At 66.1% G+C, this 57,239-nt stretch carries 52 protein-coding genes, 1 tRNA gene, 3 rRNA genes and 1 pseudogene (1 of these 57 cut by a window edge); 38 read left to right on the top strand and 19 right to left on the bottom strand.

What is annotated here, in order from left to right; genetic code table 11:
* Window positions 1–70: 70 nt before the first annotated feature.
* Genes G6N66_RS19395 through G6N66_RS19380 form a run of 4 tightly spaced genes read right to left on the bottom strand, consistent with a single transcriptional unit; the run spans window position 71 to window position 5,454 of the window.
* Window positions 71–1,726 (bottom strand): ABC transporter family substrate-binding protein, encoded by a 1,656-nt coding sequence (locus G6N66_RS19395; protein ID WP_085233288.1) that lies wholly within the window; start codon window positions 1,724–1,726, stop codon window positions 71–73.
* A complete protein-coding gene (locus G6N66_RS19390) occupies window positions 1,719–3,557 on the bottom strand; it encodes a dipeptide ABC transporter ATP-binding protein (protein WP_085233287.1) in 1,839 nt (612 codons plus the stop codon). The genes G6N66_RS19395 and G6N66_RS19390 overlap by 8 nt, the downstream gene beginning before the upstream one ends.
* Entirely contained in the window at window positions 3,554–4,480 is a 927-nt protein-coding gene (locus G6N66_RS19385; RefSeq protein ID WP_085233286.1) for an ABC transporter permease, read from the bottom strand. Before G6N66_RS19385 ends, G6N66_RS19390 begins: the two co-directional genes overlap by 4 nt.
* Window positions 4,477–5,454 (bottom strand): ABC transporter permease, encoded by a 978-nt coding sequence (locus G6N66_RS19380; RefSeq protein WP_085233284.1) that lies wholly within the window; start codon window positions 5,452–5,454, stop codon window positions 4,477–4,479. Before G6N66_RS19380 ends, G6N66_RS19385 begins: the two co-directional genes overlap by 4 nt.
* Before the next feature lie 104 nt (window positions 5,455–5,558).
* Between G6N66_RS19380 and G6N66_RS19375 the strand changes: the two genes are divergently transcribed.
* A complete protein-coding gene (locus G6N66_RS19375) occupies window positions 5,559–6,050 on the top strand; it encodes a beta-class carbonic anhydrase (protein ID WP_085233346.1) in 492 nt (163 codons plus the stop codon).
* 10 nt (window positions 6,051–6,060) lie between these two features.
* Here the strand turns inward: G6N66_RS19375 and G6N66_RS19370 are convergent, their stop codons facing one another.
* The 3 genes from G6N66_RS19370 to G6N66_RS19360 all read right to left on the bottom strand — a co-directional run bounded on the left by G6N66_RS19370 (window position 6,061) and on the right by G6N66_RS19360 (window position 7,191).
* On the bottom strand, window positions 6,061–6,474 hold the full coding sequence (locus G6N66_RS19370) for a PaaI family thioesterase (RefSeq protein WP_085233282.1): 414 nt from the start codon (window positions 6,472–6,474) through the stop codon (window positions 6,061–6,063).
* A 92-nt stretch (window positions 6,475–6,566) separates the two neighbouring features.
* Window positions 6,567–6,959 carry a type II toxin-antitoxin system VapC family toxin gene (locus G6N66_RS19365; RefSeq protein ID WP_085233281.1) on the bottom strand — a complete coding sequence of 131 codons (393 nt, stop codon included), beginning with the start codon at window positions 6,957–6,959 and terminating at the stop codon, window positions 6,567–6,569.
* A complete protein-coding gene (locus tag G6N66_RS19360) occupies window positions 6,946–7,191 on the bottom strand; it encodes a FitA-like ribbon-helix-helix domain-containing protein (protein WP_139825241.1) in 246 nt (81 codons plus the stop codon). The genes G6N66_RS19365 and G6N66_RS19360 overlap by 14 nt, the downstream gene beginning before the upstream one ends.
* A gap of 106 nt (window positions 7,192–7,297) precedes the next feature.
* Between G6N66_RS19360 and cysD the strand changes: the two are divergent.
* The 3 genes and pseudogenes from cysD to G6N66_RS19345 all read left to right on the top strand — a co-directional run bounded on the left by cysD (window position 7,298) and on the right by G6N66_RS19345 (window position 10,659).
* Window positions 7,298–8,288 (top strand): annotated as a pseudogene (gene cysD / locus G6N66_RS19355) (sulfate adenylyltransferase subunit CysD).
* Entirely contained in the window at window positions 8,288–10,141 is a 1,854-nt protein-coding gene (gene cysC, locus G6N66_RS19350) for an adenylyl-sulfate kinase (RefSeq protein WP_085233279.1), read from the top strand. Before cysD ends, cysC begins: the two are co-directional and overlap by 1 nt.
* A 32-nt stretch (window positions 10,142–10,173) precedes the next feature.
* Entirely contained in the window at window positions 10,174–10,659 is a 486-nt protein-coding gene (locus G6N66_RS19345; protein WP_085233345.1) for an Rrf2 family transcriptional regulator, read from the top strand.
* Here G6N66_RS19345 and G6N66_RS19340 read toward each other — a convergent pair.
* A complete protein-coding gene (locus G6N66_RS19340) occupies window positions 10,656–11,048 on the bottom strand; it encodes a VOC family protein (RefSeq protein WP_085233277.1) in 393 nt (130 codons plus the stop codon). The two genes, G6N66_RS19345 and G6N66_RS19340, sit on opposite strands and share 4 nt — an antisense overlap.
* Before the next feature lie 85 nt (window positions 11,049–11,133).
* A complete protein-coding gene (locus G6N66_RS19335) occupies window positions 11,134–11,556 on the bottom strand; it encodes a VOC family protein (protein WP_085233276.1) in 423 nt (140 codons plus the stop codon).
* A gap of 214 nt (window positions 11,557–11,770) precedes the next feature.
* Between G6N66_RS19335 and G6N66_RS19330 the strand changes: the two genes are divergently transcribed.
* The gene (locus tag G6N66_RS19330; RefSeq protein ID WP_085233275.1) at window positions 11,771–12,091 is read left to right on the top strand and encodes a hypothetical protein; all 321 of its coding nucleotides are present in this window, start codon (window positions 11,771–11,773) and stop codon (window positions 12,089–12,091) included.
* Between the two features lie 55 nt (window positions 12,092–12,146).
* The gene (locus tag G6N66_RS19325; RefSeq protein WP_085233273.1) at window positions 12,147–13,025 is read left to right on the top strand and encodes an LLM class flavin-dependent oxidoreductase; all 879 of its coding nucleotides are present in this window, start codon (window positions 12,147–12,149) and stop codon (window positions 13,023–13,025) included.
* Here the strand turns inward: G6N66_RS19325 and G6N66_RS19320 are convergent.
* Complete coding sequence (locus tag G6N66_RS19320) at window positions 13,022–14,740, bottom strand: NAD-binding protein (RefSeq protein WP_085233271.1); 1,719 nt, start codon at window positions 14,738–14,740, stop codon at window positions 13,022–13,024. The genes G6N66_RS19325 and G6N66_RS19320 overlap by 4 nt on opposite strands.
* On the opposite strand from G6N66_RS19320, the gene G6N66_RS19315 reads away from it, so the two are divergent.
* Window positions 14,739–15,320 carry an NUDIX domain-containing protein gene (locus G6N66_RS19315; RefSeq protein WP_085233269.1) on the top strand — a complete coding sequence of 194 codons (582 nt, stop codon included), beginning with the start codon at window positions 14,739–14,741 and terminating at the stop codon, window positions 15,318–15,320. The two genes, G6N66_RS19320 and G6N66_RS19315, sit on opposite strands and share 2 nt — an antisense overlap.
* Before the next feature lie 55 nt (window positions 15,321–15,375).
* Here the strand turns inward: G6N66_RS19315 and G6N66_RS19310 are convergent, their stop codons facing one another.
* The 3 genes from G6N66_RS19310 to G6N66_RS19300 form a co-directional block, all read right to left on the bottom strand.
* Entirely contained in the window at window positions 15,376–15,711 is a 336-nt protein-coding gene (locus G6N66_RS19310) for a DUF732 domain-containing protein (protein WP_085233268.1), read from the bottom strand.
* A gap of 119 nt (window positions 15,712–15,830) precedes the next feature.
* A complete protein-coding gene (locus tag G6N66_RS19305) occupies window positions 15,831–16,370 on the bottom strand; it encodes a TetR/AcrR family transcriptional regulator (RefSeq protein WP_085233266.1) in 540 nt (179 codons plus the stop codon).
* 10 nt (window positions 16,371–16,380) lie between these two features.
* Complete coding sequence (locus G6N66_RS19300) at window positions 16,381–17,370, bottom strand: NAD-dependent epimerase/dehydratase family protein (RefSeq protein WP_085233265.1); 990 nt, start codon at window positions 17,368–17,370, stop codon at window positions 16,381–16,383.
* A 79-nt stretch (window positions 17,371–17,449) separates the two neighbouring features.
* On the opposite strand from G6N66_RS19300, the gene G6N66_RS19295 reads away from it, so the two are divergent.
* The 5 genes from G6N66_RS19295 to G6N66_RS19275 all read left to right on the top strand — a co-directional run bounded on the left by G6N66_RS19295 (window position 17,450) and on the right by G6N66_RS19275 (window position 20,974).
* Window positions 17,450–18,259: an SDR family NAD(P)-dependent oxidoreductase gene (locus tag G6N66_RS19295; protein ID WP_085233264.1), complete on the top strand. Its 810-nt coding sequence runs from the start codon at window positions 17,450–17,452 to the stop codon at window positions 18,257–18,259.
* Window positions 18,260–18,268: 9 nt separating this feature from the next.
* Entirely contained in the window at window positions 18,269–18,835 is a 567-nt protein-coding gene (locus G6N66_RS19290; RefSeq protein WP_085233263.1) for a carboxymuconolactone decarboxylase family protein, read from the top strand.
* 329 nt (window positions 18,836–19,164) lie between these two features.
* Window positions 19,165–19,653, top strand: a complete 489-nt coding sequence (locus G6N66_RS19285; RefSeq protein WP_085233261.1) for a PE family protein — start codon at window positions 19,165–19,167, stop codon at window positions 19,651–19,653.
* Window positions 19,654–19,781: 128 nt separating this feature from the next.
* Window positions 19,782–20,276 carry a PE family protein gene (locus G6N66_RS19280; protein ID WP_085233259.1) on the top strand — a complete coding sequence of 165 codons (495 nt, stop codon included), beginning with the start codon at window positions 19,782–19,784 and terminating at the stop codon, window positions 20,274–20,276.
* Window positions 20,277–20,611: 335 nt separating this feature from the next.
* Window positions 20,612–20,974, top strand: coding sequence for a hypothetical protein (locus G6N66_RS19275; RefSeq protein ID WP_085233257.1), 363 nt, complete (start codon window positions 20,612–20,614; stop codon window positions 20,972–20,974).
* Between the two features lie 510 nt (window positions 20,975–21,484).
* Here the strand turns inward: G6N66_RS19275 and G6N66_RS19270 are convergent.
* From G6N66_RS19270 to G6N66_RS19260, 3 genes are all read right to left on the bottom strand, one after another.
* Entirely contained in the window at window positions 21,485–24,310 is a 2,826-nt protein-coding gene (locus G6N66_RS19270) for a PE family protein (protein WP_085233256.1), read from the bottom strand.
* A gap of 733 nt (window positions 24,311–25,043) precedes the next feature.
* A complete protein-coding gene (locus tag G6N66_RS19265) occupies window positions 25,044–25,523 on the bottom strand; it encodes a hypothetical protein (RefSeq protein ID WP_139825239.1) in 480 nt (159 codons plus the stop codon).
* Window positions 25,524–25,795: 272 nt separating this feature from the next.
* Window positions 25,796–25,868, bottom strand: a tRNA-Arg gene (locus G6N66_RS19260).
* Window positions 25,869–25,982: 114 nt separating this feature from the next.
* Between G6N66_RS19260 and argS the strand changes: the two genes are divergently transcribed.
* The 22 genes from argS to G6N66_RS19150 all read left to right on the top strand — a co-directional run bounded on the left by argS (window position 25,983) and on the right by G6N66_RS19150 (window position 48,957).
* Window positions 25,983–27,635, top strand: coding sequence for an arginine--tRNA ligase (argS, locus tag G6N66_RS19255; RefSeq protein WP_085233252.1), 1,653 nt, complete (start codon window positions 25,983–25,985; stop codon window positions 27,633–27,635).
* Window positions 27,632–29,050, top strand: a complete 1,419-nt coding sequence (lysA, locus tag G6N66_RS19250; RefSeq protein ID WP_085233251.1) for a diaminopimelate decarboxylase — start codon at window positions 27,632–27,634, stop codon at window positions 29,048–29,050. Before argS ends, lysA begins: the two co-directional genes overlap by 4 nt.
* A 3-nt stretch (window positions 29,051–29,053) precedes the next feature.
* The gene (locus G6N66_RS19245) at window positions 29,054–30,388 is read left to right on the top strand and encodes a homoserine dehydrogenase (protein WP_085233250.1); all 1,335 of its coding nucleotides are present in this window, start codon (window positions 29,054–29,056) and stop codon (window positions 30,386–30,388) included.
* A complete protein-coding gene (gene thrC, locus G6N66_RS19240; RefSeq protein WP_085233249.1) occupies window positions 30,385–31,467 on the top strand; it encodes a threonine synthase in 1,083 nt (360 codons plus the stop codon). Before G6N66_RS19245 ends, thrC begins: the two co-directional genes overlap by 4 nt.
* Window positions 31,467–32,420 (top strand): homoserine kinase, encoded by a 954-nt coding sequence (gene thrB / locus G6N66_RS19235; RefSeq protein ID WP_085233248.1) that lies wholly within the window; start codon window positions 31,467–31,469, stop codon window positions 32,418–32,420. Before thrC ends, thrB begins: the two co-directional genes overlap by 1 nt.
* Before the next feature lie 263 nt (window positions 32,421–32,683).
* Window positions 32,684–34,507: a transcription termination factor Rho gene (rho, locus tag G6N66_RS19230; protein ID WP_085233246.1), complete on the top strand. Its 1,824-nt coding sequence runs from the start codon at window positions 32,684–32,686 to the stop codon at window positions 34,505–34,507.
* 11 nt (window positions 34,508–34,518) lie between these two features.
* The gene (gene fadD1 / locus G6N66_RS19225; RefSeq protein WP_085233245.1) at window positions 34,519–36,087 is read left to right on the top strand and encodes a fatty-acid--CoA ligase FadD1; all 1,569 of its coding nucleotides are present in this window, start codon (window positions 34,519–34,521) and stop codon (window positions 36,085–36,087) included.
* A 150-nt stretch (window positions 36,088–36,237) separates the two neighbouring features.
* A complete protein-coding gene (rpmE, locus tag G6N66_RS19220; RefSeq protein WP_085233244.1) occupies window positions 36,238–36,465 on the top strand; it encodes a 50S ribosomal protein L31 in 228 nt (75 codons plus the stop codon).
* A gap of 72 nt (window positions 36,466–36,537) precedes the next feature.
* Entirely contained in the window at window positions 36,538–37,626 is a 1,089-nt protein-coding gene (prfA, locus tag G6N66_RS19215) for a peptide chain release factor 1 (RefSeq protein WP_085233243.1), read from the top strand.
* Complete coding sequence (prmC, locus tag G6N66_RS19210) at window positions 37,623–38,462, top strand: peptide chain release factor N(5)-glutamine methyltransferase (protein WP_085233242.1); 840 nt, start codon at window positions 37,623–37,625, stop codon at window positions 38,460–38,462. The genes prfA and prmC overlap by 4 nt, the downstream gene beginning before the upstream one ends.
* On the top strand, window positions 38,459–39,112 hold the full coding sequence (locus G6N66_RS19205) for an L-threonylcarbamoyladenylate synthase (protein WP_085233241.1): 654 nt from the start codon (window positions 38,459–38,461) through the stop codon (window positions 39,110–39,112). The genes prmC and G6N66_RS19205 overlap by 4 nt, the downstream gene beginning before the upstream one ends.
* Window positions 39,113–39,143: 31 nt before the next feature.
* A complete protein-coding gene (locus G6N66_RS19200; protein ID WP_139825238.1) occupies window positions 39,144–40,361 on the top strand; it encodes a glycosyltransferase family 4 protein in 1,218 nt (405 codons plus the stop codon).
* A gap of 256 nt (window positions 40,362–40,617) precedes the next feature.
* On the top strand, window positions 40,618–41,067 hold the full coding sequence (locus G6N66_RS19195; protein ID WP_085233240.1) for an ATP synthase subunit I: 450 nt from the start codon (window positions 40,618–40,620) through the stop codon (window positions 41,065–41,067).
* Complete coding sequence (gene atpB / locus G6N66_RS19190) at window positions 41,060–41,809, top strand: F0F1 ATP synthase subunit A (protein WP_085233239.1); 750 nt, start codon at window positions 41,060–41,062, stop codon at window positions 41,807–41,809. Before G6N66_RS19195 ends, atpB begins: the two co-directional genes overlap by 8 nt.
* A gap of 39 nt (window positions 41,810–41,848) precedes the next feature.
* The gene (locus tag G6N66_RS19185) at window positions 41,849–42,100 is read left to right on the top strand and encodes a F0F1 ATP synthase subunit C (RefSeq protein ID WP_085233238.1); all 252 of its coding nucleotides are present in this window, start codon (window positions 41,849–41,851) and stop codon (window positions 42,098–42,100) included.
* A 9-nt stretch (window positions 42,101–42,109) separates the two neighbouring features.
* Complete coding sequence (locus G6N66_RS19180; protein ID WP_085233237.1) at window positions 42,110–42,619, top strand: F0F1 ATP synthase subunit B; 510 nt, start codon at window positions 42,110–42,112, stop codon at window positions 42,617–42,619.
* 4 nt (window positions 42,620–42,623) lie between these two features.
* Window positions 42,624–43,961 carry a F0F1 ATP synthase subunit B/delta gene (locus G6N66_RS19175; protein WP_085233236.1) on the top strand — a complete coding sequence of 446 codons (1,338 nt, stop codon included), beginning with the start codon at window positions 42,624–42,626 and terminating at the stop codon, window positions 43,959–43,961.
* A 46-nt stretch (window positions 43,962–44,007) separates the two neighbouring features.
* Window positions 44,008–45,711 carry a F0F1 ATP synthase subunit alpha gene (atpA, locus tag G6N66_RS19170; RefSeq protein WP_085233235.1) on the top strand — a complete coding sequence of 568 codons (1,704 nt, stop codon included), beginning with the start codon at window positions 44,008–44,010 and terminating at the stop codon, window positions 45,709–45,711.
* 6 nt (window positions 45,712–45,717) lie between these two features.
* Window positions 45,718–46,629, top strand: a complete 912-nt coding sequence (locus G6N66_RS19165; RefSeq protein WP_085233234.1) for a F0F1 ATP synthase subunit gamma — start codon at window positions 45,718–45,720, stop codon at window positions 46,627–46,629.
* Between the two features lie 19 nt (window positions 46,630–46,648).
* Complete coding sequence (gene atpD, locus G6N66_RS19160; RefSeq protein WP_085233233.1) at window positions 46,649–48,106, top strand: F0F1 ATP synthase subunit beta; 1,458 nt, start codon at window positions 46,649–46,651, stop codon at window positions 48,104–48,106.
* A 24-nt stretch (window positions 48,107–48,130) separates the two neighbouring features.
* Complete coding sequence (locus G6N66_RS19155) at window positions 48,131–48,496, top strand: F0F1 ATP synthase subunit epsilon (protein WP_085233232.1); 366 nt, start codon at window positions 48,131–48,133, stop codon at window positions 48,494–48,496.
* A gap of 17 nt (window positions 48,497–48,513) precedes the next feature.
* Window positions 48,514–48,957, top strand: a complete 444-nt coding sequence (locus G6N66_RS19150; protein WP_085233231.1) for a DUF2550 domain-containing protein — start codon at window positions 48,514–48,516, stop codon at window positions 48,955–48,957.
* 75 nt (window positions 48,958–49,032) lie between these two features.
* Here G6N66_RS19150 and G6N66_RS19145 read toward each other — a convergent pair whose 3' ends face one another.
* The gene (locus tag G6N66_RS19145) at window positions 49,033–49,614 is read right to left on the bottom strand and encodes a cob(I)yrinic acid a,c-diamide adenosyltransferase (protein WP_085233230.1); all 582 of its coding nucleotides are present in this window, start codon (window positions 49,612–49,614) and stop codon (window positions 49,033–49,035) included.
* 68 nt (window positions 49,615–49,682) lie between these two features.
* On the opposite strand from G6N66_RS19145, the gene murA reads away from it, so the two are divergent.
* The 4 genes from murA to rrf all read left to right on the top strand — a co-directional run bounded on the left by murA (window position 49,683) and on the right by rrf (window position 56,346).
* The gene (gene murA / locus G6N66_RS19140) at window positions 49,683–50,936 is read left to right on the top strand and encodes a UDP-N-acetylglucosamine 1-carboxyvinyltransferase (RefSeq protein ID WP_085233229.1); all 1,254 of its coding nucleotides are present in this window, start codon (window positions 49,683–49,685) and stop codon (window positions 50,934–50,936) included.
* A 297-nt stretch (window positions 50,937–51,233) separates the two neighbouring features.
* Window positions 51,234–52,764 (top strand): 16S ribosomal RNA (locus tag G6N66_RS19135).
* Between the two features lie 290 nt (window positions 52,765–53,054).
* Window positions 53,055–56,140: ribosomal RNA gene (locus tag G6N66_RS19130) — 23S ribosomal RNA — on the top strand.
* Window positions 56,141–56,232: 92 nt separating this feature from the next.
* Window positions 56,233–56,346 (top strand): 5S ribosomal RNA (rrf, locus tag G6N66_RS19125).
* The 16S, 23S and 5S rRNA genes sit together here, the layout of an rRNA operon.
* A 142-nt stretch (window positions 56,347–56,488) precedes the next feature.
* Here the strand turns inward: rrf and G6N66_RS19120 are convergent.
* Both G6N66_RS19120 and G6N66_RS19115 read right to left on the bottom strand, forming a co-directional pair.
* The gene (locus tag G6N66_RS19120; RefSeq protein WP_085233228.1) at window positions 56,489–56,986 is read right to left on the bottom strand and encodes a methylated-DNA--[protein]-cysteine S-methyltransferase; all 498 of its coding nucleotides are present in this window, start codon (window positions 56,984–56,986) and stop codon (window positions 56,489–56,491) included.
* Window positions 56,983–57,239: the 3' portion of a DNA-3-methyladenine glycosylase 2 gene (locus G6N66_RS19115; RefSeq protein ID WP_085233227.1), read on the bottom strand. Its footprint extends 1,231 nt past the window's final position; only the last 257 of its 1,488 coding nucleotides appear in the window; its start codon lies beyond the right edge, outside the window; it ends in the stop codon at window positions 56,983–56,985. Before G6N66_RS19115 ends, G6N66_RS19120 begins: the two co-directional genes overlap by 4 nt.

Genomic DNA, 57,239 nt, shown 5'->3' with positions numbered 1-57,239 from the left:
CCGCAGTTGTCGCTCAGAGGTGGACAAAACACTAAGTCCTTCTGCCCAGAGACGCATGTGGCAGAAGTGACTACCGCATGAACCCGATAGCCGTGTAATCCACATCTGCCAGCCCAAAGGCGCCGTAGTTGGCCAGATCGCGGCGCACCGCCCGGTTCCCGGGCGACTGGAACAGCGGCAGGTTGAAGCCCTCCTGCCAGAGCATCGCGTCGACCTCGTTGGCTAGCGCCCGCGCCTTGTCCGGATTCAGCTCGGACAGCGTCTGGTTGATCTTGGCATCAATCTCGGGGCTCCCGATCTTGCCGAAATTGCTGTCGCCGTCGGACGCGTAAATCTGCGGCAACGCCGACAGCGGGAAAGCGGCACCCACCCAACTGAATTGCGTGATGTCGAAGTCGCCGGGGGCGATGTACTGACTGAAGAAACCGTTGCCGGACTTTGGATCCAGCTGAAGCTTCACCCCGATCTGCGCCAGGTTTTGCTGGGCGACCAGAGCGACCTGCCGGTTCGATGGCGCATCGAAGAAGACGTCGCGAACCACCAGCGGCCGGCCATCCTTGAATCGCCATGATCCGTTGAGTTTCCAGCCCATCGCGTCTAGGTCACGGCCCGCCTGCGAGGGGTTGTAATCGGCTGGCGCGCTGTTGTTTTGGTAGCCCAGCTGACCCGCGACGTAGACGTGGTTGTTCAGCGGCGCCGGGTGATTGGTCAAGCCGTGCTGCACGACATTGACGATGGCGCGGCGGTCGATGCCGCGGCAAATCGCCAGTCGCATCCGCTCGTCGGCCATGATGGATCCGGGCGCGCCGTTGAAGGTGAAGTGCGCCCAGGTCGGCGTCGGGGCGCGCCGGATCACGATTCCGGCGGTGCGCTGCGCGGTGACCATGTCGTCGAGGGAGCCCACACCGGCGGCGTCAATGTCCTTGTTCCGTAAGGCGGGTATGACGGCGGACGGATCGAGAACCAAAAACGTGATGGAGTTCAGCCGCGGCGTGCGGCCCCACCAACGCGGATTGCGGGTGAGCACGATCCGCTGAGCGGGCCGGTCGATGCGCGACACGACGAACGGCCCGGCTGACGGTCCGGGCCCCTCGAGCTGCCCCTTGTTGAACACCTCGGGATTCGCGGTCATGCTGCGCGGCTGCAATCCGCCGGCGAACATCGCTTGCCACTCGGCGTACGGCTCGGAAAAGGTCACCACAGCCTGACGATCGTCGACGCCGCGGGTCACCGATTTCACGTGATCGAAACCGGCTTTGCTGGCGATCAAGAATCGCTTGTCGCGCCCACTGCACGCGTCGACCAGCGACTTGAGGTCCTCCCAGGTGAGCGGGGACCCGTCGGTCCAGGTTGCCTTCGGATTGATGGTGAAGGTGGCGACTTGCGGGTTGGTGCCGGTCAGCTCGGCGCCCGTGAAGTAGTCGGTGTTGAGTTTCAGCGACCCGTCGGCCTGGGTTTTGAACGCCCCCGGGAGCGTCGGCGAGATGACGTCTCCGGTGTCGGCGGTGTTGCCGTCGATATTGAAGGTGTTGAAGTTGTCCGGGAACGACGACAGCGCCAACCGCAGGTCGCCGCCGTCGCGCAGGGTCGCCGGGTCCTGCGGATTGATGTCGCTGGTGCTGCCGACGCGCGCTGCGTGCGGATCCGGAAGGTCCTCGTACCCGCTCGAGCAGCCGCCGATCACGACGACAACGAAAAGCGCCAGCAGCCGGACGATGTTAGCCATCGGCCCGCGCCCTTGGAACGGCGGCCAGCAGTCGCCGCGTGTACTCGTGCTGCGGATCGACGAACACCTGATCCCCCTCGCCCTGCTCGACAATCACGCCCCGGTACATCACCGCCACCCGGTGCGCCAGGTGCTTGACCACCGAAAGGTCATGCGACACAAACAGATACGACAATCCGAACTGGGCCTGCAAATCCAGCAGCAGATTGATGATGCCCGCCTGAATCGACACGTCGAGCGCCGACACCGGCTCATCGAGCGCGAGAATCTTCGGCCGCAGCGCCAGCGCCCGCGCGATGCCGATCCGCTGCTTTTGTCCACCCGAGAACTCGGCGGGGTAGCGGCTGGCGTCGGCGCGGTCCAGGCCGACGATCGCCAACAGCTCGCCGACCCGCTCCTCGCGCCGCGATCGATCAAACCCATTGGCGGCCAACGGTTCCGAGATGATGTCGAACACCGGAAGGCGGGGATCCAAGGAGGCGACGGGGTCTTGGAACACCACCTGCACTTCGGTGCGCAGCCGCCGCCGGGCGGCGCGGTCGAGAGCGGCGACGTCAAACCCGAGGATCTCGATGGAACCGGACTGTGGTTTGGCGAGCTCGAGTATCTGGCTCAGCGTGGTGGATTTTCCCGAACCGGACTCCCCGACGATGCCCAATGTCCGGCCCTGCTCCAGGGTGAAGCTGATCCGGTCGACCGCCCGCACTTCGCCGACGCGCCTGCGAAACACCGCGCCCTTGGTCAGCGGGTAGGTCTTGGAAAGGTCGGACACCCGCAGCACCAGCTCGGCCGATCCCGCAGCATCGACCGCGTCCGGTTGCGTTGATACACCGAAGATTTCGGCTGCGCTGCGTCCCGCCACATCATCCGTGCGGATGCATGCCGCCCAGTGGCCCTCACCAACGGAGACGAGATCGGGCTCCGCCGAACGGCATTCATCGATCACCAACGGACAGCGGGGGGCGAACGGGCACCCGCCCGGCGAGAACGACGACATCGTCGGCGGCGCGCCCGGGATCGGAATCAACCGCGTGCCCTGCGGCGCGTCCAGGCGCGGCACCGATCCCAACAGGCCGACGGTATAGGGCATCCGCCGGTCGCGGTAAAGATCTGGCACGGTGGCGATTTCGACGCCGCGCCCGGCGTACATGACCATCGCCCGGTCGGCGAACTCCGACACCACCCCCAGGTCGTGGGTGATGATCAGCACCCCCGCGCCGGTGACGTCGCGCGCGGTGCGCAGCACATCGAGGATCTGGGCCTGCACCGTCACGTCCAAGGCGGTCGTCGGTTCGTCGCAGATCAGCAGGTCGGGATCGTTGGCGATCGCGATCGCGATCACCACCCGTTGGCGCTCGCCGCCGGACAGCTCGTGCGGAAAAGCCTTGGCGCGGGCCGAAGCCTGCCCGATTCCGACCAGCTCGAGCAGCTCGACGGCGCGCCGGCGCGCATCCGCCCGGCGCACGGAGGGGTTGTGCACCCGAATGGCTTCGGCGATCTGGTCGCCGATGGTGTACACGGGCGTCAGCGCCGACATCGGGTCCTGGAATATGGTGCCGATCGACCTGCCGCGGATCCGAGACAACGCCTGGTCGGACAGCCCGAGCAGCTCTTGGCCTTTCAACCGCACCGAGCCCGAAACGTCGGCGTATTCGGGCAACAGCCCGATGATGGCCATCGCGGCAGTGCTTTTGCCCGAACCGGATTCGCCGACGATGGCGACGACCTCGCCCGGATCGATGTGGTACGTGGTGCCGCGCACGGCCGACACCGCGAAGTCACCCGTGTCGAAGGTGACGTTGAGATCCGTCACCTCTAGCAGCGCCGTCACTTGAGCTCACGCTTCGTGACCTGACGGCGGCGCGGCTTGCTGCGCGGGTCGAACGCGTCGCGCAGCCCGTCACCGGCGAGGTTGGCGCACAACACGATCAGCACCAGCGCGCCGGCCGGGAACAGGAAGACCCACGGGAACGTGGTCGCCGACGGAGTGCCGTCGGCGATCAGCGTCCCCAACGACACGTCGGGCGGCTGAACACCGAATCCCAAAAAGCTCAAACCGGTTTCGGCCAGGATCGCGAATCCGACGTTGAGCGTCGCGTCGATGATAAGGATCGACGCGACATTGGGCACGATGTGCTGCACGATGATGCGACGGCTGGGTACCCCCATATACCTTGCCGCACGGACGAATTCGCGCTCGCGCAGGCTCATGGTCAAGCCGCGCACCATTCGGGAGCTGACCATCCAGCCGAACGCCGCGAGCAGCACGATGAGCCACAGGATGCTGCCCGACCCCCTGGTGCGGGGCGTGACGATGACGATCAGCAAGAAGCTCGGCACCACCAGCAGCAGGTCCACCAGCCACATCAGTGCCCTATCGCGCCAACCGCCGAAGTAGCCCGCGACCGATCCGACGGTGGCGGCGATGCTGGTCGAGATCAGCGCCACACAGACCCCGATCAGCATCGACTTCTGCATGCCGCGCAGGGTCCGGGCCAACAGGTCCTGGCCGAGCGCGTTGGTGCCGAACCAATGTCGCGACGACGGGGGCTGCAGCAGCGCGCCGTAGTCGAGGTGGTTGTAGTCGTAGGGGAGCAGCGCCGGCAACGCGTAGCAGCCGACAAAGCCGACAACCAGCAGCACCACCGCCACCACCGCTGGCTTGTTGCGAACGAACCTGCGTAGCAACAGGTTTCGTCGCGACGTGAAGGCGGCCGGGTCGACGCTGGACCGGGCGGGCTCCGCAACCGTCACGTCACCCGCACCCTCGGATCCAGCACCGCGTAGAACACGTCGGACAACAGCCCGGCGAGCAGGATCACCGACGCGGTGAACAGGGTGATGGCCGCGACGACGTTGGTGTCCTGCGTGGAGATGCCCAAGATCACCCACTCGCCCATCCCGTGCCAGCCGAAGATCTTCTCGACGAAGATCGCGCCCACCACCAGCCCGCTCAGCCCGTAGGCGAACAGCGTGGCCAGCGGAATAAGCGCCGTGCGCAGGCCGTGTTTGAACAGCGCACGCCGCCGGGTCAGGCCCTTGGCCCGCGCGGTCCGGATGAAATCCTCGCCCAGCACGTCCAGCATGGCGTTGCGCTGGTAGCGGCTGAAGCTGGCGATCGCGCCCAGCGCCAAGGTCAGCGTCGGCAGTATCAGGTGCTGCACGCGGTCGACAAAGTGATCCCACACCCCGCCGGGCGGAATCGGTGAGGTCTCACCGGTGTAGAGGAACACCCGGACCCCGGTCCAGGTGTTGAGCCGCAGCGCGACCAGGATCAGCATGCTGGCCAGCACGAACGACGGAATGCTCAGGGTGATCAACGCCAGCACGGTGATGACGCGGTCGCTGAGCCGGTACTGCCGGATGGCCCCCCAGGCCCCCACGATGACGCCGATGACGGTGCCCAGCACCGAGCCGGTCACCACCAGCCGCAGGCTGATCCCGATCCGGTGCCACAGCTCCCGCGACACCGGGTGACCGGTGACCGTCGTGCCGAAGTCGCCGTGCGCGACGCCGCTGACCCATTTCGCGTACCGAATCGGTATGGGTTTGTCCAAGCCAAGCGCAACGGCCTTGGCGTGAATCAGCTCCTTGGTGGGTGTCGGGTGCCGCTGGACGTAGCTGTCCAACGGGTGAAAAGTCAGCGAGGCCAGGCAAAACGTCAGAAACGATGCCAGCACCAGCAGCACGAGGTAGTTGAGGAACCGGCGGGCCAGGAAACGGATCATGCCTCACCACGGTGCTGCCGCATTGGGACAGGTTAACGATTCGGTAGAAATCGGGCTGATTCGCACCGGTGAAATCCGAGCACTCCGTCACTAAAATCCACGGCGTGACGGTTACCGAGGACTACCTGGCCAACAACGTCCAATACGCGAGCAACTTCAGCGGGCCACTACCCATGCCGCCGAGCAAGCACGTCGCGGTCGTCGCGTGCATGGACGCCCGGCTCGATGTCTACCGCATGCTCGGCCTCAACGAGGGCGAGGCGCACGTCATCCGCAACGCCGGCGGGGTGATCACCGACGACGTGATCCGTTCGCTGGCCATCAGCCAGCGCCTGCTGGGCACGCGGGAGATCATCCTGATCCACCACAGCGACTGCGGAATGCTGACTTTCACCGACGACGCCTTCAAGCGCGACATCCAGGACGAGACCGGCATCAAGCCGCCGTGGGCGCCCGAGGCGTTCCCCGACGTCGAGGCCGACGTGCGGCAGTCGCTGCGCCGCATCGAGAACAGCCCGTTCGTCACCAAGCATGTGTCGTTGCGCGGCTTCTACTTCGACGTCGCCACCGGCAAGCTCGTCGAGGTCACCCTCTAACCGCGAGCCCTCACCCCAGCTTGTAGGTGGCCAGCGCCTTGGCCAGCAGGCGCCCGGCCGGGTCCACGATCTCGGCCTCGCAGTTGACCAGCGACCGCCCCCGCCGCAGCGCCCTGCCCACGCCGATCACATCGGTCGCCCGGGCCGGCGCCATGAAGTCCACGGTCATCGACACCGTCACGCCCCTGAACTCGGGGGGCGCCTCCGCACCACACCAGGCCGCCGCCATGACGGTCACATCGGCGAGCGTCGCGATGGCGCCGCCATGGACCATGTCGCCGACGGTGGTGTTGGACGGGTCCCATGGCAGCCGCAGCCTGACCTCGTCGTCAGCGAGTTGATCGGCGACTATCCCGAGCTTGACGACGAACGGCGAGTGCCGCAGGAATTCCGCGATGACTGCGAGACCGGAAGGCTGTGTCATTCAGCCATGCTTTCGCACCGTCGGGCCGTGCCGATAGAGCAGTGGCGGCACTTGGCAGTATCTGTCCAACCGACGCGGCGCAGTCGAAATGGCTAATCGAGTACGTCGATCCGGCAAGTTGGCCCGTGGGCGCGCGCGAGCCGCGCGTCCAATGTCAGCAGTGTCGCATCGAACGACTCCGCCAACGCGACGTACAAGGCATCCCATCCTCGTACTGAGTCACGCAGTTGCCACGCCCGCTCCAGCAGTCTGCGGTGCCCGAATCGTTCGCCTGGCCAGTCCTTCAGATCGGCGACCGCCTGCGCGGCGGCCGTTGCATCCAACTGCCCGCGCAGGTGCTGCGCGCGGATCACACCGAAAACCTCGGCGTCGATCACGTGCGGCGCGGCTTGGTCGATGTCTGCGGCGAGGCGGGCTGCGATCTGGCTTGCCCGCGGCGTGTCCGCGACGACCTCAAACAGACACGACGCGTCAACTACCAGCATGTGGCCACTCGCCCCGCCACTCGTCCAGCGTCGCGAGCACCTCGGCGGTGGACACGGTCGAGCGTCGGCGACCGGTCCGCGCCAGCCACTGGGCGACCGACGGTCGGGACGCCAACCGAACCGCCTCTCGCCGCAGCAACTCCGGCACCGAGATGCCCTCTTCGGCCGCTCGACGAACTAACGCCGCGTACACCTCGTCGTCGATCTCCCTGATCTGAATCGTTTTGGGCATATGCGCATGTTATCATGCATCTTCGCATGACATCATGCTGATGTGCATCACAGGCAAATAGCGGGGGCCAGATGATTGACAGCGAAAGCCCCGGCTGGTTCCATAAGTGGTCATGACTGTAAATATGGTCAGTTCTGCCAACTTTACTAGGAATCACTGAGGACTTTATGACCGACGTCGCGACGGCGGCCCCCGCGGCCGGCCAATACGAGTTGAGCCATCTGCGCTCGCTGGAGGCCGAGGCCATCCACATCATTCGCGAGGTGGCCGCCGAATTCGAGCGACCGGTGCTGCTGTTCTCGGGCGGCAAGGACTCCATCGTCATGCTGCACCTGGCGCTCAAGGCGTTTCGGCCCGGGCGCCTGCCGTTCCCGGTGATGCACGTCGACACCGGCCACAACTTCGACGAGGTCATCGCCACCCGCGACGAACTGGTCGCCGAACACGGCGTCCGTCTGGTGGTCGCCTCCGTGCAGGAGGACATCGACGCCGGCCGGGTCGTCGAGACCATCCCGTCGCGCAACCCGATCCAGACGGTGACGCTGTTGCGCGCGATCCGCGAGAACAAGTTCGACGCGGCATTCGGCGGGGCGCGACGCGACGAAGAGAAGGCGCGCGCCAAGGAGCGGGTGTTCAGCTTCCGCGACGAGTTCGGCCAGTGGGACCCCAAGGCCCAACGGCCCGAGCTGTGGAATCTCTACAACGGGCGCCACCACAAGGGCGAGCACATCCGGGTCTTCCCGCTGTCCAACTGGACCGAGTTCGACATCTGGTCCTACGTCGGGGCCGAGAAGGTCAAGCTGCCGTCGATCTATTTTGCCCACCGCCGCAAGGTGTTTCGCCGCGACGGCATGCTGCTGGCGGTGCACCGGCACATGCAGCCGCGCGCCGACGAGCCGGTGTTCGAGGCGACGGTCCGGTTCCGCACCGTCGGCGACGTCACCTGTACCGGCTGTGTGGAGTCGACGGCCGCGACCGTATCGGAGGTGATCGCCGAGACCGCGGTGTCCCGGTTGACCGAGCGCGGGGCGACGAGGGCCGACGACCGGATCTCGGAGGCCGGCATGGAAGACCGCAAACGACAGGGGTACTTCTGATGGCCACCTCAACCACGCTGCTGCGCCTCGCAACCGCCGGCTCCGTCGACGACGGCAAGTCCACACTCATCGGGCGCCTGCTGTATGACTCCAAGGCCGTCATGGACGACCAGTGGGCGGCGGTGGAGCGGACGTCCAAGGATCGCGGCCACGACTACACCGACCTGGCGCTGGTCACCGACGGCCTGCGCGCGGAGCGGGAACAGGGCATCACGATCGACGTCGCCTACCGCTACTTCGCCACGCCCAAGCGGAAATTCATCATCGCCGACACCCCGGGCCACATCCAGTACACCCGCAACATGGTGACCGGCGCGTCCACCGCTCAGCTGGTGATCGTGCTCGTCGATGCCCGGGCGGGCTTGCTGGAGCAGTCGCGCCGGCACGCATTCCTCGCATCGCTGCTGGGCATTCGCCACATCGTGCTCGCGGTCAACAAGATGGACCTGATCGGTTGGGACAGAGAACGATTCGAGTCCATCCGGGACGAATTCCACGCCTTCGCCGCCCGCCTGGAGGTGCACGACGTCACCTCCATCCCGATGTCCGCGCTGCACGGCGACAACGTGGTGACCAAGTCGGACAACTCGCCCTGGTATGACGGGCCGGCGCTGCTGTCGCACCTCGAAGAGGTCTACATCGGCGGCGACCGCAACCTGGTCGACGTGCGGTTCCCGGTGCAGTACGTCATCCGGCCCCACACCCACGAGCACCAGGATCACCGCAGCTATGCCGGCACCGTCGCCGGTGGCGTGATGCGCCCGGGCGACGAGGTGGTCGTGTTGCCCGTCGGCAAGACCACCACGATCACCGCGATCGACGGACCGAACGGCCCAGTGACAGAAGCGTTTCCACCGATGGCCGTGTCGATCAGCCTGGCCGACGATATCGACATCTCGCGCGGGGACATGATCGCGCGCAGCAACAACCAGCCCAGGGTGGTGCAGGACTTCGACGCGACCGCGTGCTGGATGGCCGACGGCACCGCCCTGGAGCCCGGCCGCGAGTACATCATCAAACACACCACCCGGACCACCCGCGCACGGATCACCGGGCTGGATTACCGGCTCGACGTCAACACCTTGCACCGCGACAAGACCGCAACGGCGTTGAAGCTCAACGAACTCGGCCGCATTTCGCTGCGCACCCAGGTGCCGCTGCTGCTCGATGGGTACACCCGCAACGCCAGCACCGGCTCGTTCATCCTCATCGACCCGGACACCAACGGCACGGTGGCGGCGGGCATGGTGCTGCGCGGCGTTTCGCCGTATGCGGCGAGCCCGAACACGGTGCGCCACCAGTCGCTGGTGACCGCGAAGGACCGGGCGTCCCGGGGGAGAACGGTGTGGCTCACCGGGCTCTCGGGTTCGGGCAAGTCCTCGGTGGCCATGCTGGTCGAACAGAAGTTGCTCGAAAAGGGCGTGCCCGCTTACGTTCTCGACGGCGACAACCTGCGGCACGGCCTCAACGCCGACCTAGGTTTTTCTATGGCCGACCGGGCCGAGAACCTGCGCCGGCTGGCGCACGTGGCGACGTTGCTCGCCGAGTCGGGACAAGTCGTGCTGGTGCCGGCGATCAGTCCCCTCGAAGAGCACCGCGCGCTGGCTCGTAAAGTCCACGCCGACGCGGGATTTGACTTCGTCGAGGTGTTCTGCGACACCCCGCTGGGGCAGTGCGAGAAGCGCGATCCCAAGGGGCTCTACGCCAAAGCGCGCGCCGGTGAGATCACGCACTTCACCGGGATCGACAGCCCGTATCAGCGGCCGAAGAATCCGGACCTGCGGCTCACCCCGGACCACACCCTCGAGGAGCAGGCGCAGCTCATCATCGACCTGGTGCAGTCGCGACACTGAGGGCAAGCGCGCTAGATGGCAGAATGCGCAGCATGCGGATGTCGGCCAAGGCGGAGTACGCCGTGCGGGCGATGGTCCAGCTCGCCACGGCTCCGGCCGGCACCTTGGTCAAGACCGACGACCTGGCGCACGCCCAGGGCATCCCGGCGCAGTTTCTCGTCGACATCCTGACCAACCTGCGCACCGATCGCCTGGTCAGAAGCCACCGCGGCCGCGAGGGCGGCTACGAGCTGGCCCGCGCGGCGACCGAGATCAGCATCGCCGACGTGCTCCGCTGCATCGATGGGCCGCTGGCCAGCGTCCGCGACATCGGGCTCGGCGACCTGCCGTATTCCGGGCCCACCGCGGCCCTGAGCGACGTGTGGCGGGCGCTGCGCGCCAGCATGCGGTCGGTGCTGGAGGAAACGACCCTGGCCGACGTCGCCTCCGGCGCGCTGCCCAAGCATGTCGCCCAGCTCGCCGGTGACTATCAGGACCAGGAGAGCGTGCGCCACGGCCCGCCCCGCGCCACCGACTAGCCCGAGCCCGAGCCGTAGGGCCGAGTGAGGATCTCCATGCCGTGCCCGGACGGATCCGGGAAATACACCCCGCGGCCGCCGTCGCGGCGGTTGATCTCGCCCGGCCGCTTGGCGCCCGGGTCCGCCCAGTGCGGCAGGCCGCGCGACTTGATCTTGTCGTAGATCGCGTCGAACTCCTCCTCGGAGACCAAAAACGCATAGTGCTGCCGCCGGATCTCCTCGCCCTCGGCGACATCGGCATAGTCGAGGCTGGCGTCGTGATCGAGCGCGACAACCATGAAGTGGCCGAACGGCTTCGGGCTCGGCAACCCGAAGAGGTCGGCGAGGAACTCCGCGGACTCCCGCTTGTCGCGTGCCGCGACAATGGTGTGGTTGAAACTGATACTCATCCTTCTCCCTTCCCCCGAGCGTCCCCATATGTACGGCGACACGCCGTGAACGCCGTCATTTTGAGGACGCTCGCGCCACCCGAAATCACTTCGGCGCCGTCAGTTCCAACGCGATGTTGTCGGGGTCGCGGAACTCCAAAATGTATGACGGCCCAATGTCTTTGATCGGTTCGTGCGCGACGCCGACCTCGTCGAGATGCGTGGCGGCGGCCTCCAACTCCTCGAGGCTGGTCAGCCGGAACGCGATGTGGTCCAGCCCGGCGCGATCCTCGTCGAAGCGGTCGGTGGCCACCGGGCGCAGCCCGAGCAGGGTGCCGCCAAGGTCGTAGATCACCCCGCCAAACAAAAAGCTGAACTGCTCGCGGGTCTTCTCGTCGGCGTTCTCGGGCAGCTCGATCAGCACCGGCCAACCGAAGACTCTCTCGTAGAACTGCCGCGATCGCTCGATGTCGGTGACGGTGAGGCGGACATGCGCAATGGACGAGCTGAGGATGCTCACCCCGTCCATGCTGCCACTCCGACGGGACCGAGTCGCCCACCTGCCAGACCCTGTTCTGAAGAAGTGACGCTGCGGGGTGTGCTGTCGGCGATGCTTGCCGCCCACGCGACGATGCAAACCCCTTGCAGCGCAGGGGATTGTGCGCGGTTACCTGGGCGGATATGGTCGAGAAACACCCGCGACAGTCGCAACCACGGAACTCCAACGAACGAGGGGGTACACCGTGAGACAACCGGAACTAACCAGCCTCATCGGCCTGCGCGACAGTGACGGCGATCAGCTACACCTCGTTCGCCTGGATCGGGCCCATGGCGCCCGCAAGTATCTGATGGCAATCGGTCAGGAGCGGGTGTTCCTGACTCCCGGCGATCTGGATCGGCTGAGCACCGTCATCCGGTGCGAAGTGGGTGGCCGGAATGACGATCTGAAGGCCGCGTTGAGGTTCCTCGCCCACACCATCTGGCTCCTGATCGTCTGCGCGGTGTTGGCGCTGCTCGCGTCCGCACTCACCGGGCCATTGTTTGCCTACCCCTGGTCGACCTGACGTCATTCGGGAGCGGTCTGACCCTGCTGCGAGAATCGCCGTCGTGCAGATAGCAATGACGATGCCGGTGATGGAACCGGATCTGGACGCGACGGTTCTGAAGACTTGGGCTCAGGCGATCGACGAGGGACCATTCTCGTCGCTGTGCTGGGGCGAGCGGATCGCCTTCGACAACCCCGACAGCCTGACGCTGCTGGGTGCGCTGTCCGCGTGGACGCACAGGGTGCGGCTGGTGACCACGGTGATCGTGCCGCAGCTGCACGACCCGACCATGCTGGCCAAGGCGCTCGCCACCGGCGACATGCTGAGCCAGGGTCGGTTGACCGTGGGCATCGGCGTCGGCGGCCGGCACGAGGACTACCACGCCGTCGGCGCCGACCTCACCACCCAGACCCGGGGCGGCCTGGCCGAACGCGTGGCACTCATGAAAAGGGTCTGGGCCGGCGAAAAGCTCACCGACTCGGTGCGCCCGGTCGGCCCGCAGCCGGTGCAGCCCGGCGGGCCGCCGCTGCTGGTCGGCAGCATCGGACCCAAATCCATCCGCGACGCCGCGGCCTGGGCCGACGGAGTCGCGGGCGCCGCGCTGGATCTCGACACCGTCAAACAGAACGAGTTGTTCGACGTGGCGCGGCACGCCTGGGCCGAGGCCGGCAAGCCCAAACCCCACCTGGCGACGTCGTTCTGGTTCGCCTTCGGGCCGCCCGAACAGGCCCGCGCCCAGGTGCATCGTCATCTGCTGCGCTACATGAACTGGATACCGGCCGAGTACGTCGACGCGATGGCGCCGACGACCGGCTGGGCCGGCACCGAAGACGACCTCAAGGCCGTGCTGCGGAAATTCGAGGACATCGGCACCGACGAAATCCAGCTCATCCCAACCAGTTCCGACCTCGACCAGGTGCGCCGCGCCGCCGACGTGGTTGGCGCGCTTTAGGCCCCGGAGGCCCCGACGGCTTCGGCCGGCTCGGGAGGCTGCCCCTTGCGCAGGGTGGCCAGCAGCTCGCGGTACGGCCCGACGACGTAGACGGTGTCACCGCCGCGCAGCCGCGCGTCGCGGCGCGGATGCAGCTGGACCGGAGCGTCCTGCCGGGTGATGGCGATGACGCGGGTTTGCGTCGACAGCTCGAACATCTGCAGCCCGTCGAGTTGGCTGCCCGCGGCCACCCGCATCGCGCCCACCATGAAGTAGCGCTGCCCCACCGAAAACGTCCCCAGCACCTGCAGGCCCATCGCGGCCCCGATGAACCAGGGCGCGGCCAATTCGACGGTCGACCGCACGTTTTCGAACCCGAACCGCTGCGCCACCGCGGCCCCCAGCGCGCGGTCGTAGACGCGCAACACCAACGGCACCTCGGGCCGGACGACCTGGGGCAGCACCCGGGGCCCCAACATCTCGCGCAGCACGATCCCGGTCTCGATGTTGACCATGTCGTCCTGGGTCAGCACCGCCACCGCGCGGGCCTGGTCGACGCGGGCCGCCTCCAGCGTCCGGCGCAGTGTCGCGTCGCCGAAGATCACCGGCACGTCGAGGTCGTCGGCCGTCGACAGGAAGCGGTTGTTCGGGTCGCGTTCGATCACCGCGACGTCGTATCCGGCGGCCGTCAGGTCGCTGACGACGCGAATGCCGAACGAGCCGAGGCCGACGACGATCACGTGGTTGCGCAGATGGCGCGCCCGCCGTCGCCCGGCCGAATAGGCGAAGCGGCGCGACAACAGCAGATCGGCGATGAAGGCCACCAGGACCGCCGTGGTGAGCACGCCGCCGAACATCAACATGATGGCGAACAGCCGCAGCCAGGTTTGCTGGTGGACGAAGCTGAAGTCGCCGTAGCCGATGGTCGCGATCGTCTCGGTGGTGAAGTACAACGCGTCGAGCCACGTCATCCCCGGTGGCCGTTGGTAGGCGAAGCGCAGCAGGACCGTCGAACCGATCAGCACCAGCAGCGCGGCGGCGATCGCGCGCAGAAACATCGGGTTGATGTCGCTGCGCAGCGTGAATGCCGAGTCGAGCACTCGCTGCGCCCACGGCCGACGGGTGCGTGTCCCGGACCGGCGCCGGACCTTGATGCCGCGGGTGGCCAACTCGTCGGCGGTGCCGATCATCGCCGCCCAGTCGCCGGGATACACCCGTAGATCCCGTCCCGGGCACGCCATCACCAGGCCGGGTTCGGGAGAGTTTTCGCCGCGAATCACCGCCACCGGCGCCAGGTCTCCGTAGATCTCCCGCAGCGTCGCCGCGCGCGGCGCCTCGGTGCCGGAGACGACGAACTCGATGCCGGCCGCCGTCAGCGGGTGCGCGGAGTCCGCCAGACACGCCTCGACGACGGACGGCGCCGTCAGGTCGGCGACGTCGAGGATGGCGCCGGGTCCATTGTCGGCGGCCACCGCGCCGCGCAGCACGTCGTTGGCCAGCCGCGCGACCACCCGCACGTCCGGGTTGGCTTTCCTTGCCAGCAAAGCGATTTCGAGGTTCGTCGCGTCGTCGTCACCAACGCAGATGACGGCAAGGGCGTGGCCGACCTCGGCGTCGGCAAGCTCGGCGGCGGTCGCGATCTCGACGATGCTCGCGCCGGCGGTCTTGAGCTCCGCGACGATCGTCGTCGCCAGCGAGTCGTCGCCGCTGACGATGATGTGCTGGTACATGCCCATGAACGTATCGCGGCGCACCGCCGCAACCCGGGATACTGGCGGGGTGCCCTATATCGAACGCGTCGCATCCCGTGAGGTCTATCGCAACGCGTGGCTGGTGCTGCGGGAAGACGAGATTCGCCGGCCGGACGGCAGTCGCGGCATCTACTCCGTGGTGGACAAGCCGACGTACGCGCTGGTGATGCCCTACGACGGGGACCGTTTCCGGCTGGTCGAGCAATACCGCTATCCGGTCGGCGCGCGACGCTGGGAGTTTCCGCAGGGCACCGGTCCGGATCGGGCCGAAGTCGAACCGCGCGAGCTGGCGGAACGCGAGCTGCGCGAGGAAACCGGGCTGCTCGCGACGTCGTTCGAGGCGCTCGGCCACGTCGACGTCGTTGCCGGCTTGCTCACCCAGCGGGGCTGGGTGTTCTTGGCCACCGGCATCGTCGAGGGAGACGCGGACCGCGAGCCCGAGGAACAGGACATGCACAGCGAGTGGTTCTCGCGCCGCGACGTCGAGCAGATGATCCGCGATGGCGTCATCGTCGATTCGCAATCGATCGCGGCCTACGGCCTGTTCCTGCTGAACGGGCGATGAGCCAAAGCCCGCAATGCGGGACCCCGGTCGGGGTCCCGCATCATGGTTTCCGCTGTTAGGTCGAGGTGACGAACTGCGGGCAGTAGGCCGACGCGGCGTCGATGGAGAACGTTTTCGCGCCCTTAGAGCTCAGGCCGGTCGCCTTGGCCACCGCGCTGATGACCGACTGGGGAGAGTTGCCCGCGTTGAGCGCGTTGCAGACGGCGTGCGCGTCGGTGATGGCGCGCGCCGCGGTCGGCGGCTGGATTCCGTCCGCCTGCAACTGGGCCAGGAAGGTGTCGTCGACCGAGGTGGCGCCGGCGGTGCCGGCCAGGCCGAGCGCGACGAGTCCGAAAGCGGCGGCGGTCAGGCTGGCGCGGGCCGCGGCGACGGTGGAACGGCGAGTGAACATTGGGGTTCTCCTTGTGCTGATCTGGGTTGTGGGTGACGCGGTTTTCGCGTTGACACCAGAATCGACACCTCGCCTTGACGGTTTCTCAATAAATTCTTGATAACGGCCGAAAGGCCCGGTCAGCGGGCCGAAAGCCCCGCGGCGGCCCGCAGCTGGCGGCGCACCGCGTCGCGGTCGTCGTCGGGAAAAATGTAGTGGCTCAACGCAGTTCGCGCGATCGCCCCGGCCAGGTCGCGGGGGTCCACCGCGGTGGCGAAGGCGTCCTCGCGGGCGCAGCGCGCCAGCACCGACGTCAACCCTTCGGTCAGCGTGGGCAGTGCTTGCGCCATCTGCTGGTGCGCGAACCCCGGTTCGAGATCGAGCAGCCGCCCGGGCGGCTGAGCCTCGACGAAAGCCGCGATGACCTCGACGGCGGCCTCCAGGCGCGCCACCCCGACGACCCCGGACGTCGCCTCGGCCATGGCCGCGGCGAGGCGCTGGCGCTCACGTTTGCCCAGCGCATCGATGAGTTCTTCCTTGGACGCGAAGTAGCGGTAGATGGTGGGCCGCGACACCCCGGACAGGGTCGCAACGTCGGACAGCGACATCCTGCGCGCGCCGGTGCGGAAGGCCAGGCGCTGGGCCGCGTCCAGGATCCGATCGCCCAAATCAATCGACATGACCGCGGCCCTACAGCCTGCCCAGTCCGCGCAGCCACGAGATCAGCAGCCGCAGCCCGTCGTCGAACGACATCGGCTGATAGCCGAGGCGCCGGGTGGTCAGGTTTTCGTTCGTTCGGGGCTTGCGCTTGCTCGTGGCCGCAGCTTTTGCGATGGCCATCAACGTGGGCCCGAATTCGGCGGTCAGCGCCTCGGGATCGGTGCGGTAGTCCAGGTCCTCGACGCGATGCTCGATCCCGGCGAGCTCGCACGCGCGGTTGATGCCGCCGGCCGTGCTGAAGCTTTCCTGCGGCTGGCCGACCAACAGGTAGCGCTCGCCGGCCAGTCCGCGGTCCAGCGCGGCGATCGAGCCCGCCGCGACGTCCTTGCCCGCGACCCAGGTCACCGGAAAAGCCAAGTAGCGCTTGATCTTTCCGCGCATGCCGGCCAGCAGCACCCGGTTGAAGCTGGTGCGGTGCAGGGCGCGGTCGACGACCGGGGCGGGACCGAAGATCGCGCCGGGGTGACACGTCAGTACGTCGTCGCCCGCCGCGGCGCGCCGATGCGCTTCGACGAACGCGGCCAGCTTGGTGACGGTGTAGGGGTCGTTGGGCGGGTGGGCCAGCACGGGCGCCTCTTCGAAGTCGACGCCGGTGCTCAGGTCGAGGAAGGTGGCCGTGCTCAGGGCGACCACCCGGCGCATGGCGTGGGCCTTGCCCGCGTCCAGGACGTTGGTGGTGCCGACCAGGTTGACGGCCTTGAAGTCCTCGAGGTCCTGGCTCGCGCCGCCCAGCAGCGCCGCGCAGTGGATCGCCGCGTCGGCGCCCTTGGCGGCGCGCAGCACGTCGTCGGCGTCGCGGATGTCGCCCTGGATGAGTTCGACCCCAATACCGGAGAGCGCCGCGGCTTCGCCCGGATCGCGGACCAGAGCCCGCACGCGGTCGCCGCGCGCGATCAGCTGCTCGCACACGTTGCCGCCGGTCTGCCCGGTCGCGCCGGTGACGAAGATCGTGCTGGGCATGTGCGTCCTCCCGTTACAGATCGAACATATTCAGTCAAGACTGTAACGCTTGACGTGCGAATGTTCTATATTGACTCCCATGGCACTCGATCCCTCCAGCGTCCTACTCACCGACCGCGTCGCGGTGGTCACCGGCGGCGGCGCGGGCATCGGCCGCGGCATCGCGGCGGGATTCAAGGCCTTCGGCGCGAAGGTGGCGATCTGGGAACGCAACCCCGAGTCGTGCGCGTCGGCCGCCGCCGAGCTCGGTGCGCTGGGCATCACGGTCGACGTCCGTGACAGCGCCGCGGTCGACGCCGCGCTGGCGCAGACCTGCGCCGAACTCGGCACGGTGACGATCCTGGTCAACAACGCCGGGGGAGTGTTCTGGTCGGGCATCCTCGACACCACCGAGAACGGGTGGGACGCGCTGTACAAGTCGAACCTGCGCCACATCTACCTGTGCACCCAGCGGGTGGCCCGCGTCCTGGTCGAGCAGAAGTTGCCGGGCAGCATCATCAGCGTCACCTCGATCGAAGGGGTGCGCGCCGCACCGGGTTACGCGACTTACGCCGCCGCCAAGGCCGGCGTCATCAACTACACCAAGACCGCCGCGCTCGAACTCGCCCCGCACGGCATCCGGGTCAACGCGCTCGCGCCCGACATCACCCTGACCGAGGGCATCATGCAGATGGCCCCGCCCGGTTCCGAGCAGCGCTTCGGCCGCACGGTGCCGATGGGCCGCGCGGGTCACGTCGACGAAATGGCCAGCGCCGCAGTGTTTCTCGCCTCGGATATGTCCAGCTACATCACCGGCCAAACCATCCACGTCGACGGCGGCACCCAGGCCGCCAGCGGGTGGTATCACCACCCGGAAACCGACGTGTACGTTCTCGGCCCGAGCAGTTAGGTTGAATCGATGCCACGTATCGCGCCAATCCCGGTGGAGCAGCTCAGTTCACGTTCCCGCGAAATCGTGGAGGCCGGCGTCGCGGCCGGGCTCTACGCAACGCCGGTACCGCTGCAGATCTTCGCCTATCGCAGCGCGCAGCTCGAGCAGGTCAACATGGCCCGCACGCACCTCGGCGCCGGCACCCTGCTCGGCGGTCGGATCTTGGAGTTGCTGCGCATCCGCAGCGCCCAACTCGGCGAATGCGCACCGTGTAGCCAGTCACGCAAGCATGATTCGATCACCGACGAGGACGTCGCCTGCCTGCTGGCGCCGGGCCACGACGCGCTGACACCGCAAGAGCGGATGGCCGTCGAATTCCTCGACCTGCTTTCCGCGGACCACCATGCGATGGACGACGAGTTCTACAAGCGCCTAGGGGAGCACTTCACCGCCGCGCAGATCATCGAGCTCGGGTTCACCTGCGCCGGGACGATGGGATTGCACCGGTTCATCCACACCCTCGACGTCTACGGCGACTCGCCGCCCGTCATCGACTACAGCGACGATCAGGTCGACCGCGCCAAGTCGGACTGAGTCCTTCGATACCGCAACGTGTTTCATCGGGCGATGCGCCGCTGCATCGGTGCGGCGACGAGATCTGCCCCGGATGGCGGAAGTAGGAGAAGGCGTCCGACGAACAGGTCCGCGCGGGGGAGGGTGCTGACGCCATCCGGCGCGGACCTGCCTGGGCCGTCGATAGTTTCGCCGCCCAGGTCGCCATCGTCACGCGCTGGCATTGGTAGCCGCTAGGGACTTTGGTCATCTGCCCGCCCGCCCGGATTTAAGTAGCCGACTACTGCATCCCGGTTTGGCGATTGGTGTGAGGCTGGGCTGCATTCCGATCAGCTAGCGGGAGAACAGATATGTCGTATGTGATCGTGGCGCCGGAGATGCTGACGGCGGCGGCGGGGGATCTGGACACCATCGGGTCTGACCTGAGCGTGGCTCGAACGGCAGCAGCGGTGCCGACCATCAACTTGGTCCCCGCGGGCGGCGATGAGGTGTCGGCCGGTATCGCGCACCTGTTCTCCCGTTATGCCGAGGACTTTCACGGGTTGGCCGGCACGGCAGCGGCGTCTCACGAGCAGTTTGCCCAGCACCTCAAGACAGGTGCGGGCTGGTATAGCGGCATCGAAAAGCTCCACACCGCGCTGTTGAGAATCAGCCTTCATTTTCACGATCGCTATTTAGAACCCTGGGTGAATTCGCTGCCGGCACCGTTACGGCGACTGTTGCAGCGCATCGATGATGCAATAACAACCACCTTCGCAATCCTCGTCGGGCTTCCGGTGATCATTGGTTTTATTGCGTTCCTCCTGTTGTTTGCATTTTTGGGGAGTATTGGGGAGTAGACCTAACCCGGCTAGGGACCATGGTCAGTCGCCCGCTCGCCCGGATTTAAGTAGCCGACTACTGCATCCCGCTCCAGCGATGGGTGTGAGGCTGGGCTGCGTTCCGATCAGCTGGTGGGAGGACGGATATGTCGTATGTGGTTGTGGCGCCGGAGATGCTGACGGCGGCGGCGGGGGATCTGGACACCATCGGGTCTGACCTGAGCATGGCCCGAACGGCAGCGGCAGTGCCGACCATCAACTTGGTCCCCGCGGCCGGCGACGAGGTGTCGGCCGGTATCGCGCACTTGTTCTCCCGTTACGCCGAGGACTTTCACGGGTTGGCCGGCAAGGCGGCGGCCTCTCACGAGCAGTTTGCGCAGCACCTGAAAACAGGCGCGGCCTGGTATACCGGCATCGAAAAGTTCCACACCACGCTGCTCAGAGCTGTGTATTCCTTTCAGGAGCACTATTTCGGACCCTGGCTGAATTCGCTGCCGCCACAGTTACAGCAGCTGGTGTGGCAAATCAATCAGTTTCTCCACAACACAGGAGACGCCCTATTCGCAATCTTCGTCGGGATTCCGGTGATTATTGGCATTATTGTGCTCCTCGTATTGGCGGAATATTTTGCGTACCTCTAACAACCGTGAACTCTGCGGCCGTTTGTCCGCGGCGACGCAACACGTAGGCGCGCCCGCCACGGGCGGGCGCGGATCGAGGTATCGCGGAAACCGTTGACCGCGTTGAGCTTTGCTCGGTTGGTGGCCACCTGATCGCCGGAACCTGACGTGGCCGCCGCCGAGTCCGACAACAACCATCACGTTCAGCTCAAAGACACGTTGCCTCGGGTGGAGCAAAGCGACGCGAACACCTGTGCCGCATCTCAGCGTTTGCTGTGGAAGCGGACATTCACTAGGCGCCCATGCGCGTAGCGGCATACGCTGCTGATCGGGGGTGGACGCACCATGGAGGCAGAATGTCCCCGACGATTCGCTTCGCTGCCGGGTTCGTTGCGTGCGTGGTCACGGTCGCGGTATCGCCGCCGGCCAACGCCGGTCCGCTAGACCCCATCCCGGGCAACGGGGTCTTCGTGGTGGGACCCGACATAGCGCCGGGCCTCTACCGCACAGCTGGGTCGGCGTCGACGTTCGGGGTGTGGATCAACAACGTGCCGACCCAAGGCTCGATGTGCGCGTGGTTTACCTACAGCACCCCCGACGCGAACAAGGATCATGTCGTCCAGACGAACATGTCGGTGGGTCCGATGTTCGCGAATATCAACACCACGATCAAAGCCTTCGAGTCGCAGAACTGCCAGCCCTGGGAGCGGGTGCCGTAACCGCGGCCAGAACCGTTCGCTCACCGTCGGATTCGGCGGTCAGCCTCGCCGCCCGGCGCGTTCGGCGAAGGCATCGAGCGCGGCGAGCGCTTCGGGCGAACGCCACACTCGGCGACTGGCGGCGGACTCCGATCGCAAGAACGCGGACGCAAACGGTACGACTCACCTCCGAGCGCAGCCTCGAAACGCGTGACTCGTTGCTGGCGTGTTCGGCGTCCGCGAACAGAGCTGCCGGCAAGTCCAGGGTCAGGTCGGCGATGCCGGCCGGCACGGCAGGGCGGTAGGCGCCGTACTTCGGCGCCGGCGCGCTTGCATATCTTCGCCCCCGTGGTTCCCAACGAACTTCCTCGTAGGTGATGGGCTAAGTGAGGTCATCGTCCTGGATCAACCTCACTTAGCCACATAAGTGAGGTAACTGGTGCGGGTGACGTCGGCTGGCACGCCCTGCATATGCAGTGATCAACGCCAACGCACAACCCGCGTTCACGCACACCTGGAAGGTGGGCCGAATCAGCCCGACTTTCCCGGCTGCCCGGTGGCGCCGTCGCCCGCGGGGCCGGTGCCGCCGTCACCGCCGGGGCCACCGCGACCGCCGGGGCCGATCAGCCCGGCGCCGCCGCCGTCGCCGCCGTTCCCGCCGTCTGCGCCGTACCCGGCCCCGGAGTTGCCGCCGTCGCCGCCGGCGCCTCCGCCGCCGCCGATGCCTAACGTGACGGCCTGGCCGCCGTCGCCTCCCGTGCCGCCGGCCCCGCCGCTGTCGCCGGTGGAAACGGTGCTGCCCGTGGCGGTCCCGGAGTTGCCGCCGGCGCCACCGGCGCCACCGTGACCGCCGGTGCCGAACGCGACGGTCCCGCCGGCCCCACCTGCGCCGCCGCCCCCACCGATGTCGCCTGTGGAGATGGTGCTGTTGGTGACGGTCCCCGCTGACCCGCCGTCACCGCCGGTGCCGCCGGCTCCGCCTTGGTAGGCCTCGATGCCGGAACCACCACTACCGCCGGCTCCGCCGTTACCGCCGCTATCGCCCGTGCCAACGATGCTGTCGGTGATGGTTCCACCGGTGCCACCGGCGCCGCCGCTGCCGCCGTGGCCGCCCACGCCGAAGACGTAGGCGCTACCGCCGCTGCCGCCGGCACCACCGTCACCACCGACGTCGCCCGCAATGACGGTGCTTGATTGGCTCACGGCCCCGCCGTCACCGCCGTTGCCGCCGGCCCCGCCGGACCCACCATTGCCGTAGACCGCCCCGCCCTCGCGGCCGTCTCCGCCTGCTCCGCCGGCTCCACCGTGGTCGCCGACGGAGACGGTGCTCGATTGGCTCACGGCCCCGCCGTCGCCGCCGTTGCCGCCGGCTCCCCCGGCCCCACCGTGGCCGAGATACCCGGCCGGCCCGCCATCCGCGCCCGCTCCACCGGTCCCGCCGTTGGCGCCGACGTTCACCGTGCTGGCGATGACGTTGCCGCCGTTGCCGCCGTCGCCGCCCGCCCCGCCGGCAGCGCCGCTGGTACGGGCAAGCCCGACGGTTCCGCCCGCTCCGCCCGCTCCGCCATTAGCGCCTGTGCCGACGATGCTGTTGGTCACAGTTCCACCGTCACCGCCGGCCCCGCCGACACCACCACGACCTCCAGGGCCGCCGGCGTTGTTACCGCCCACGCCGCCGGCACCGCCGGCACCGCCGTTATCGCCGGTGGTCAGGCTGCTGTCGGTGACCGCACCGGCGTCACCGCCCGCCCCGCCGCTACCTCCATGGGCCGGGGCACCGACATATGTTGCCGGCCCGCCGACTCCGCCCACTCCACCGGTGCCGCCGTAGTCGCCGGCAGCGACGGTGCTGCCGGTAACCGCACCGCCGTCACCACCTGCACCGCCGTTGCCTGCGCGGCCGCCGTCGCCGACGACGCCGCCGATCGCCCCGTTGCCGCCGGCCCCGCCGTCGCCGCCGACATCGCCGGTGTCGGTGATGTTTGAGCCGTTGGTGACGGCCCCGGCGGCTCCACCGGCGCCGCCCTGTCCGCCGATGCCGCCGTTGCCGATCGTCCCGCCAGAGCCGCCGGCACCACCGTCGCCGCCGGTGCCGCCGGTGTCGCCCGAGTGGACGATGCTGTTGCTGACCGCGCCCCCGTCGCCGCCGTCGCCGCCGTTACCCCCGTGGCCGCCGGTGCCCCACAGCGCGGGAACGCTGCCGGCGCCTCCGGCCCCGCCCGCGCCGCCGGTGTCGCCCGAGTAGAGGGTGCTGTCGGTGACCGTCCCGGCGTCGCCGCCGCTGCCGCCGGAACCGCCGCTGCCGCCGGTACCGATGCCGATGCCGATGCCTCCATCGCCGCCCCGCCCGCCCGCACCCCCGATGTCACCGGAGTAGACGGTGCTGCCGCCGCTGACCGCACCAGCGTCACCCCCGGCGCCGCCAGCCCCGCCGTCTCCGCCATCACCGACGATCCCAGCGGCCCTGCCGCCGGCGCCCCCGGCTCCGCCTGCCCCACCGTTGTCGCCCGAGTCGATGGTGCCGCCGTTGACCGCACCACCTTTACCGCCAGCGCCGCCGGCGCCGCCATTACCGCCGTTGCCGGCCGCCGCGCCGCCGTGACCGCCCGCTCCGCCGGCACCACCCGCTCCGCCATTACCGCCGGCAACTGTCGCGTCGGCGCCGTCCCCGCCGGCACCGCCCGCCCCGCCATTGCCGATCAATCCGGCGGCACCGCCGTCGCCGCCGGCGCCGCCTTGGCCGATCAGCCCGCCGAGACCGGCGGCCCCGCCGGCGCCACCCTTGCCGCCGTTGCCTGACAGCAACCCGCCGGCCCCACCGGCACCGCCGGCACCGCCGTTGGCGCCGGCACCGCCGGCCCCACCGTTGCCGATCAGCCCGGCGGCCCCGCCGGCGCCGCCCTGGCCGGCCGCGTCGGTCGCCCCGGCCCCGCCGTTACCGAACAGGATCCCGCCGGCGCCGCCGTTGGCCTGCGCCAAGGTGCCGCCGGACACCCCGTCGGCGCCGTTGCCGATCAGCGGTCGCCCCACCAGCGCTTGGGTGGGCGCATTAACTGCGGCGACTAGGTCCCGACCGATCGTGGCCTCGGCCGATGCGTACTGCGCGGCGCCGGCTTTCAGTGACTGCGCGAACTGGTCATGGAACGCCGTCGCGTGAGCGCTGAGCGTCTGATAGGCCCGCGCGTGTGAGCCGAACAGTTCGGCCACCGCCGCTGAGACCTCGTCGGCTGCCGCTGCGGCTACGCCTGTCGTAGGCAGTGCCGCGGCCGCGGTGGCCGCTTTGATTGCCGAACCGATATTTGCCAAATCTGTTGTGGCTGCGGCTATTACGTCCGGCGCTGCGATCACGTACGACATTCGGTACCTCCGACCGGCGGTTCACGACCCGGCGGTCGCCTGGCGCGGTCGTCGAGCCCTGTCGAAAACGATTCGAAGCGTAGCGCGATAGCGGCGACACAAACCCAAATTCGCGCATACCGGCTGCGACGATTCGTAAGCGCGTTGGTGATTTCTGCATATCGTGGCTATCGCCTCGACTAAACGGTCGGCGAGCGCGATCGCCGCGGTTTTAGGAGCGTGAATCGGATTGGGCCGGGCCAAATTTGGACGAGTGGGGTTCGTGTTTGGCGACATCGGTCACGGGCAGGTCCCATTGTCCTTAAGCCTCAATGCGACACCGGCGGCGTGACGATCCTCTTCGGTACACACCTACAACTGTCTGGGCGACTTTTCCGTGGCCGGAAGCAACGCCCGCCCAGATCGAACGTGTCGCCGAGGCCAGCAGAGACGCGCTCGCATTGCGTTTTCAGCACTGCGAAGCAGAATCGGTCGGCCTAATGGAGCTATACAAAGTTATGGATGACGGGGGATTCGTGGATCCAGCAGAAGCACACAAGCGCCTCGATGGTGCCGTCGCCGATTGTTACGGATGGCCCGCTGACGTTGCACAAGACCTGCCTGCCTTGAGCCGATTGCTGGAAGACCTAAACCGAGAGATTAGTGGCGGCGCCCGGACCTATCAGCCGGCGTGGGAAGGGCCAGAGGAAGAACAACTTCCGATAACTTGACGCGGCCATTGAGCCCCTTTGATCTACTCGCCCGAATTCGCGGGCGGGCTTGGCTGCCGTTGCTTGCTCGGTCTGCCCGGTGCTTCGTCGCCGTAATAGACGACCGTGCGCCCGCCCGACGCCATTAATAACAAGCCGAACCCGGTAAGCGCCCCGAACGGGATCCACCAAAACCAGCCGTGCTTCACAGCGAGATATGCGAGGCCCCAGCCGAGCGCGAACGTGATGCCAGCGATGATGATCATTCCCGCTACTGCGACCGGATTGATATGGCGCACCGCGCGTTGTTTGCGACGGTCCGAGTGCTGTTGGACTTCATACCTGATGAGGTCCTCCATCACCGGTTTTGCCGTTTCAGGGAGCTCTTTCAGGATCGCGGAATCACGCTCAATTTTGCGTACCAGCCTGGTATCCGACGTGGAGAAGATGCTGCTAGCGAATAGCGTCACCAAGCTCACGATCAGATTCGCACCCGCTGCCAAAAGCCCAGTTGCTCCGCTCATCAACTTGCGATTATGGCGCGGTGTTAGGCGAGAACGAAGCTTGGCGCGCCGAGTCGAATCGGACGGCCCGGTCGTCTGCGGGCCATCCGCTGGTTGGCTCACCGGCGGTCTCTGTGTCACTCGGGCAGCAGCACCCGCAAGTCGCGCGCGGGACCCCACCCGCTAGGGGAGTGCTGGTCACGGTCCTGCGGGGGACCGTGGTGCCGACGGAGCGGTGGCCAGGCGTTAGGTGCCCGTTATTTCACGCGTCCTGGACGGATCTTGGTTTGCGGTGCCCCCGGCAGGATTCGAACCTGCGGCCTTCTGCTCCGGAGGCAGACGCTCTATCCCCTGAGCTACGGGGGCGCACGAACAGACATTGCGCCGTTGGGGCCCCGATAGACTAACGCATCGTGGTGACCCCTCGGCCACCGCAATGGATTCGGGGCGGGACCACTACAGACCATAGGATGGACGCTCGTGACCCCCGCCGACCTGGCTGAGCTGCTCAAAAGCACCGCATCCGCGGTGCTGACCGAGCATGGCCTGGACGTGTCGGCGTTGCCGCCGACCGTCACGGTGGAACGCCCGCGCAACCCCGAGCACGGCGATTACGCCAGCAACCTGGCCCTGCAGCTGGGCAAGAAGGTCGGCGCAAACCCGCGTGAGCTGGCCGGATGGCTCGCCGAGGCGCTATCCCACGAAGACGGCATCGCCGCAGCAGAAGTCGCCGGGCCGGGCTTCATCAACATGCGCCTGGAAGCCTCGGCGCAGGCCACGATCGTCAACACCGTCATCGACAAGGGCGACAGCTTCGGCAACTCCGACGACCTGGCCGGGCACAAGATCAACCTCGAATTCGTCTCGGCCAACCCGACCGGCCCGATCCACATCGGCGGCACCCGCTGGGCCGCCGTCGGCGACGCCCTGGGCCGGCTGCTCACGACGCAAGGCGCCGATGTGGTGCGCGAATACTATTTCAACGACCACGGCGCCCAGATCGACCGCTTCGTCAGCTCGCTGATCGCCGCCGCCAAAGACGAGCCCGTCCCGGACGACGGCTACGCGGGTGCCTACATCATCGACATCGCCGCCCAGGTCCTCGACAAGGCGCCCGACGCGCTCAGCCTGCCCGAAAACGAGATGCGCGAGACCTTCCGCGAAATCGGTGTCGACCTGATGTTCACCCACATCAAGGAGTCGCTGCACGAGTTCGGCACCGACTTCGACGTCTACACCCACGAAGAGTCGATGCACACCAGCGGCCGCGTCGACGAGGCCATCGCCCGGCTGCGCGACACCGGCAACATCTACGAAAAGGACGGCGCAAGCTGGTTGCGCACCAGCGCTTTTGGCGACGACAAGGACCGCGTCGTGATCAAAAGCGACGGCAATCCCGCCTACATCGCCGGCGATCTCGCCTACTACCTGGACAAGCGGCAACGCGGCTTCGACCTGTGCATCTACATGCTCGGCGCCGACCACCACGGCTACATCCTGCGGCTCAAGGCCGCGGCCCAGGCCTTCGGCGACGACCCGGCACGCGTCGAGGTCCTCATCGGGCAAATGGTCAACCTGGTCCGCGACGGCCAACCGGTCCGGATGAGCAAGCGGGCCGGCACCGTGATCACGCTCGACGACCTGGTGGAGGCGATCGGAGTCGACGCCGCGCGCTACAGCCTGATCCGCTCGTCGGTGGACACCGCGATCGACATTGACCTGGCGCTGTGGTCCTCGGCGTCCAACGAAAACCCGGTCTATTACGTGCAATACGCGCACGCCCGGCTCTCGGCGCTGGCCCGCAACGCCGCCGAACTCGGCCTGATCGCCGATACCGACCACCTCGAGCTGCTCAACCACGGCAAAGAGGGCACGCTGCTGCGGACCATCGGCGAATTCCCGCGGGTGCTCAAAACCGCTGCGGCGCTACGGGAACCGCACCGCGTGTGCCGCTACCTGGAGGACCTCGCCGGTGACTACCACCGGTTCTACGACTCGTGCCGGGTTTTGCCGCAGGGCGACGAGCAGCCGACCGAGCTGCACACCGCACGCCTCGCGCTGTGTCAGGCCACGCGTCAGGTGATCGCCAACGGCCTGCAAATCCTCGGTGTCAGCGCCCCGGAGCGCATGTGAACGTCCATCCCGCCGGACCCCGGCACGCCGAAGAAGCCCGTCACGCCGAAAGCCCGCCGCGCCCGCAGTCGGCCGACGAGCTGCTACGGCTGGCGCCAAATGTCTGGCCCCGCAACACGACTCGCGACGACGACGGAGCGGCCGCCATCGCCGGGGTCAAGCTGACCGACCTCGCGCACGAGTACGGCACCCCGCTGTTCGTCGTCGACGAGGACGACTTCCGCGGCCGCTGCCGAGAGATCGCGGAGGCGTTCGGCGGTGGCGCCAACGTGCACTACGCCGCGAAGGCGTTCCTGTGCAGCGAAATAGCGCACTGGATCAACGAAGAAGGCCTCTCGCTCGACGTCTCGACCGGCGGCGAACTGACCGTCGCGCTGCACGCCGACTTCCCACCGGAGCGAATTATCTTCCACGGCAACAACAAATCGGTCGCCGAGCTGACCGCAGCGGTCAAAGCCGGAGTTGGCCACATCGTCTTAGACTCAATGATCGAGATCGAGCGCCTCGACGCCATCGCCGGCGAGGCGGGCATTGTGCAGGACGTGCTGGTGCGCCTCACCGTCGGCGTGGAGGCGCACACCCACGAATTCATCTCCACCGCACACGAAGACCAGAAATTCGGGCTGTCGGTGGCCAGCGGCGCGGCGATGGCGGCCATCCGGCGGGTGTTCGCCACCGACCACCTGCGACTGGTCGGCCTGCACAGCCACATCGGCTCGCAGATCTTCGAGGTCGACGGCTTCGAACTCGCCGCGCATCGGGTCATCGGCCTGCTCCGCGAGATCGTCGCCGAGTTCGGCCCGGAGCGGACGGCGCAGCTATCGACCGTGGATCTCGGTGGCGGACTGGGCATCTCGTACCTGGCGCCCGACGATCCGCCGCCGGTGGCCGAGCTGGCGGCCAAGTTGAGCGCCATCGTGCGCAGCGAGTCGGCGGCCGTCGGACTGCCGGCGCCGCGGCTGGCGGTCGAACCCGGCCGCGCCATCGCCGGACCCGGCACCATCACGCTCTATGAGGTGGGCACCGTGAAGGACGTCGATGTCAGTGCCGCGGCGCACCGGCGTTACGTCAGCGTGGACGGCGGCATGAGCGACAACATCCGCACCGCACTGTATGACGCGCAGTACGACGTCCGGCTGGTCTCGAGGACCAGCAGCGCACCGGCCACGGCGGCGCGTGTCGTCGGAAAGCACTGCGAGAGTGGCGATATCGTCGTGCGTGACACCTGGGTGCCCGACGACCTAAAGCCCGGTGACCTGCTCGGGGTGGCCGCCACCGGTGCCTACTGCTATTCGCTGTCGAGCCGTTACAACATGGTCGGCCGTCCCGCCGTGGTGGCGGTGCGGGCCGGGCAGGCCCGCCTGATCCTGCGCCGGGAGACGGTCGACGATCTGCTGAGTTTGGAAGTGAGGTGACCAGTGTCCCGTAACGGAGAAGCCGAAAAGGTAGTCGGCGTCGCGGTACTCGGATTGGGCAACGTCGGCAGCGAAGTCGTCCGCATCATCGAGGACAGCGCAAACGATCTCGCGGCCCGCGTCGGCGCCCCGGTGGTGCTGCGCGGCGTGGGGGTGCGCCGCGTCGCCGCCGACCGCGGGGTCCCCGTCGAACTGCTCACCGACAACATCGAAGAACTCTGCTCACGCGACGACGTCGACATCGTCGTCGAGGTGATGGGGCCGGTCGAACCGTCCCGCAAGGCGATCTTGTGCGCGCTCGAGCACGGTAAATCCGTGGTGACAGCGAACAAGGCGCTGTTGTCCACGTCCACCGGCGAATTGGCCCAGGCGGCCGAAAACGCGCATGTGGACCTGTATTTCGAGGCGGCGGTGGCGGGCGCCATCCCGGTCATCCGGCCGCTGACCCAGTCGCTGGCCGGCGACACGGTGCTGCGGGTGGCCGGCATCGTCAACGGCACCACCAACTACATCCTGTCCGAGATGGACAACACCGGAGCCAGCTACGACGCGGCCCTGGCCGACGCCAGCGCCCTGGGCTATGCCGAGGCCGACCCCACCGCCGACGTCGAGGGCTATGACGCCGCGGCCAAGGCCGCGATCCTGGCCTCGATCGCCTTCCACACCCGGGTGACCGCCGATGACGTCCACCGCGAGGGCATCACCAAGGTCACTCCCGCCGACTTCGCGACGGCACGGGCCCTGGGCTGCACCATCAAGTTGCTGTCCATCTGCGAGCGGATCACCAGCGACGATGGCCGCCAACGGGTTTCGGCCCGCGTCTACCCGGCGCTGGTTCCCCTGTCGCATCCGCTGGCCACGGTCAACGGAGCCTTCAACGCCGTGGTGGTCGAGGCCGAAGCGGCCGGGCGGCTGATGTTCTACGGTCAGGGGGCCGGGGGGGCGCCCACCGCCTCGGCGGTCACCGGCGACCTGGTGATGGCCGCGCGCAACCGGGTGCTGGGCAGCCGCGGACCGAAAGAGTCCAGGTACGCCCAACTTCCCGTCGCACCAATGGGTTTCATCTCCACCCGCTACTACGTCAGCATGAACGTTGCCGACACGCCGGGCGTATTGTCCTCGGTGGCAGCGGAATTCGCCAAGCGCGAGGTCAGCATCGCCGAGGTCCGCCAGGAGGGCGTGGTGGACGAGGGCGGCCGGCGGGTCGGCGCCCGCGTCGTGGTGGTCACGCACCACGCCACCGACGCGGCACTGTCCGAAACCGTGGAAGCGCTCGCCGACCTGGACGTCGTGCACGATGTCGCAAGCGTGCTGCGCCTGGAAGGAACCGACGAATGAGCGTTCCGCGCACGGCCATTCACCAACCGTGGCCGGGGGTGATCGCGGCGTATCGCGATCGCCTACCGGTGGCCGCGGACTGGACGCCGATCACCCTGCAGGAGGGCGGCACCCCGCTGATCCCGGCGGCCAGGCTCTCCGAACAGACCGGCTGCACGGTGTACCTCAAGGTCGAGGGCCTCAACCCCACCGGCTCGTTCAAGGACCGCGGCATGACGATGGCGGTCACCGACGCGGTGGCGCGCGGCCAACAGGCCGTGTTGTGCGCCTCCACCGGAAACACCTCGGCGTCGGCGGCGGCCTACGCGGCGCGCGCCGGCATCACCTGCGCGGTCCTCATCCCGCAGGGCAAGATCGCGATGGGCAAGCTCGCGCAGGCGGTCATGCACGGCGCCAAGGTCATCCAGATCGACGGCAACTTCGACGACTGCCTGGAACTGGCCCGCAAGATGGCGAACGATTTCCCGACGATCTCGTTGGTCAACTCGGTCAACCCGGTGCGCATCGAGGGCCAGAAGACGGCGGCCTTCGAGATCGTCGACGCGCTGGGCGCCGCGCCGGACATCCACGCCCTTCCGGTCGGCAACGCGGGCAACATCACCGCGTATTGGAAGGGATACACCGAGTATCACCAGGACGGCGTGATCGACAAGCTGCCCCGGATGCTGGGCACCCAGGCCGCCGGCGCGGCGCCCCTGGTGCACGGCGAACCGGTGCGCAACCCCGAGACCATCGCCACCGCGATCCGCATCGGCTCGCCGGCGTCGTGGACGGCGGCCGTCAACGCGCAGCAGCAGTCCAACGGGCGGTTTTTGGCCGCCACCGACGAGGAGATCCTGGCGGCCTACCACCTGGTGGCCAGCTCCGAGGGCGTCTTCGTCGAGCCCGCCTCGGCCGCCAGCATCGCCGGCCTGCTCAAGTCCATCGAAGACGGCTGGGTGGAGCGCGGGTCGACGGTGGTGTGCACCGTGACCGGCAACGGCCTCAAGGATCCCGATACGGCGCTGCGGGACATGCCGCAGGTGTCCGCGCTGCCGGTGGACCCGGTGCTCGTGGTCGAGAAGCTAGGGCTGGTGTAGTGGCAATCGCGCTTCCCGCGGGCCTCATCACCACCGCCGTGGTGTCGGCGTCGAGCGCCAACCTCGGTCCGGGATTCGACAGCCTCGGTTTGGCGCTGAACCTGTGCGACGAGATCGTCGTCGAGACAACGGAATCCGGCTTGCAGGTGGTGGTCGACGGCGAAAGCGCCGACGAGGTGCCGCGGGGCCCGAGCCACCTGGTGGTGCGCGCCGTCCAGCATGGATTGCAGGCGGCCGGGTTCAGCGCCGGTGGTCTGGTCGTGCGCTGCCGCAACGTCATTCCGCATTCCCGCGGTCTTGGGTCCTCCGCGGCGGCTGTGGTCGGCGGCCTGGGGGCAGCCAACGGCCTTGTCGCGCAAATGGATTCAGGAGATTCCAGACCGCTCAGTCAAGCTCAACTGATCCAGTTGTCGTCGGAGTTTGAGGGTCATCCCGACAACGCAGCGGCGGCCGTGTTGGGCGGCGCCGTGGTGTCGTGGATCGACCGAAGCGGCGAGCGGCCCGGCTATTCGGCGGTGCCGCTGCGGCTGCATCCCGATATCCGGATTTTCCTCGCGATCCCCGAAGAGCGCTCCCTGACCGCCGAGACCCGGGGGCTGCTGCCCGACCAGGTCAGCCACTCCGAGGCGCGGTTCAACGTCAGCCGCACCGCACTGCTGGTGGTGGCACTCACCGAACGACCCGACCTGTTGATGGCCGCCACCGAAGATGCGCTTCATCAACCGCAACGCGCCGCGGTGATGCCGGCTTCGGCGGAATACCTGCGGGTCCTGCGGCGTTGTGGCGTGTCAGCGACGCTTTCCGGGGCAGGTCCCTCGGTGATCGCACTGACGACGGAGCCGGAGTTGCCGCGCGAAGCGCTGGAGTACGGTCCCGCAAACGGATTCAGCATTACCGAGATGGCCGCCGGCGACGCGGTTCGCTGGAGCCCGGGAGTCACAGTTCCCGGCTGATCGGCAACGTTTGCAGGAGGGGTTGCTTGCTTCCGACCCAGAAGCGGGCTATCCTCGGACCCGTCCAGCAATCGCAGCATCTGCATCTGCATAAATACTGCCTTGACGCTAGGACGACTACCAAATTCTTCTCGTGAACGAGGTTCGCCGTTTGACCGCCGATCCCGGCGATCATCGTTGCAGAGTCGATTGGGCACTCGGCGAATTGGCTGAATGCAAATAACCCCCTGTCTGACTGATCAGCAGGGGAAGAAAGGAAATCCGTGACTGATACGGACCTCAACGTCATCACGGCTGGCGAAAGTACCGACGGCAATCAGCGGTCGGACGCCGTGACCACGAACAATCAAGACGCCCAATCCTCGGCTTCTAACGACAAAGGCGCCGACAAGGGTTCGCTGTCCACCATGGTGCTGCCCGAACTGCGTGCCTTGGCCAATCGGGCCGGTGTCAAGGGCACGTCGGGCATGCGTAAGAACGAACTCATCGCCGCGATCCAGGAAACCAGGGGACAGGGACAGGCCAACGGCGCGGCCACCCCCCAGGAAAACCACAAAGATTCCAGCGAATCCACCCCCGCGCCAAGCCCTGAAGCGGCTGCGCCGCAAGGGGACCAGCCCGATTCGGCGAATTCCGGGGGCTCGGAGAACCGCCGCGAGCGGCGCGGTGCCTCCCGTGAATCGGGCGCGGCCACCCGGCCCGACGAGGACACGTCCACCCAGCAGGACAGCAAGCGCGAACCTGACCGCGGCGGCGACCAGAGCGGCGACCAGCAAGGCTCGGGCGGCCAGCAGCGTCGCGACTCCAATCAGAACCAGAACCAAAACCAGCAAGACGACGACGGCGAAGGCCGTCAAGGCCGGCGCGGCCGGCGCTTCCGTGACCGCAGGCGCCGCGGCGAACGCACCGGCGAGGGTGGCGACACCGAACTGCGCGAGGACGACGTCGTCCAGCCGGTGGCCGGCATCCTCGACGTCCTCGACAACTACGCCTTCGTGCGCACCTCCGGCTACCTGGCCGGCCCGCACGACGTCTACGTCTCGATGAACATGGTCCGCAAGAACGGCCTGCGCCGCGGCGACGCGGTGACCGGTGCGGTTCGCGTGCCCAAGGAGGGCGAGCAGCCCAACCAGCGGCAGAAGTTCAACCCGCTGGTGCGTCTGGACAGCGTCAACGGCGGATCGGTCGAGGACGCCAAGAAGCGGCCCGACTTCACCAAATTGACGCCGTTATACCCCAACCAGCGGCTGCGGCTGGAAACCACGCCGGACCGGCTGACCACCCGGGTCATCGACCTGATCATGCCGATCGGCAAGGGCCAGCGTGCGCTGATCGTGTCGCCGCCCAAGGCCGGCAAGACGACGATCCTGCAGGACATCGCCAACGCGATCACCAAGAACAATCCGGAATGCCACCTCATGGTCGTGCTCGTCGACGAGCGCCCTGAAGAGGTCACCGACATGCAGCGTTCGGTCAAGGGCGAGGTCATCGCCTCCACCTTCGACCGGCCGCCGTCGGACCACACCCAGGCCGCCGAGCTGGCCATCGAGCGCGCGAAGCGGCTCGTGGAGCAGGGCAAGGACGTCGTGGTGCTGCTCGACTCGATCACCCGCCTCGGGCGCGCCTACAACAACGCGTCGCCCGCGTCGGGTCGCATCCTGTCCGGCGGTGTCGACTCCACCGCGCTGTACCCGCCCAAGCGGTTCCTGGGTGCGGCCCGCAACATCGAGGAGGGCGGATCGCTGACGATCATCGCCACCGCGATGGTCGAGACCGGCTCCACCGGTGACACGGTGATCTTCGAGGAGTTCAAGGGCACCGGCAACGCCGAGCTCAAGCTCGACCGCAAGATCTCCGAGCGCCGGGTCTTCCCCGCCGTCGACGTGAACCCGTCCGGCACCCGCAAGGACGAGCTGCTGCTCTCGCCCGACGAGTTCGGCATCGTGCACAAGCTGCGCCGCGTGCTTTCCGGCCTGGATTCGCATCAGGCCATCGACCTGCTGATGAGCCAGCTTCGCAAGACCAAGACCAACTACGAATTCCTGGTCCAGGTGTCCAAGACGACGCCGGGCATGGATAACGACTAGCCTCTCAGGCTGTGGCGGAGACCCTTCAGCAGTTACTTCGCGAGCGCCTCGAGCAGGACACACCGGCCGTCAAGTACGGCGACGCGGTCTGGACCTGGCGCGAACATCTGGCGGGCGCCACCGCCACCGCGGCGGCCCTGATCCGCGCCGCTGACCCAAACCGGCCGCTGCACGTCGGCGCGCTGCTGGGCAACACCCCCGAGATGCTCACCGCCATGGCGTCGGCCGCGCTCGGCGGCTACGTGCTCTGCGGGATCAACGACACCCGCCGCGGCGAGGCGCTGTCCCGCGACATCCTGCGCGCCGACTGTCAGATCCTGCTCACCGATCCGGCGCACAAAGAGTTGCTCGACGGCCTGGAACTACCGGGCGTCCAGGTGCTGGACGTGACCAGCGCAACGTGGTCGGCCCTGCTCGCCGACGCCGGCCCGCTGTCCCCGCACCGCGAGGTCGCGCCCACCGACACGTTCATGATGATCTTCACCTCGGGGACCAGCGGCGAGCCCAAGGCGGTGCAGATCACCCACCTGGTCGTGCTGTTCGCCGGCCTGTCGCTCATCGAGCGATTCGAGGTCACCGCGTCCGACGTCTGCTACCTGTCGATGCCGCTGTTTCACTCCAACGCGCTGATGGCGGGCTGGAGCGTGGCGGTGGGCGCCGGCACCGCCATGGTGCCCGCCACGTTCTCGGCATCCGGGTTGTTGCCCGACCTGCGCCGCTACGGCGCCACCTACATGAACTACGTCGGCAAGCCGCTGGCGTACGTGCTGGCCACGCCCGAGCGGCCCGACGACCACGACAACCCGTTGCGTGTCGCCTTCGGCAACGAGGCCAGCGATCGCGACATCGCCGCATTCAGCCGCCGTTTCGACTGCATCGTGTGGGACGGTTTCGGCTCCACCGAGGGCGCGATCATCATCACCCGCGAAGACGGCTGTCCGCCCGGATCGCTGGGCCGGGGCTTTCCCGGGGTGGGCATCTACAACCCGGACACGCTGGCCGAATGTCCCGACGCGGTGTTCGGCCCCGACGGCGCCCTGACCAACGCCGAAGAGGCGATCGGCGAGTTGGTCAACACGACGGGCGCGGGCATGTTCGCCGGCTACTACAACGACCCGGAGGCCACCGACTCGCGCGTTCGGAACGGCATGTACTGGTCGGGCGACCTGGCCTACCGCGACGCCGACGGGTGGATCTACTTCGCCGGCCGCAGCGGCGATTGGTTGCGCGTCGACGGCGAGAACATGACCACGGCGCCCATCGAACGGATCCTGCAGCGGCTGACGCCCATTAGCCAGGTCGCCGTGTATGCCGTGCCCGACGAAAACGTCGGTGACCAGGTGATGGCGGCGATCGTGCTGGCCGACGGCGCCGAGCTCACGCCCGAGGAATTCGGCGCGTTCCTGGCCGAACAGCACGACTTGTCGCCCAAGGCGTGGCCGCGCTACGTCTGGCTGACCGACCGGCTGCCGATGACCGCGACCAACAAGATCCTCAAACGGGAGCTGATCGCGCGCGGCGCGACCCCCGAAGGCGGTGTGCTGTGGACGCGCGATGCGCGGAGCAGGGTCTACACGTAGCCCGCCGGCCCGCCGGGAATGCCGCGGCGCGTCCCGCTGTTTGGGCTTGTGTAGGTTGACCTGGCATAATCGACGGTCGACCACCCCGGAACCGCCCAAGGTTCTCGGAGTTCTGCCCGGTCAGGGCGGCAAACGATCGAGAAGGACATCATGAAAGCTGACATTCACCCCGCGTACGAAGAGACGACGGTGGTGTGCGGGTGCGGCAACACCTTCCAGACCCGCAGCACCAAGACGGGCGGCCAGATCCACGTCGAGGTGTGCTCGCAGTGCCACCCGTTCTACACCGGCAAGCAAAAGATCCTCGACAGCGGCGGCCGCGTGGCCCGCTTCGAGAAGCGCTACGGCAAGCGCACCAACGCCGAAGCCAACAAATAGCTGCCTTACCGACGCCCGAACTGTGCCGCAACGTGCGCAGGCCGGGCGTCGGTTCGCGTTTGGAGGTGCGACATGACGCAGCCCGTACAGACGATCGACGTGCTGCTCGCCGAACACGCCGAGCTCGAGCAGGCGCTGGCCGATCCCGAACTGCACAGCAAGCCCGACGAGGCGCGCAAGGTCGGGCGCCGATTCGCCCGTCTCGCGCCGATCGTCGCCACCTACCGCAAACTGGCCTCGGCGCGCGACGACCTGGAGACGGCGCGCGAGCTGGCCGTCGACGACGAATCGTTCGCCGACGAGGTCGCCGAGCTGGAGTCGCGCGTCGCCGAACTGGACACCCAACTCACCGACATGCTGGCCCCGCGCGACCCGCATGACGCCGACGACATCGTGCTCGAGGTCAAATCCGGTGAGGGCGGGGAAGAGTCGGCATTGTTCGCCGCCGATCTGGCCCGAATGTACATCCGCTACGCCGAGCGACACGGCTGGACCGTGACGGTGCTGGACGAGACCACCTCGGACCTGGGCGGCTATAAGGACGCGACGCTGGCAATTTCTAATCGCAACGCGAGTGATGGCGACAGCGCCGACGGGGTGTGGTCGCGGATGAAGTTCGAGGGCGGCGTGCACCGCGTCCAGCGTGTCCCGGTGACGGAATCGCAAGGGCGCGTGCACACTTCGGCGGCCGGCGTGCTGGTCTACCCCGAACCCGAGGAAGTCGCGGAGGTGCAGATCGACGAATCGGATCTGCGCATCGACGTCTACCGGTCCTCCGGCAAGGGCGGCCAGGGCGTCAACACCACCGACTCCGCGGTGCGAATCACCCACCTGCCCACCGGGATCGTGGTCACCTGCCAGAACGAACGGTCGCAGCTGCAGAACAAGACCCGCGCCCTGCAGGTGCTGGCCGCGCGACTGCAGGCGCTCGCCGAGGAGCAGGCCCAGGCCGATGCGTCGGCCGACCGGGCCAGCCAGATCCGTACGGTGGACCGCAGCGAACGGATCCGCACCTACAACTTCCCGGAGAATCGGATCGCCGATCACCGCATCAATTACAAGGCGCACAACCTCGATCAGGTGCTCGACGGCGACCTGGACGCGCTGTTCGACGCGTTGAGCGAGGCCGACAAACAATCCCGATTGCAACAGGCCACATGAGCGATCTGCGGCAGGCGATCGACTCGGCGGCGGCGCTGCTTGCCGACGCCGGAATCGATTCCGCGCGTTGCGATGCCGAGCAGTTGGCCGCTCACCTGGCCGGGGTGGACCGCGGCCGGTTGGCCCTGCTGGACCCGCCCGGCGACGAATTTTTCGAGCGCTACCGCGAGGCCGTCGCCACCCGTTCGCGCCGCGTGCCGCTGCAACACGTCACCGGGACGGTGGCGTTCGGGCCGGTGCAGCTCCACGTCGGCCCAGGCGTGTTCATACCCCGCCCGGAGACCGAATGCCTCTTGGAATGGGTTACCGCACAACAACTTGCGCCGCGCCCGGTGATCGTCGACCTGTGTACCGGATCGGGCGCGCTGGCCGCCGCACTGGCCCACCACCGGCCCGGTGCTCGCATCATTGCCATCGACGACTCGGACGCGGCCCTGGATTATGCGCGCCGCAATACCGCGGGGACGGCGGTCGAATTGCTGCGCGCCGACGTCACCGGCGAAGGCCTGCTTCCCGAACTCGAGACACAGGTCGACGTCGTCGTGGCCAATCCGCCCTACATTCCGGACGCTGCCGAGCTGGATCCGGAAGTGGCCCAACATGATCCGCATCACGCGCTGTTTGGTGGTCCCGACGGCATGCGGGTGATCACCGCCGTCGTCGCCCTCGCCGGGCGCTGGCTGCGCGCCGGTGGCCTGTTCGCCGTCGAGCACGACGACACCACTTCAGCGAAGACGGTCGAATTGATCGACAGCTCAACGCTATTCGATGACATCCACGCCCGCCGAGATCTCGCTGGGCGGCCGAGGTTCGTCACAGCCAGGCGGCACCGGTGACTGACATCTACAACTGCGCCGACCCCGCGCAGCGTGCGCGCGGAATCGCCTCGGCGGCAGGGGCGCTCAAAAGCGGACGGCTGGTGGTCATGCCCACCGACACCGTCTACGGCCTCGGCGCCGACGCCTTCGACAGCGCCGCGGTGGGTGCGCTGTTATCGGCAAAGGGGCGGGCCCGCGACATGCCGGTGGGCGTGCTGGTGGGTTCCTGGCACACCATCGAGGGACTGGTCTACGTGATGCCGGAGGGCGCCCGCGAACTGATCCGCGCATTCTGGCCGGGTGCGCTCAGCCTGGTGGTGGAGCAGGCGCCGTCGCTGCACTGGGACCTCGGCGATGCCCGCGGCACCGTGATGCTGCGAATGCCGTTGCACCCGGTCGCTATTGAGCTGCTGCGCGAGGTGGGCCCGATGGCGGTGTCCAGCGCCAACATCTCCGGTCGCCCGCCCGCCGTCGACGTCGACGAGGCCCGCAGCCAGCTCGGCGATCTCGTCGAGGTCTACCTCGACGCGGGCCCGTCCGCGCAGCAGGCGGCGTCGACGATCGTCGACCTGACCGGCGCGACTCCGCGAATCCTGCGGGCGGGTCCGGTGAGCGCCGAGCGCATCGGCGAGGTGCTCGGCCTGGACCCCGCGAGTCTGACCGCCTGACGCCGAGCCGGTCGGCCAGCCTCTCAGTTTGGTGCAGTACGGTCTCCAGGTGTCCAGCGACATAACCAGCCTTGCCGGTGGTTTGCTCGCCCTCTCCGACCGCAGCGCCGGCGTGCCGCTCCGTGAGCTTGCCCTAGTCGGCCTGACCGCGGCGATCATCACCTACTTCGTCACCGGTCCCGTGCGGGTCCTGGCGACCAGGCTGGGCGCGGTCGCTTACCCGCGCGAACGCGACGTGCATGTGACGCCGACCCCGCGCATGGGCGGGCTGGCGATGTTTGTCGGCGTCGTCTCGGCCGTCTTTCTCGCATCCCAACTTCCGGCGCTCACCCGCGGGTTCGTCTACACCAGCGGCATGCCCGCGGTGCTGGTGGCGGGTGCGGTCATCATGGGCATCGGCTTGATCGACGACCGGTGGGGCCTGGACGCGCTGACGAAGTTCGCGGGCCAGATCACCGCGGCCAGCGTGCTGGTCACCATGGGCGTCGCCTGGAGCGTCCTGTACATCCCGCTCGGCGGCGTCGGCACGATCGTGCTGGACCAGGCGTCGTCGATCCTGCTCACCCTGGCGCTGACCGTGTCGTTCGTCAACGCGATGAACTTCGTCGACGGACTCGACGGGCTGGCCGCCGGGCTCGGACTGATCACCGCGATGGCGATCTGCATGTTCTCCGTGGGGCTGCTCCGCGACCACGGCGGCGACGTGCTGTTCTATCCGCCGGCGGTGATCTCGGTGGTGCTGGCCGGAGCCTGCCTCGGTTTTCTGCCACACAACTTCCACCCGGCCAAGATCTTCATGGGCGACTCCGGGTCGATGCTGATCGGCTTGATGCTTGCCGCCGCCTCCACCACCGCCGCCGGCCCGATCTCGCAGAACGCCTACGGCGCCCGCGACGTGTTTGCTCTGCTGTCACCCTTCCTGCTGGTGGTCGCGGTGATGTTGTGGCCGATCCTGGACCTGCTGCTGGCCATCGTGCGCCGCACCCGGGCGGGGCGCAGCGCGTTCAGTCCCGACAAGATGCACCTGCATCACCGGCTGCTGCAGATCGGTCATTCCCACCGCCGCGTGGTGCTGTTGATCTATCTCTGGGTGGGCATCGTCGCGCTGGGGGCGGCCAGCTCGATCTTCTTTAACCCCCGGGACACCGGAGCGGTGATGTTGGGGGCGATCGTCGTCGCGGGCGTCGCCACGGTGATACCACTGCTGCGCCGCCGCGACGACGACTACGAGGGCTACGACAGCGACTAGCGAACCTACGACAGACGGTAGTAGCTGAGCCCGACATATGGTACGGTGCAGGTAGAACCCCAAAAAGAACCCGGTGGGTTGCCGGTCAACCGGCCCGTCGTACGCGAATTCGGGCGGGCTGGATCATGATCGACTGACGTCGGCCGTAGGGAGCGACCCCTTGCGTTTCCTGCAAAAGCACTGCGATACGCTCGGCGGGCCACCGATCAGTCGATCGGGGGGTTCCCGCTTTATCAACCTGGGATGAGGTGCTGCAGTGACGACACCAGCGCAGGACGCGCCGTTGGTGTTTCCCTCTGTGGCTTTCCGTCCCGTCCGCCTCTTTGTCATCAGCGTTGTTATCGCCGCGGCGGCCATAGCCGCGGCCGCCCTGGCCGGTCACCCGATGGTTGGGGTGTTCTTCGGCGTGGGGCTGTTACTGGGTTTGCTCAATGCCATTTTGGTGCAGCGCTCGGTTGCATCGATCACCGCCAAAGAACATCCAATGAAAAGCTCGATGGCCCTCAATTCGGCGACACGGCTGGCCGTCATCACCGTCGTTGGGCTAATCATCGCCTTTGTTTTCCGGCACGCCGGTGGCTTAGGCGTGCTGTTCGGGCTCGCGCTTTTCCAGGTGCTGCTGGTCTTGTCGACCGCGCTGCCGGTCTGGAAGAAGCTGCGCACGGGAACCGAAACGACGGAAGGAGGGAGCGCCAGCGATGACTGAGTCCATCCTGGCCGCCCAAATCGAGGTCGGCGAGCACCACACGGCCACCTGGCTCGGCATGACCGTCAACACCGACACCATCTACTCGACCGCGATCGCCGCCGCGATCGTCATCGCGATGGCCTTCTACCTGCGCTCCAAGGTCACCTCGACCGACGTGCCGGGCGGTGTGCAGCTGTTCTTCGAAGCGATCACGATCCAGATGCGCAATCAGGTCGAAAGCGCGATCGGCATGCGTATCGCGCCCTTCGTCCTGCCGCTCGCGGTGACCATCTTCGTGTTCATCCTGATCTCCAACTGGCTCTCGGTCCTGCCGCTGCAATACGAAAAGGACGGCAAGACCACCGAACTGCTGTCATCGGCGGCCGCGGACATCAATTACGTGCTGGCGCTGGCCCTGTTCGTCTTCGTCTGCTATCACGCGGCCGGGATCTGGCGCCGCGGCATCATCGGCCACCCGATCAAGGTGCTGAAGGGACACGTCGCGGTCCTGGCGCCGATCAACGTCGTCGAAGAACTCGCCAAGCCAATCTCGTTGTCCCTCCGACTTTTCGGCAACATCTTCGCCGGCGGCATTTTGGTCGCGCTCATCGCGATGTTCCCGCCCTACGTGCTGTGGCTGCCTAACGCGATCTGGAAATCATTCGACCTATTCGTCGGTGCGATCCAGGCCTTCATCTTCGCCCTGCTGACCGTCCTGTACTTCAGCCAGGCGATGGAGCTCGAAGAAGACCACCACTGAAACCTCACGACTTACAACCCAGATATATAGGAGGAAAGAATGGCTCTTGACCCTCAAGTTGCTGCCGCTGCGCTAATCGGCGGTGGGATCATCATGGGCGGTGGCGCCATCGGCGCCGGTATCGGTGACGGCATTGCCGGTAACGCACTGATCTCAGGTGTTGCTCGGCAGCCCGAGGCACAGGGACGGCTGTTCACGCCGTTCTTCATCACCGTCGGTCTGGTTGAGGCCGCCTACTTCATCAACCTGGCGTTCATGGCGCTGTTCGTCTTCGCCACGCCCGTCGGCTAGTTCGTCGTGATGGGTGACACGACCCTGAGTGTGCTGGCATCCAGCCAGACAGTGGCGGCGGAGGGGAACAACTTTCTCGTCCCCAACGGCACCTTCTTCTTCGTGCTGGCCATCTTCTTGCTGGTGCTGGCCATCATCGGCACCTTCGTAGTGCCGTCGATTTTGAAGGTGCTGCGCGAACGCGACGCCATGGTTGCCAAGACCGCCGCCGACAACAAGAAGTCGGCGGAGCAGTTCGAAGCCGCGCAGGCCGATTACGAAGAGGCGATGAAGGAAGCCCGCGTGCAGGCGTCGTCCTTCCGCGACGATGCTCGGGCCGAGGGCCGCAAGGTCGTCGACGACGCCCGCGCTCGTGCCGAGCAGGAAGTGTTGTCGACGTTGCAGCTGGCCGCGGAGCAATTGAAACGGGAACGCGACGCCGTGGAGCTGGACCTGCGCGCCAACGTAGCCGCCATGTCGGAGACGTTGGCCAGCCGGATCCTCGGCGTCGACATCACCTCCACGGCAGCGGCGAAGTAGCACCATGTCGACATTCATCGGACAGCTGATCGGGTTCATCGCCATCGTGCTGCTGGTCTGGCGCTACGTCGTGCCACCCGTGCGCAACATGATGACGGCACGTCAGGACGCCGTTCGTCAACAGTTGAAGGACTCCGAGCAGGCCGCCGCGCGCCTCACCGAATCGACCGCGGCCCACAGCAAGGCCGTGGAAGCCGCCAAGGACGAGGCGGAGCGGATCGTCGAGGAGGCCAAGGCCGACGCGGAGCGCACCACCGAGCAAATGGAGGCGCAGGCCGGGGTAGACGCCGAACGCATCAAGGTGCAGGGCGACCGCCAGGTAGAACTGCTGCGTGCCCAGCTGACCCGCCAGCTGCGCCTGGAGCTGGGCCACGAATCCGTCCGTCAGGCAAGCGAATTGGTGCGCAACTACGTCGCCGACGCCAAGCAGCAATCCGCCACGGTGGACCGGTTCCTGGACGAACTCGACGCCATGGCGCCGGCGCCCGCCGACGTCGAGTACCCGCTGATGAAAAAGATGCGCTCGGCCAGCCGGGACGCTCTGCAAAGCCTGTCGGCCCGGTTCGCGACGATCGCCAAAGGCCTTGACAACGACGGGCTTTCCAGCCTTTCCAGTGAGCTGGTGTCGGTGGCGCGACTGCTGAAAGGCGAACTCGTCGTCACGCGCTACCTCACCGTGCCCGCCGAAGACGCGACCCCCCGGGTCCGCCTGCTGGAACGACTGGTCTCCGGTCAGGTCGGCGACGCCACGCTCGACGTGCTGCGGGCAGCCGTATCCGAGCGGTGGTCGGCCAACGCCGATCTGATCGACGCCATCGAGCACGTCTCTCGGCAGGCGCTGCTCGAAGTCGCCGAACGCGAGGATCGGGTCGACGAGGTCGAAGAGCAACTGTTTCGGTTTGCCCGGATCGTCCAGTCGCAGCCGCGCCTGGGGATTCTGTTGGGCGACTACGCCGCTCCGGCCGAGGGCCGGGTGGGGTTGGTGCGCAAGCTGCTGGCGAACGTCAGCCACGTCAACCCGGTCGCGCGCGCCCTTCTCTATCAGACCGTCGAGCTGCTGAAGGACGAGCCGGCCGAAGAGGCGCTGAAGTTCCTGGCCGACGTCGCGGTGGCGCGCCGCGGCGAAATCGTCGCGCAGGTCAGCGCGGCCGGCGAACTCAGCGATGCCCAGCGGACCCGCCTCATCGAAATCCTGAGTCGCATCTACGGCCATCCGGTGACGGTGCAGCTGCAGATCGACGCGGAGCTGCTCGGTGGCCTGCTGATCGCGGTGGCCGACGAGGTGATCGACGGGACGCTCTCGTCCCGCCTGTCCGCGGCCGAGGCTCAGCTACCCGACTAACACTCAACACACACGCACGCGAAATCAAGTAGGAAGACGAAAAGCCATGGCAGAGTTGACAATCTCGGCTGAAGACATCCAGGGCGCCATCGAGGAGTACGTAAGCTCCTTCACCTCCGACACCTCGCGCGAGGAGGTCGGCACCGTCATCGAGGCCGGCGACGGCATCGCACACGTCGAAGGCTTGCCCTCCGTCATGACCCAGGAGCTGCTCGAGTTCCCCGGCGGCGTCCTCGGTGTCGCACTCAACCTCGACGAGCACAGCATCGGCGCGGTGATCCTGGGTGACTTCGAGAAAATCAAAGAGGGCCAACAGGTCAAGCGCACCGGCGAGGTGTTGTCGGTCCCCGTCGGTGACGCGTTTTTGGGCCGCGTGGTCAACCCGCTCGGCCAGCCCATCGACGGCCGGGGCGACATCGAGACCGACACCCGTCGCGCGCTCGAGGTCCAGGCCCCGTCGGTGGTGCAGCGCCAAAGCGTGAAAGAGCCGCTGCAGACCGGGATTAAGGCCATCGACGCCATGACCCCGATCGGTCGCGGCCAGCGCCAGCTGATCATCGGCGACCGCAAGACCGGCAAGACCGCGGTGTGCGTGGACACCATCCTCAACCAGCGGCAGAACTGGGAGACCGGCGACGAGAAGAAGCAGGTGCGCTGCGTCTACGTGGCCATCGGGCAGAAGGGCACCACGATCGCCTCGGTGCGCCGCGCGCTGGAAGAGGGCGGCGCGATGGACTACACCACCATCGTCGCGGCGCCCGCGTCGGACGCCGCCGGCTTCAAATGGCTTGCGCCGTACACCGGTTCGGCGATCGCCCAGCACTGGATGTACGACGGCAAGCACGTCCTGATCGTCTTCGACGACCTGAGCAAGCAGGCCGAGGCGTACCGCGCGATCTCGCTGCTGCTGCGCCGCCCGCCCGGCCGCGAGGCCTACCCCGGCGACGTGTTCTACCTGCACTCGCGCCTGCTGGAGCGCTGCGCCAAGCTTTCGGACGACCTGGGCGGAGGCTCGCTGACCGGCCTGCCGATCATCGAGACCAAGGCCAACGACATCTCGGCCTACATCCCCACCAACGTCATCTCGATCACCGACGGGCAGTGCTTCCTGGAATCCGACCTGTTCAACCAGGGCGTCCGGCCGGCCATCAACGTCGGCGTCTCGGTGTCCCGCGTCGGCGGCGCCGCGCAGATCAAGGCCATGAAAGAGGTCGCCGGCTCGTTGCGTCTGGACCTGTCGCAGTACCGCGAGCTGGAGTCCTTCGCCGCGTTCGCCTCCGACCTGGACGCCACGTCCAAGGCGCAGCTGGAGCGCGGTGAACGGCTGGTCGAACTCCTCAAGCAACGGCAATACCAGCCGATGCCGGTCGAGGAGCAGGTGATCTCCATCTTCCTGGGCACCGGCGGTCATCTGGACTCCGTGCCCGTCGAGGACGTCCGGCGCTTCGAAACCGAATTGCTGGACCACATGCGGGCTTCCGAGGAGAAGTTCCTGGCCGGCATCCGCGACAGCCAGAAGCTCTCCGAAGAGGGCGAGAAGCAGCTCGAGGAGATCATCAACAACTTCAAGAAGGGCTTCGCCGCCTCCGACGGCGGGTCGGTGGTGCCCGACGAGCACGTCGAGGCGTTGGACGAAAAGGACCTGGAAAAGGAGTCCGTGCCGGTCAAGAAGGAGAAGCCCAAGGACTCCAAGGAGTCCAAGGGCTCCGGCTCGGACAAGAGCTCGGTTAAGAAGCAAGACAAGAAGTAGCTAACCATGGCTGCCACACTCCGCGAACTACGCGGCCGGATTCGATCGGCAGGGTCGATCAAAAAGATCACCAAGGCCCAGGAGATGATCGCGACGTCGCGCATCGGTAAGGCTCAGGCGCGGCTGGAATCCGCGCGGCCCTACGCATTTCAGATCACCTCGATGCTCACCACGCTGTCCGCCGAAGCGGCTCTGGACCACCCGCTGCTGGTCGAGCGGGCCGAACCCAAGCGGGCCGGCGTGCTGGTGGTGTCCTCGGACCGCGGCTTGTGCGGCGCGTACAACTCGAGTGTCTTCCGTCGCTCCGAGGAGCTGTTCTCCCTGCTGCGCCAGGAGGGCAAGACGCCGGTGCTGTACACGGTGGGCCGTAAGGCCAACAACTACTTCAAGTTTCGCAACTGGGACATCACCGAATCGTGGATGGGCTTCTCCGAACAACCCCAGTACGAGAACGCCGCCGAGATCGGGTCGACGTTGGTCGAGACGTTCATGAAGGGCGCCGGCGACGACGACCAGTCCGACGGCGACCAGGGCGTCGACGAATTGCACATCGTCTACTCGGAATTCAAGTCGATGATGTCGCAGGCGGCGGTGGCCCACCGCATCGCCCCGCTGGTGATGGAATACGTCGAGGACGAGCCGGACCTGCACACCCTGTACTCCTTCGAACCGGACGCGACGACCCTGTTCGACGCGCTGCTGCCCCGGTACCTGACCACGCGTGTTTACGCGGCGCTGTTGGAAGCGGCGGCATCGGAGTTGGCGTCGCGCCAACGGGCGATGAAGTCGGCCACCGACAACGCCGATGACTTGATCAAAGAACTGACGCTGATGGCGAACCGCGAGCGGCAGGCCCAGATCACCCAGGAGATCAGCGAAATCGTCGGTGGTGCAAACGCACTCGCCGACGCCAAGTAGCGCACGAGGAAGAAGAGACATGACTGCTACTGCCCAGAAGACTGAGAAGAGCAAGGACACCGACACCAGCGGCCGCGTGGTGCGAGTCACCGGCCCCGTCGTCGACGTCGAGTTCCCGCGCGGCTCCGTCCCCGAGCTGTTCAACGCGCTGCACGCCGACATCACCTTCGAGGAGCTGAAAAAGACCCTCACGCTCGAGGTTGCGCAGCACCTGGGCGACAACCTGGTGCGCACGATCTCCTTGCAGCCCACCGACGGTCTGGTGCGCGGCGTCGAGGTCACCGACACCGGAAACTCGATCTCGGTGCCGGTCGGCCAGGAGGTGAAGGGCCACGTCTTCAACGCGCTGGGCCACTGCCTGGATAAGCCGGGGTACGGAGAAGACTTCGAGCACTGGTCGATTCACCGCAAGCCGCCGGCGTTCGAGGACTTGGAGCCTCGCACCGAGATGCTCGAGACCGGCCTGAAGGTGGTGGATCTGCTCACCCCGTATGTGCGTGGTGGCAAGATCGCGCTGTTCGGCGGCGCCGGCGTGGGCAAGACGGTGCTCATCCAGGAGATGATCAACCGTATCGCGCGAAACTTCGGTGGCACTTCGGTTTTCGCCGGCGTGGGGGAGCGCACCCGTGAAGGCAACGACCTCTGGGTGGAGCTCCAAGAAGCCGACGTGCTCAAGGACACCGCGTTGGTCTTCGGTCAGATGGATGAGCCGCCCGGCACGCGTATGCGGGTGGCGTTGTCCGCGCTGACCATGGCCGAGTGGTTCCGCGATGAGGCGGGCCAGGACGTGCTGCTGTTCATCGACAACATCTTCCGGTTCACCCAGGCCGGGTCCGAGGTGTCGACGCTGCTCGGTCGTATGCCGTCGGCGGTGGGATACCAGCCCACGCTGGCCGACGAGATGGGCGAGCTGCAGGAGCGCATCACCTCAACCCGCGGCCGGTCGATCACCTCGATGCAGGCGGTCTACGTGCCCGCCGACGACTACACCGACCCGGCGCCGGCGACGACGTTCGCGCACCTGGACGCCACCACCGAGCTGTCGCGTTCGGTGTTCTCCAAGGGCATCTTCCCCGCGGTGGACCCGCTGGCCTCCAGCTCGACGATCCTGGACCCCGGTGTCGTCGGTGACGAGCACTACCGCGTGGCGCAGGAAGTCATCCGAATTCTGCAGCGCTACAAGGACCTTCAGGACATCATCGCGATCCTCGGTATCGACGAGCTGTCCGAAGAGGACAAGCAGCTGGTGCAGCGGGCTCGACGCATCGAGCGGTTCCTGTCGCAGAACATGATGGCCGCCGAGCAGTTCACCGGTCAGCCGGGTTCGACGGTTCCGGTGAAGGAAACCATCGAGGCCTTCGACAAGCTGACCAAGGGCGACTTCGACCACATCCCCGAGCAGGCGTTCTTCCTGATCGGCGGGCTCGACGACCTGGCTAAGAAGGCTGAGAGCTTTGGCGCCAAACTCGAATCCTGATGCCGAGCCGAAAGGTGTTATGGCATGGCTGAATTGAACGTCGAGATCGTCGCCGTCGACCGGAAAATCTGGTCGGGCGAGGCGACGTTCGTCTTCACCCGCACCACCGTCGGGGAGATCGGCATCCTGCCCCATCACATCCCGCTGGTGGCCCAACTGGTCGACGACGCGATGGTGCGCGTCGAACGCGACGGCGACGACGATCTGCGGGTCGCGGTGGACGGTGGCTTTTTGTCGGTGACCGAGGAGGGCGTCACCATCCTCGCCGAGTCCGCCGAATTCGAGTCGGAGGTCGATGAGTCAGCGGCCCGGGAGGACTCCGAGTCCGACGACCCGAAGATCGCCGCGAGAGGTCGTGCCAGACTGCGCGCCGTCGGCGCGCTCGACTAACCGACTCGGACAAGGCCATGAGCGCGCCCATGATCGGCATGGTCGCGCTCGTCGTCGTGCTGGGGGCGGCCGTTCTGGCCCTCAGCTATCGGTTGTGGAAGCTGCGGCAGGGCGGAACCGCCGGGATCATGCGGGACATCCCCGCGGTCGGAGGTCATGGCTGGCGGCACGGGGTGATCCGCTATCGCGGGGGTGAAGCCGCGTTCTACCGGCTGTCCAGCCTGCGACTGTGGCCGGACCGCCGGCTCAGCAGACGAGGCGTGGAGATCGTCGCCCGGCGCGCGCCACGCGGCGACGAGTTCGACATCATGACCAACGAGATCGTCGTGCTCGAACTGCGTGACTCGACGCAGGAACGTCGAAGTGGCTACGAGATCGCACTCGACCAAGGGGCGTTGACCGCGTTCTTGTCCTGGCTGGAGTCGCGACCGTCACCGCGGGCCCGTCGCCGCAGCGTCTAGGACGCTAGCCGCGCCGAAACTGCAATCAGCGCTTGATTTTTGGCTTGAATTCGCTCTGGACGCAGACTCGATGGCTTATGGCTTGCCCGCGCCGCCGCCGGGCTGCCAGAGCACATCACCATCGGGATTGGCCGCCCGCGACAGGATGAAGAGCAAGTCCGACAACCGGTTTAGATACTTGGCCGGCAACACGCTGACGCCGTCGGGGTACGCGTCGACCGCGGCCCACGCCGACCGCTCGGCTCGACGCGCCACCGTGCGGGCGACATGCAGCAAGGCCGATAACGGCGAACCACCCGGCAGCACAAAGGAATTCAGCGCAGGCAGGGGTTCGTTGTATTTGTCGCACCACGCCTCAAGCCGGTCAATGTAGGCCTGCGGCACTCGCAGGGGCGGGTGTTCGGGGTTTTCCGCCACCGGGGTCGACAGGTCCGCGCCGGCGTCGAACAAGTCGTTCTGGATCTGGCGCAGCACACCGGTGATTTCGTCGTCGGGCCGGCCGAGGGCGATCGCGACGCCGATCGCCGAGTTGGCCTCGTCGCAGTCCGCATAGGCGATCAGGCGAAGGTCGTTCTTGGAGACCCGTGAGAAATCGCTCAATCCCGTCGTTCCGTCGTCACCGGTTCGGGTGTATATGCGGGTCAGATGTACGGCCATGAGCGAAACGGTACTCGGCAGGACTTGCCTCCCTGACAAGCCGATACCGCTTCACTAGACTGACCCGGGTGGCCGAGCGATTCGTGGTGACCGGCGGCAACCGGTTAGCGGGCGAAGTCGCTGTGGGGGGCGCCAAGAACAGCGTGCTCAAGCTGATGGCCGCCACGCTGCTGGCCGAAGGCACCAGCACCATCACCAACTGCCCCGACATCCTCGATGTGCCGCTGATGGCGGAGGTGCTCCGCGGCCTGGGGGCCACCGTCGAGCTCGACGGTGACGTCGCCCGCATCACCTCACCCGACGAACCCAAGTACGACGCGGATTTCGCCGCGGTCCGGCAGTTCCGGGCCTCGGTCTGCGTGCTCGGACCGCTGGTCGGGCGCTGCAAGCGGGCCAAGGTCGCGCTGCCCGGCGGCGACGCGATCGGATCGCGTCCGCTGGACATGCACCAGGCGGGTTTGCGGCAGCTCGGTGCGCAATGCAACATCGAGCACGGGTGCGTGGTGGCTACCGCAGATACGTTGCGCGGGGCGGAGATTCAGTTGGAATTCCCGTCGGTGGGAGCCACCGAGAACATCCTGATGGCCGCCGTGGTGGCCGAGGGTGTCACCACAATACACAACGCGGCACGCGAACCCGACGTCGTCGATCTGTGCACCATGCTGAACCAAATGGGCGCGCAGGTCGAAGGCGCGGGCTCACCCACGATGACGATCACCGGCGTTCCGCGGCTGCACCCCACCGAGCACCGGGTGATCGGAGACCGCATCGTCGCCGCCACTTGGGGCATCGCCGCGGCGATGACCCGTGGCGACATCACCGTCACCGGCGTCGATCCGGCGCACCTTCAGGTGGTGCTGCACAAACTGCACGACGCGGGTGCCACCGTCACCCAGACCGACAGCAGTTTCCGGGTAACCCAGTACGAGCGCCCGAAGGCGGTCAATGTCGCGACGCTGCCGTTTCCCGGGTTTCCCACCGATCTGCAGCCGATGGCGATCGCGCTGGCGGCGATCGCCGACGGCACATCGATGATCACGGAGAACGTCTTCGAGGCGCGGTTCCGGTTCGTCGAGGAGATGATCCGGCTCGGTGCGGACGCCCGCACCGACGGGCACCACGCCGTCGTGCGGGGCCTGCCCCAACTCTCCAGCGCGCCGGTCTGGTGTTCGGACATCCGGGCCGGCGCCGGACTGGTGCTCGCCGGCCTGGTCGCCGACGGTGACACCGAGGTCCACGACGTCTTCCACATCGACCGCGGCTACCCGTTATTCGTCGAGAACCTGGCGTTTTTGGGAGCGGAGATCGAACGTGTACAGTAAGCGCTGCCCGACTGAAGCGGTCACCGCACAGGATGGCCGAAACCGGGCCTTGACGCCCCTACCAGAGCTGTATTAAGCTGGCAGGGTTGCCCGGAATCGGGCGAAAACAAGCAAGTGTGTTGTTTGAGAACTCAATAGTGTGTTTGGTGGTTTCATTTATTTTGTTGTTGTTTTTTGACCACACCTAGCACTCCCCGTGTGTGGGTGTGGTGGTTTCTATGGATGCCAGTTATTGGTGTCCTTTTGTTAGGTCAGATTTTCTCTGATTCGAAATTCACCTCGTTCGCGAGGAGTTTTTGTTTGGAGAGTTTGATCCTGGCTCAGGACGAACGCTGGCGGCGTGCTTAACACATGCAAGTCGAACGGAAAGGCCCCTTCGGGGGTACTCGAGTGGCGAACGGGTGAGTAACACGTGGGTGATCTGCCCTGCACTTCGGGATAAGCCTGGGAAACTGGGTCTAATACCGGATAGGACCACTTGGCGCATGCCTTGTGGTGGAAAGCTTTTGCGGTGTGGGATGGGCCCGCGGCCTATCAGCTTGTTGGTGGGGTCACGGCCTACCAAGGCTCCGACGGGTAGCCGGCCTGAGAGGGTGTCCGGCCACACTGGGACTGAGATACGGCCCAGACTCCTACGGGAGGCAGCAGTGGGGAATATTGCACAATGGGCGCAAGCCTGATGCAGCGACGCCGCGTGGGGGATGACGGCCTTCGGGTTGTAAACCTCTTTCACCATCGACGAAGGTCCGGGTTTTCTCGGATTGACGGTAGGTGGAGAAGAAGCACCGGCCAACTACGTGCCAGCAGCCGCGGTAATACGTAGGGTGCGAGCGTTGTCCGGAATTACTGGGCGTAAAGAGCTCGTAGGTGGTTTGTCGCGTTGTTCGTGAAAACTCACGGCTTAACTGTGAGCGTGCGGGCGATACGGGCAGACTGGAGTACTGCAGGGGAGACTGGAATTCCTGGTGTAGCGGTGGAATGCGCAGATATCAGGAGGAACACCGGTGGCGAAGGCGGGTCTCTGGGCAGTAACTGACGCTGAGGAGCGAAAGCGTGGGGAGCGAACAGGATTAGATACCCTGGTAGTCCACGCCGTAAACGGTGGGTACTAGGTGTGGGTTTCCTTCCTTGGGATCCGTGCCGTAGCTAACGCATTAAGTACCCCGCCTGGGGAGTACGGCCGCAAGGCTAAAACTCAAAGGAATTGACGGGGGCCCGCACAAGCGGCGGAGCATGTGGATTAATTCGATGCAACGCGAAGAACCTTACCTGGGTTTGACATGCACAGGACGCTGGTAGAGATATCAGTTCCCTTGTGGCCTGTGTGCAGGTGGTGCATGGCTGTCGTCAGCTCGTGTCGTGAGATGTTGGGTTAAGTCCCGCAACGAGCGCAACCCTTGTCTCATGTTGCCAGCGGGTAATGCCGGGGACTCGTGAGAGACTGCCGGGGTCAACTCGGAGGAAGGTGGGGATGACGTCAAGTCATCATGCCCCTTATGTCCAGGGCTTCACACATGCTACAATGGCCGGTACAAAGGGCTGCGATGCCGCAAGGTTAAGCGAATCCTTTAAAGCCGGTCTCAGTTCGGATCGGGGTCTGCAACTCGACCCCGTGAAGTCGGAGTCGCTAGTAATCGCAGATCAGCAACGCTGCGGTGAATACGTTCCCGGGCCTTGTACACACCGCCCGTCACGTCATGAAAGTCGGTAACACCCGAAGCCAGTGGCCTAACCCTTTGGGAGGGAGCTGTCGAAGGTGGGATCGGCGATTGGGACGAAGTCGTAACAAGGTAGCCGTACCGGAAGGTGCGGCTGGATCACCTCCTTTCTAAGGAGCACCACGAGAAACACTCCAATTGGTGGAGTGTGAGCCGTGAGGGGTTCTCGCCTGTAGTGGGCGAGGGCTGGGTGCACGACAACAAACGAAACGCCAGACACACTATTGGGTCCTGAGGCAACACCCTTGTTTGGACCTTCGCGGGTCAAGGGAGTTGCCCCTCCATCTTGGTGGTGGGGTGTGGTGTTTGAGAACTGGATAGTGGTTGCGAGCATCAAATGGATGCGTCTCTTCGGAGGCGTGTTCGTTAATGCAATTTCTTCTTTGGTTTTTTGTAGTGTTTGTAAGTGTCTAAGGGCGCATGGTGGATGCCTTGGCATCGAGAGCCGATGAAGGACGTGGGAGGCTGCGATATGCCTCGGGGAGCTGTCAACCGAGCGTGGATCCGAGGATTTCCGAATGGGGAAACCCAGCACGAGTGATGTCGTGTTACCCGCACCTGAATATATAGGGTGCGGGAGGTAACGCGGGGAAGTGAAACATCTCAGTACCCGTAGGAGAAGAAAACAATTGTGATTCCGCTAGTAGTGGCGAGCGAACGCGGAACAGGCTAAACCGCATGCATGTGTAACCGGGTAGGGGTTGTGCGTGCGGTGTTGTGGGAGGATACATCTCAGCTCTACCTGGCTGAGGGGCAGTCAGAAAGTGTCGTAGTTAGCGGAAGTGGCCTGGGACGGTCCGCCGCAGACGGTGAGAGCCCGGTACGCGAAAACCCGGCACCTGCCTTGTATCAATTCCCGAGTAGCAGCGGGCCCGTGGAATCTGCTGTGAATCTGCCGGGACCACCCGGTAAGCCTAAATACTTCTCGATGACCGATAGCGGATTAGTACCGTGAGGGAATGGTGAAAAGTACCCCGGGAGGGGAGTGAAATAGTACCTGAAACCGTGTGCCTACAAGCCGTCAGAGCCTCTTCGTGGGGTGATGGCGTGCCTTTTGAAGAATGAGCCTGCGAGTCAGGGACACGTCGCAAGGTTAACCCGTGTGGGGTAGCCGCAGCGAAAGCGAGTCTGAATAGGGCGATTTAGTGGCGTGTTCTGGACCCGAAGCGGAGTGATCTACCCATGGCCAGGGTGAAGCGCGGGTAAGACCGCGTGGAGGCCCGAACCCACTTAGGTTGAAGACTGAGGGGATGAGTTGTGGGTAGGGGTGAAAGGCCAATCAAACTCCGTGATAGCTGGTTCTCCCCGAAATGCATTTAGGTGCAGCGTTGCGTGTTTCACCACGGAGGTAGAGCTACTGGATGGCCAATGGGCCCTACTAGGTTACTGACGTCAGCCAAACTCCAAATGCCGTGGTGTATAGCGTGGCAGTGAGACGGCGGGGGATAAGCTCCGTACGTCGAAAGGGAAACAGCCCAGATCGCCGGCTAAGGCCCCTAAGCGTGTGCTAAGTGGGAAAGGATGTGCAGTCGCAAAGACAACCAGGAGGTTGGCTTAGAAGCAGCCACCCTTGAAAGAGTGCGTAATAGCTCACTGGTCAAGTGATTGTGCGCCGATAATGTAGCGGGGCTCAAGCACACCGCCGAAGCCGCGGCAACCGCAAGGTTGGGTAGGGGAGCGTCCCCCATGCTGCGAAGCCTCCGGGTAACCGGTGGTGGAGAGTGGGGGAGTGAGAATGCAGGCATGAGTAGCGATAAGGCAAGTGAGAACCTTGCCCGCCGTAAGACCAAGGGTTCCTGGGCCAGGCCAGTCCGCCCAGGGTGAGTCGGGACCTAAGGCGAGGCCGACAGGCGTAGTCGATGGACAACGGGTTGATATTCCCGTACCCGTGTATGAGCGCCCGTGATGAATCAACTCTGCTAACCACCCAAAAGGTGGTCTATCAATCCCTTCGGGGTGCGAGGATCGCCCGCTGCGTGGGACCCGGGTTGGTAGTAGTCAAGCAATGGGGTGACGCAGGAAGGTAGCCGTACCAGTCAGTGGTAATACTGGGGCAAACCTGTAGGGAGAGCGATAGGCAAATCCGTCGCTCATATTCCTGAGAGGTGACGCATAGCCGATTGAGGCGAATTCGGTGATCCTCTGCTGCCAAGAAAAGCCTCTAGCGAGTTCACACACGGCCCGTACCCCAAACCGACACAGGTGGTCAGGTAGAGCATACCAAGGCGTACGAGATAACTATGGTTAAGGAACTCGGCAAAATGCCCCCGTAACTTCGGGAGAAGGGGGGCCGGCTTACCGTGAACAGCCTTGCGCTGGGAGCGGGAACCGGTCGCAGAAACCAGTGAGAAGCGACTGTTTACTAAAAACACAGGTCCGTGCGAAGTCGCAAGACGATGTATACGGACTGACGCCTGCCCGGTGCTGGAAGGTTAAGAGGACCCGTTAACTCGTAAGGGTGAAGCGGAGAATTTAAGCCCCAGTAAACGGCGGTGGTAACTATAACCATCCTAAGGTAGCGAAATTCCTTGTCGGGTAAGTTCCGACCTGCACGAATGGCGTAACGACTTCTCAACTGTCTCAACCATAGACTCGGCGAAATTGCACTACGAGTAAAGATGCTCGTTACGCGCGGCAGGACGAAAAGACCCCGGGACCTTCACTACAACTTGGTATTGGTGTTCGGTACGGTTTGTGTAGGATAGGTGGGAGACTGTGAAGCCTTAACGCTAGTTAGGGTGGAGTCGTTGTTGAAATACCACTCTGATCGTATTGGACACCTAACGTCGAACCGTATATCCGGTTCACGGACAGTGCCTGGTGGGTAGTTTAACTGGGGCGGTTGCCTCCTAAAATGTAACGGAGGCGCCCAAAGGTTCCCTCAACCTGGACGGCAATCAGGTGTTGAGTGTAAATGCACAAGGGAGCTTGACTGCGAGACCTACAAGTCAAGCAGGGACGAAAGTCGGGATTAGTGATCCGGCACCCCCGAGTGGAAGGGGTGTCGCTCAACGGATAAAAGGTACCCCGGGGATAACAGGCTGATCTTCCCCAAGAGTCCATATCGACGGGATGGTTTGGCACCTCGATGTCGGCTCGTCGCATCCTGGGGCTGGAGCAGGTCCCAAGGGTTGGGCTGTTCGCCCATTAAAGCGGCACGCGAGCTGGGTTTAGAACGTCGTGAGACAGTTCGGTCTCTATCCGCCGCGCGCGTCAGAAGCTTGAGGAAACCTGTCCCTAGTACGAGAGGACCGGGACGGACGAACCTCTGGTACACCAGTTGTTCCACCAGGAGCACCGCTGGATAGCCACGTTCGGACAGGATAACCGCTGAAAGCATCTAAGCGGGAAACCTTCTCCAAGATGAGGCTTCTCACCCTTTTAGAGGGATAAGGCCCCCGGCAGATCACCGGATTGATAGGTCAGACCTGGAAGCCCAGCAATGGGTGCAGGGAACTGGCACTAACCGGCCGAAAACTTACCAACACACATATCGCAACCACTTATCCATTTCTCGCCGCAAGGCGTGAAATGCCACACCCCCCACCAGTACTCTTGAATGAGAAATTAAATAGAGTTACGGCGGTCACAGCGACAGGGAAACGCCCGGTCCCATCCCGAACCCGGAAGCTAAGCCTGTCAGCGCCGATGGTACTGCCCAATTCGGGTGGAAGAGTAGGACACCGCCGAACATACAAAAACACCCCCGGTTCTCCGGGGGTGTTTTTGCATTCCGGGCACCCGTGACTCCCACCCCACCCCCCGGCGAGCGTGCGTGTTTGCGCGGCGACTCGCTGGTCACGCCGGCATTCTGCGCACGCTCGCGCCCAGATCTCAGTCGAAGAGCGTCAAACTCGTCGCCGCGCGCCGTCTCTCCAATTCGAGCAGGGTTTGTTTGCGTTCCAGACCACCGCCGTATCCCGTCAGGCGTCCGCTGGCGCCGATGACGCGATGACACGGAACGACGATGGCGATCGGGTTGTGGCCGTTGGCCAGCCCGACAGCACGCGCGGAGCCGGCCGCACCGATCTGCTCGGCGATCTCGCCGTAGGAGCGGGTCTCCCCGTACGGGATCGTCAGCAGCGCCTTCCAGACGCGCTGCTGAAACTCGGTGCCCCGCAGATCGAGCTGGAGATCGAAGTCGGTGAGCTCGCCGGCGAAATACGCGCCGAGTTGGTCGACGGCGTCGGGGAATGCCCCGGGGTCGGACGACCAGTCGGCGCGGCTGGGCTCGTAGGTTTGGTCGACCATCCGCAGGTTGGTCAGAACCGAGCCGCGGCCCGCCAGTGTTAAGGGTCCGATCGGGCTGTCGATGGTGCGGTAGTGGATCATGCAACCTCCTGGGGTGGCCACTGGTTTACCGGATGGACCAGGGTGGTCCATAGATGTTGGACGGCGTACGAGCGCCAGGGGCGCCACGCGGTGCTGCGTTCGGTCAGCGCCTTTTGCTCGCCGGGCAGGCCCAGCTGCTCGGCGGCCAACCGAAGGCCGAGGTCGCTGGCCGGGAACGCGTCCGGGTCGCCTAGGCCGCGCATGGCGATCACCTCCGCGGTCCATGGGCCCACGCCGGGCAGGGCCAGCAGCT

Origin of the sequence: Mycobacterium conspicuum, assembly GCF_010730195.1 — a bacterium.
GTDB lineage: Bacteria > Actinomycetota > Actinomycetes > Mycobacteriales > Mycobacteriaceae > Mycobacterium > Mycobacterium conspicuum.
This window is presented reverse-complemented; position numbering and strand designations above follow the sequence as displayed.

Excerpts from the sequence above, each read along its gene's own strand:
- atpB (WP_085233239.1), top strand. The coding sequence starts at position 41,060 with ATGACTGAGTCCATCCTGGCCGCCCAAATCGAGGTCGGCGAGCACCAC.
- prfA (WP_085233243.1), top strand. The coding sequence starts at position 36,538 with ATGACGCAGCCCGTACAGACGATCGACGTGCTGCTCGCCGAACACGCC.
- G6N66_RS19280 (WP_085233259.1), top strand. The coding sequence starts at position 19,782 with ATGTCGTATGTGGTTGTGGCGCCGGAGATGCTGACGGCGGCGGCGGGG.
- G6N66_RS19185 (WP_085233238.1), top strand. The coding sequence starts at position 41,849 with ATGGCTCTTGACCCTCAAGTTGCTGCCGCTGCGCTAATCGGCGGTGGG.
- prmC (WP_085233242.1), top strand. The coding sequence starts at position 37,623 with ATGAGCGATCTGCGGCAGGCGATCGACTCGGCGGCGGCGCTGCTTGCC.
- thrC (WP_085233249.1), top strand. The coding sequence starts at position 30,385 with ATGAGCGTTCCGCGCACGGCCATTCACCAACCGTGGCCGGGGGTGATC.
- G6N66_RS19270 (WP_085233256.1), bottom strand. The coding sequence starts at position 24,310 with ATGTCGTACGTGATCGCAGCGCCGGACGTAATAGCCGCAGCCACAACA.
- G6N66_RS19325 (WP_085233273.1), top strand. The coding sequence starts at position 12,147 with ATGACGATGCCGGTGATGGAACCGGATCTGGACGCGACGGTTCTGAAG.
- G6N66_RS19315 (WP_085233269.1), top strand. The coding sequence starts at position 14,739 with ATGAACGTATCGCGGCGCACCGCCGCAACCCGGGATACTGGCGGGGTG.
- cysC (WP_085233279.1), top strand. The coding sequence starts at position 8,288 with ATGGCCACCTCAACCACGCTGCTGCGCCTCGCAACCGCCGGCTCCGTC.
- G6N66_RS19365 (WP_085233281.1), bottom strand. The coding sequence starts at position 6,959 with ATGCTGGTAGTTGACGCGTCGTGTCTGTTTGAGGTCGTCGCGGACACG.
- G6N66_RS19175 (WP_085233236.1), top strand. The coding sequence starts at position 42,624 with ATGTCGACATTCATCGGACAGCTGATCGGGTTCATCGCCATCGTGCTG.
- G6N66_RS19380 (WP_085233284.1), bottom strand. The coding sequence starts at position 5,454 with ATGATCCGTTTCCTGGCCCGCCGGTTCCTCAACTACCTCGTGCTGCTG.
- rpmE (WP_085233244.1), top strand. The coding sequence starts at position 36,238 with ATGAAAGCTGACATTCACCCCGCGTACGAAGAGACGACGGTGGTGTGC.
- G6N66_RS19305 (WP_085233266.1), bottom strand. The coding sequence starts at position 16,370 with ATGTCGATTGATTTGGGCGATCGGATCCTGGACGCGGCCCAGCGCCTG.
- G6N66_RS19120 (WP_085233228.1), bottom strand. The coding sequence starts at position 56,986 with ATGATCCACTACCGCACCATCGACAGCCCGATCGGACCCTTAACACTG.
- G6N66_RS19360 (WP_139825241.1), bottom strand. The coding sequence starts at position 7,191 with ATGCCCAAAACGATTCAGATCAGGGAGATCGACGACGAGGTGTACGCG.
- G6N66_RS19320 (WP_085233271.1), bottom strand. The coding sequence starts at position 14,740 with ATGGGCATGTACCAGCACATCATCGTCAGCGGCGACGACTCGCTGGCG.
- G6N66_RS19295 (WP_085233264.1), top strand. The coding sequence starts at position 17,450 with ATGGCACTCGATCCCTCCAGCGTCCTACTCACCGACCGCGTCGCGGTG.
- G6N66_RS19340 (WP_085233277.1), bottom strand. The coding sequence starts at position 11,048 with ATGAGTATCAGTTTCAACCACACCATTGTCGCGGCACGCGACAAGCGG.
- G6N66_RS19180 (WP_085233237.1), top strand. The coding sequence starts at position 42,110 with ATGGGTGACACGACCCTGAGTGTGCTGGCATCCAGCCAGACAGTGGCG.
- G6N66_RS19290 (WP_085233263.1), top strand. The coding sequence starts at position 18,269 with ATGCCACGTATCGCGCCAATCCCGGTGGAGCAGCTCAGTTCACGTTCC.
- atpD (WP_085233233.1), top strand. The coding sequence starts at position 46,649 with ATGACTGCTACTGCCCAGAAGACTGAGAAGAGCAAGGACACCGACACC.
- G6N66_RS19345 (WP_085233345.1), top strand. The coding sequence starts at position 10,174 with ATGCGGATGTCGGCCAAGGCGGAGTACGCCGTGCGGGCGATGGTCCAG.
- G6N66_RS19145 (WP_085233230.1), bottom strand. The coding sequence starts at position 49,614 with ATGGCCGTACATCTGACCCGCATATACACCCGAACCGGTGACGACGGA.
- G6N66_RS19310 (WP_085233268.1), bottom strand. The coding sequence starts at position 15,711 with ATGTTCACTCGCCGTTCCACCGTCGCCGCGGCCCGCGCCAGCCTGACC.
- G6N66_RS19285 (WP_085233261.1), top strand. The coding sequence starts at position 19,165 with ATGTCGTATGTGATCGTGGCGCCGGAGATGCTGACGGCGGCGGCGGGG.
- G6N66_RS19265 (WP_139825239.1), bottom strand. The coding sequence starts at position 25,523 with ATGAGCGGAGCAACTGGGCTTTTGGCAGCGGGTGCGAATCTGATCGTG.
- G6N66_RS19395 (WP_085233288.1), bottom strand. The coding sequence starts at position 1,726 with ATGGCTAACATCGTCCGGCTGCTGGCGCTTTTCGTTGTCGTCGTGATC.
- G6N66_RS19155 (WP_085233232.1), top strand. The coding sequence starts at position 48,131 with ATGGCTGAATTGAACGTCGAGATCGTCGCCGTCGACCGGAAAATCTGG.
- G6N66_RS19370 (WP_085233282.1), bottom strand. The coding sequence starts at position 6,474 with ATGACACAGCCTTCCGGTCTCGCAGTCATCGCGGAATTCCTGCGGCAC.
- G6N66_RS19335 (WP_085233276.1), bottom strand. The coding sequence starts at position 11,556 with ATGGACGGGGTGAGCATCCTCAGCTCGTCCATTGCGCATGTCCGCCTC.
- G6N66_RS19275 (WP_085233257.1), top strand. The coding sequence starts at position 20,612 with ATGTCCCCGACGATTCGCTTCGCTGCCGGGTTCGTTGCGTGCGTGGTC.
- G6N66_RS19150 (WP_085233231.1), top strand. The coding sequence starts at position 48,514 with ATGAGCGCGCCCATGATCGGCATGGTCGCGCTCGTCGTCGTGCTGGGG.
- G6N66_RS19165 (WP_085233234.1), top strand. The coding sequence starts at position 45,718 with ATGGCTGCCACACTCCGCGAACTACGCGGCCGGATTCGATCGGCAGGG.
- G6N66_RS19300 (WP_085233265.1), bottom strand. The coding sequence starts at position 17,370 with ATGCCCAGCACGATCTTCGTCACCGGCGCGACCGGGCAGACCGGCGGC.
- atpA (WP_085233235.1), top strand. The coding sequence starts at position 44,008 with ATGGCAGAGTTGACAATCTCGGCTGAAGACATCCAGGGCGCCATCGAG.